The organism is Lysinibacillus fusiformis, from assembly GCF_002845985.1.
Classification (GTDB): Bacteria; Bacillota; Bacilli; order Bacillales_A; family Planococcaceae; genus Lysinibacillus; species Lysinibacillus fusiformis_D.
Genome location: NZ_PDFK01000010.1, coordinates 1 through 57,671, shown reverse-complemented (window position 1 = coordinate 57,671; position 57,671 = coordinate 1). Strand labels below are relative to the sequence as shown.

At 38.5% G+C, this 57,671-nt stretch carries 63 protein-coding genes (1 of these 63 running past the window's edge); 56 read left to right on the top strand and 7 right to left on the bottom strand.

From position 1 onward, the window contains the following. The 5 genes from CRI88_RS20820 to CRI88_RS20800 all read left to right on the top strand — a co-directional run. Positions 1-192, top strand: the end of a protein-coding gene (locus CRI88_RS20820; RefSeq protein WP_058844024.1) for a hypothetical protein. Its footprint begins 201 nt before the window's first position; only the last 192 of its 393 coding nucleotides appear in the window; its start codon lies off the left edge, out of view; its stop codon occupies positions 190-192. Between the two features lie 426 nt (positions 193-618). Beyond that, complete coding sequence (locus CRI88_RS23245) at positions 619-837, top strand: tyrosine-type recombinase/integrase (RefSeq protein ID WP_082673714.1); 219 nt, start codon at positions 619-621, stop codon at positions 835-837. A gap of 576 nt (positions 838-1,413) precedes the next feature. Then, positions 1,414-1,914 (top strand): hypothetical protein, encoded by a 501-nt coding sequence (locus tag CRI88_RS20810; protein WP_058844025.1) that lies wholly within the window; start codon positions 1,414-1,416, stop codon positions 1,912-1,914. A 495-nt stretch (positions 1,915-2,409) separates the two neighbouring features. Next, on the top strand, positions 2,410-2,688 hold the full coding sequence (locus CRI88_RS20805; RefSeq protein WP_139149535.1) for a hypothetical protein: 279 nt from the start codon (positions 2,410-2,412) through the stop codon (positions 2,686-2,688). Between the two features lie 269 nt (positions 2,689-2,957). Beyond that, positions 2,958-3,722 carry a hypothetical protein gene (locus CRI88_RS20800; protein WP_036122747.1) on the top strand — a complete coding sequence of 255 codons (765 nt, stop codon included), beginning with the start codon at positions 2,958-2,960 and terminating at the stop codon, positions 3,720-3,722. Between the two features lie 833 nt (positions 3,723-4,555). Here CRI88_RS20800 and CRI88_RS20795 read toward each other — a convergent pair. Next, the gene (locus tag CRI88_RS20795; protein WP_230593833.1) at positions 4,556-4,864 is read right to left on the bottom strand and encodes a hypothetical protein; all 309 of its coding nucleotides are present in this window, start codon (positions 4,862-4,864) and stop codon (positions 4,556-4,558) included. A 105-nt stretch (positions 4,865-4,969) separates the two neighbouring features. Between CRI88_RS20795 and CRI88_RS20790 the strand changes: the two genes are divergently transcribed. Beyond that, positions 4,970-5,296, top strand: a complete 327-nt coding sequence (locus tag CRI88_RS20790) for a nucleoside triphosphate pyrophosphohydrolase (protein WP_036122750.1) — start codon at positions 4,970-4,972, stop codon at positions 5,294-5,296. Between the two features lie 125 nt (positions 5,297-5,421). After that, on the top strand, positions 5,422-5,832 hold the full coding sequence (locus CRI88_RS20785; RefSeq protein WP_036122753.1) for an Asp23/Gls24 family envelope stress response protein: 411 nt from the start codon (positions 5,422-5,424) through the stop codon (positions 5,830-5,832). A 99-nt stretch (positions 5,833-5,931) separates the two neighbouring features. On the opposite strand, the gene CRI88_RS20780 is transcribed toward CRI88_RS20785, so the two are convergent. Next, positions 5,932-7,101, bottom strand: coding sequence for an MFS transporter (locus CRI88_RS20780; protein WP_058844027.1), 1,170 nt, complete (start codon positions 7,099-7,101; stop codon positions 5,932-5,934). A gap of 167 nt (positions 7,102-7,268) precedes the next feature. Then, a complete protein-coding gene (locus tag CRI88_RS20775) occupies positions 7,269-8,129 on the bottom strand; it encodes a MerR family transcriptional regulator (RefSeq protein ID WP_058844028.1) in 861 nt (286 codons plus the stop codon). Between the two features lie 422 nt (positions 8,130-8,551). On the opposite strand from CRI88_RS20775, the gene nusB reads away from it, so the two are divergent. The 14 genes from nusB to CRI88_RS20700 all read left to right on the top strand — a co-directional run bounded on the left by nusB (position 8,552) and on the right by CRI88_RS20700 (position 23,008). Further along, on the top strand, positions 8,552-8,935 hold the full coding sequence (gene nusB, locus CRI88_RS20765) for a transcription antitermination factor NusB (RefSeq protein WP_036122758.1): 384 nt from the start codon (positions 8,552-8,554) through the stop codon (positions 8,933-8,935). Positions 8,936-8,966: 31 nt separating this feature from the next. Further along, positions 8,967-9,821: a bifunctional methylenetetrahydrofolate dehydrogenase/methenyltetrahydrofolate cyclohydrolase FolD gene (gene folD, locus CRI88_RS20760; protein WP_058844029.1), complete on the top strand. Its 855-nt coding sequence runs from the start codon at positions 8,967-8,969 to the stop codon at positions 9,819-9,821. 133 nt (positions 9,822-9,954) lie between these two features. Continuing rightward, positions 9,955-10,770 carry an undecaprenyl-diphosphate phosphatase gene (locus CRI88_RS20755; RefSeq protein WP_058844030.1) on the top strand — a complete coding sequence of 272 codons (816 nt, stop codon included), beginning with the start codon at positions 9,955-9,957 and terminating at the stop codon, positions 10,768-10,770. A gap of 232 nt (positions 10,771-11,002) precedes the next feature. Continuing rightward, a complete protein-coding gene (gene xseA, locus CRI88_RS20750; protein WP_058844031.1) occupies positions 11,003-12,361 on the top strand; it encodes an exodeoxyribonuclease VII large subunit in 1,359 nt (452 codons plus the stop codon). Next, the gene (xseB, locus tag CRI88_RS20745; protein WP_008179899.1) at positions 12,358-12,591 is read left to right on the top strand and encodes an exodeoxyribonuclease VII small subunit; all 234 of its coding nucleotides are present in this window, start codon (positions 12,358-12,360) and stop codon (positions 12,589-12,591) included. The genes xseA and xseB overlap by 4 nt, the downstream gene beginning before the upstream one ends. Before the next feature lie 3 nt (positions 12,592-12,594). Beyond that, positions 12,595-13,476, top strand: a complete 882-nt coding sequence (locus CRI88_RS20740; protein WP_036122780.1) for a polyprenyl synthetase family protein — start codon at positions 12,595-12,597, stop codon at positions 13,474-13,476. Positions 13,477-13,639: 163 nt separating this feature from the next. After that, on the top strand, positions 13,640-15,541 hold the full coding sequence (gene dxs, locus CRI88_RS20735) for a 1-deoxy-D-xylulose-5-phosphate synthase (RefSeq protein WP_036122781.1): 1,902 nt from the start codon (positions 13,640-13,642) through the stop codon (positions 15,539-15,541). Then, entirely contained in the window at positions 15,541-16,359 is an 819-nt protein-coding gene (locus CRI88_RS20730) for a TlyA family RNA methyltransferase (RefSeq protein ID WP_036122784.1), read from the top strand. Before dxs ends, CRI88_RS20730 begins: the two co-directional genes overlap by 1 nt. A 100-nt stretch (positions 16,360-16,459) precedes the next feature. Continuing rightward, on the top strand, positions 16,460-16,909 hold the full coding sequence (gene ahrC / locus CRI88_RS20725) for a transcriptional regulator AhrC/ArgR (RefSeq protein WP_004231170.1): 450 nt from the start codon (positions 16,460-16,462) through the stop codon (positions 16,907-16,909). Between the two features lie 33 nt (positions 16,910-16,942). Next, the gene (gene recN, locus CRI88_RS20720; RefSeq protein WP_058844032.1) at positions 16,943-18,634 is read left to right on the top strand and encodes a DNA repair protein RecN; all 1,692 of its coding nucleotides are present in this window, start codon (positions 16,943-16,945) and stop codon (positions 18,632-18,634) included. Positions 18,635-18,757: 123 nt separating this feature from the next. Then, positions 18,758-19,705: a SpoIVB peptidase S55 domain-containing protein gene (locus tag CRI88_RS20715; protein ID WP_036122795.1), complete on the top strand. Its 948-nt coding sequence runs from the start codon at positions 18,758-18,760 to the stop codon at positions 19,703-19,705. A 370-nt stretch (positions 19,706-20,075) separates the two neighbouring features. Next, the gene (gene spo0A, locus CRI88_RS20710; RefSeq protein ID WP_036122798.1) at positions 20,076-20,867 is read left to right on the top strand and encodes a sporulation transcription factor Spo0A; all 792 of its coding nucleotides are present in this window, start codon (positions 20,076-20,078) and stop codon (positions 20,865-20,867) included. A gap of 139 nt (positions 20,868-21,006) precedes the next feature. Continuing rightward, positions 21,007-21,978 (top strand): tyrosine-type recombinase/integrase, encoded by a 972-nt coding sequence (locus CRI88_RS20705; RefSeq protein ID WP_101967009.1) that lies wholly within the window; start codon positions 21,007-21,009, stop codon positions 21,976-21,978. Between the two features lie 670 nt (positions 21,979-22,648). Then, complete coding sequence (locus tag CRI88_RS20700) at positions 22,649-23,008, top strand: hypothetical protein (protein WP_101967008.1); 360 nt, start codon at positions 22,649-22,651, stop codon at positions 23,006-23,008. A gap of 50 nt (positions 23,009-23,058) precedes the next feature. On the opposite strand, the gene CRI88_RS20695 is transcribed toward CRI88_RS20700, so the two are convergent. Beyond that, on the bottom strand, positions 23,059-23,637 hold the full coding sequence (locus tag CRI88_RS20695; protein WP_101967007.1) for a hypothetical protein: 579 nt from the start codon (positions 23,635-23,637) through the stop codon (positions 23,059-23,061). A gap of 100 nt (positions 23,638-23,737) precedes the next feature. Further along, positions 23,738-23,965: a helix-turn-helix domain-containing protein gene (locus CRI88_RS20690; RefSeq protein ID WP_101967006.1), complete on the bottom strand. Its 228-nt coding sequence runs from the start codon at positions 23,963-23,965 to the stop codon at positions 23,738-23,740. A 134-nt stretch (positions 23,966-24,099) separates the two neighbouring features. On the opposite strand from CRI88_RS20690, the gene CRI88_RS20685 reads away from it, so the two are divergent. From CRI88_RS20685 to CRI88_RS20590, 22 genes are all read left to right on the top strand, one after another. Continuing rightward, positions 24,100-24,348 (top strand): hypothetical protein, encoded by a 249-nt coding sequence (locus CRI88_RS20685; protein WP_101967005.1) that lies wholly within the window; start codon positions 24,100-24,102, stop codon positions 24,346-24,348. Between the two features lie 187 nt (positions 24,349-24,535). Further along, positions 24,536-24,895, top strand: coding sequence for a hypothetical protein (locus CRI88_RS20680; RefSeq protein ID WP_101967004.1), 360 nt, complete (start codon positions 24,536-24,538; stop codon positions 24,893-24,895). A gap of 1,389 nt (positions 24,896-26,284) precedes the next feature. Further along, positions 26,285-26,806 (top strand): hypothetical protein, encoded by a 522-nt coding sequence (locus CRI88_RS20675; protein WP_145991337.1) that lies wholly within the window; start codon positions 26,285-26,287, stop codon positions 26,804-26,806. Between the two features lie 54 nt (positions 26,807-26,860). After that, a complete protein-coding gene (locus tag CRI88_RS22610) occupies positions 26,861-27,022 on the top strand; it encodes a hypothetical protein (protein ID WP_180957832.1) in 162 nt (53 codons plus the stop codon). Positions 27,023-27,040: 18 nt separating this feature from the next. Beyond that, positions 27,041-27,208, top strand: coding sequence for a hypothetical protein (locus CRI88_RS22605; RefSeq protein ID WP_180957831.1), 168 nt, complete (start codon positions 27,041-27,043; stop codon positions 27,206-27,208). 46 nt (positions 27,209-27,254) lie between these two features. Then, complete coding sequence (locus CRI88_RS20670; RefSeq protein WP_101967002.1) at positions 27,255-27,728, top strand: helix-turn-helix domain-containing protein; 474 nt, start codon at positions 27,255-27,257, stop codon at positions 27,726-27,728. A gap of 231 nt (positions 27,729-27,959) precedes the next feature. Then, positions 27,960-28,922, top strand: coding sequence for a hypothetical protein (locus tag CRI88_RS20665; RefSeq protein ID WP_101967001.1), 963 nt, complete (start codon positions 27,960-27,962; stop codon positions 28,920-28,922). A gap of 62 nt (positions 28,923-28,984) precedes the next feature. Then, complete coding sequence (locus CRI88_RS20660) at positions 28,985-29,227, top strand: helix-turn-helix domain-containing protein (protein WP_101967000.1); 243 nt, start codon at positions 28,985-28,987, stop codon at positions 29,225-29,227. Between the two features lie 47 nt (positions 29,228-29,274). Further along, positions 29,275-29,547 (top strand): hypothetical protein, encoded by a 273-nt coding sequence (locus CRI88_RS20655; RefSeq protein ID WP_101966999.1) that lies wholly within the window; start codon positions 29,275-29,277, stop codon positions 29,545-29,547. 254 nt (positions 29,548-29,801) lie between these two features. Continuing rightward, complete coding sequence (locus tag CRI88_RS20650; protein WP_101966998.1) at positions 29,802-30,218, top strand: hypothetical protein; 417 nt, start codon at positions 29,802-29,804, stop codon at positions 30,216-30,218. Beyond that, on the top strand, positions 30,205-30,894 hold the full coding sequence (locus CRI88_RS20645; protein WP_101966997.1) for a hypothetical protein: 690 nt from the start codon (positions 30,205-30,207) through the stop codon (positions 30,892-30,894). The genes CRI88_RS20650 and CRI88_RS20645 overlap by 14 nt, the downstream gene beginning before the upstream one ends. Positions 30,895-30,896: 2 nt before the next feature. Then, on the top strand, positions 30,897-31,130 hold the full coding sequence (locus tag CRI88_RS20640; protein ID WP_101966996.1) for a hypothetical protein: 234 nt from the start codon (positions 30,897-30,899) through the stop codon (positions 31,128-31,130). A 49-nt stretch (positions 31,131-31,179) separates the two neighbouring features. Further along, entirely contained in the window at positions 31,180-31,476 is a 297-nt protein-coding gene (locus tag CRI88_RS20635) for a hypothetical protein (protein WP_016991589.1), read from the top strand. Continuing rightward, positions 31,466-31,903: a hypothetical protein gene (locus CRI88_RS20630; protein WP_101966995.1), complete on the top strand. Its 438-nt coding sequence runs from the start codon at positions 31,466-31,468 to the stop codon at positions 31,901-31,903. The genes CRI88_RS20635 and CRI88_RS20630 overlap by 11 nt, the downstream gene beginning before the upstream one ends. Before the next feature lie 156 nt (positions 31,904-32,059). Continuing rightward, on the top strand, positions 32,060-34,183 hold the full coding sequence (locus CRI88_RS20625; protein WP_257982959.1) for a tape measure protein: 2,124 nt from the start codon (positions 32,060-32,062) through the stop codon (positions 34,181-34,183). 71 nt (positions 34,184-34,254) lie between these two features. Continuing rightward, positions 34,255-34,770 carry a hypothetical protein gene (locus CRI88_RS20620; protein ID WP_101966993.1) on the top strand — a complete coding sequence of 172 codons (516 nt, stop codon included), beginning with the start codon at positions 34,255-34,257 and terminating at the stop codon, positions 34,768-34,770. Continuing rightward, positions 34,752-35,192: a phBC6A51 family helix-turn-helix protein gene (locus tag CRI88_RS20615; protein WP_101966992.1), complete on the top strand. Its 441-nt coding sequence runs from the start codon at positions 34,752-34,754 to the stop codon at positions 35,190-35,192. The genes CRI88_RS20620 and CRI88_RS20615 overlap by 19 nt, the downstream gene beginning before the upstream one ends. Positions 35,193-35,567: 375 nt before the next feature. Then, complete coding sequence (locus tag CRI88_RS20610; protein ID WP_101966991.1) at positions 35,568-36,149, top strand: tyrosine-type recombinase/integrase; 582 nt, start codon at positions 35,568-35,570, stop codon at positions 36,147-36,149. Positions 36,150-36,489: 340 nt separating this feature from the next. After that, the gene (locus CRI88_RS20605) at positions 36,490-36,756 is read left to right on the top strand and encodes a hypothetical protein (RefSeq protein WP_101966990.1); all 267 of its coding nucleotides are present in this window, start codon (positions 36,490-36,492) and stop codon (positions 36,754-36,756) included. Between the two features lie 637 nt (positions 36,757-37,393). Then, positions 37,394-37,594 carry a hypothetical protein gene (locus tag CRI88_RS20600; protein ID WP_058844033.1) on the top strand — a complete coding sequence of 67 codons (201 nt, stop codon included), beginning with the start codon at positions 37,394-37,396 and terminating at the stop codon, positions 37,592-37,594. Between the two features lie 314 nt (positions 37,595-37,908). Continuing rightward, positions 37,909-39,480: a DUF342 domain-containing protein gene (locus CRI88_RS20595; protein WP_058844034.1), complete on the top strand. Its 1,572-nt coding sequence runs from the start codon at positions 37,909-37,911 to the stop codon at positions 39,478-39,480. Next, positions 39,473-40,201 carry a glycerophosphodiester phosphodiesterase gene (locus CRI88_RS20590; protein ID WP_101966989.1) on the top strand — a complete coding sequence of 243 codons (729 nt, stop codon included), beginning with the start codon at positions 39,473-39,475 and terminating at the stop codon, positions 40,199-40,201. Before CRI88_RS20595 ends, CRI88_RS20590 begins: the two co-directional genes overlap by 8 nt. A gap of 46 nt (positions 40,202-40,247) precedes the next feature. Here the strand turns inward: CRI88_RS20590 and CRI88_RS20585 are convergent, their stop codons facing one another. Further along, positions 40,248-40,484 carry a DUF2627 domain-containing protein gene (locus CRI88_RS20585; protein WP_004231186.1) on the bottom strand — a complete coding sequence of 79 codons (237 nt, stop codon included), beginning with the start codon at positions 40,482-40,484 and terminating at the stop codon, positions 40,248-40,250. A gap of 386 nt (positions 40,485-40,870) precedes the next feature. Between CRI88_RS20585 and CRI88_RS20580 the strand changes: the two genes are divergently transcribed. The 10 genes from CRI88_RS20580 to CRI88_RS20535 all read left to right on the top strand — a co-directional run bounded on the left by CRI88_RS20580 (position 40,871) and on the right by CRI88_RS20535 (position 53,995). Then, positions 40,871-41,965, top strand: coding sequence for a Leu/Phe/Val dehydrogenase (locus CRI88_RS20580; RefSeq protein ID WP_048392303.1), 1,095 nt, complete (start codon positions 40,871-40,873; stop codon positions 41,963-41,965). Between the two features lie 185 nt (positions 41,966-42,150). After that, positions 42,151-43,578, top strand: coding sequence for a dihydrolipoyl dehydrogenase (gene lpdA / locus CRI88_RS20575; protein ID WP_058844036.1), 1,428 nt, complete (start codon positions 42,151-42,153; stop codon positions 43,576-43,578). A gap of 86 nt (positions 43,579-43,664) precedes the next feature. Further along, positions 43,665-44,681 carry a thiamine pyrophosphate-dependent dehydrogenase E1 component subunit alpha gene (locus tag CRI88_RS20570; RefSeq protein ID WP_036122822.1) on the top strand — a complete coding sequence of 339 codons (1,017 nt, stop codon included), beginning with the start codon at positions 43,665-43,667 and terminating at the stop codon, positions 44,679-44,681. After that, complete coding sequence (locus CRI88_RS20565; protein ID WP_008179931.1) at positions 44,681-45,664, top strand: alpha-ketoacid dehydrogenase subunit beta; 984 nt, start codon at positions 44,681-44,683, stop codon at positions 45,662-45,664. Before CRI88_RS20570 ends, CRI88_RS20565 begins: the two co-directional genes overlap by 1 nt. Positions 45,665-45,834: 170 nt before the next feature. Beyond that, the gene (locus CRI88_RS20560; RefSeq protein WP_058844037.1) at positions 45,835-47,172 is read left to right on the top strand and encodes a dihydrolipoamide acetyltransferase family protein; all 1,338 of its coding nucleotides are present in this window, start codon (positions 45,835-45,837) and stop codon (positions 47,170-47,172) included. Between the two features lie 133 nt (positions 47,173-47,305). Beyond that, positions 47,306-48,997 (top strand): methylmalonyl-CoA mutase family protein, encoded by a 1,692-nt coding sequence (locus CRI88_RS20555; protein WP_231745025.1) that lies wholly within the window; start codon positions 47,306-47,308, stop codon positions 48,995-48,997. Continuing rightward, entirely contained in the window at positions 48,994-51,147 is a 2,154-nt protein-coding gene (gene scpA / locus CRI88_RS20550; protein WP_036122829.1) for a methylmalonyl-CoA mutase, read from the top strand. The genes CRI88_RS20555 and scpA overlap by 4 nt, the downstream gene beginning before the upstream one ends. Beyond that, positions 51,147-52,244 (top strand): methylmalonyl Co-A mutase-associated GTPase MeaB, encoded by a 1,098-nt coding sequence (gene meaB, locus CRI88_RS20545; protein WP_036122834.1) that lies wholly within the window; start codon positions 51,147-51,149, stop codon positions 52,242-52,244. The genes scpA and meaB overlap by 1 nt, the downstream gene beginning before the upstream one ends. Positions 52,245-52,392: 148 nt before the next feature. Next, positions 52,393-52,833 (top strand): BrxA/BrxB family bacilliredoxin, encoded by a 441-nt coding sequence (locus tag CRI88_RS20540; protein ID WP_036122837.1) that lies wholly within the window; start codon positions 52,393-52,395, stop codon positions 52,831-52,833. 184 nt (positions 52,834-53,017) lie between these two features. Continuing rightward, entirely contained in the window at positions 53,018-53,995 is a 978-nt protein-coding gene (locus CRI88_RS20535; RefSeq protein ID WP_036122840.1) for an aromatic acid exporter family protein, read from the top strand. Between the two features lie 22 nt (positions 53,996-54,017). Here the strand turns inward: CRI88_RS20535 and prli42 are convergent, their stop codons facing one another. After that, a complete protein-coding gene (prli42, locus tag CRI88_RS22600) occupies positions 54,018-54,113 on the bottom strand; it encodes a stressosome-associated protein Prli42 (RefSeq protein ID WP_155273190.1) in 96 nt (31 codons plus the stop codon). Positions 54,114-54,238: 125 nt separating this feature from the next. Between prli42 and mce the strand changes: the two genes are divergently transcribed. The 3 genes from mce to CRI88_RS20520 all read left to right on the top strand — a co-directional run bounded on the left by mce (position 54,239) and on the right by CRI88_RS20520 (position 57,266). Continuing rightward, positions 54,239-54,652: a methylmalonyl-CoA epimerase gene (gene mce, locus CRI88_RS20530; RefSeq protein ID WP_036122844.1), complete on the top strand. Its 414-nt coding sequence runs from the start codon at positions 54,239-54,241 to the stop codon at positions 54,650-54,652. 5 nt (positions 54,653-54,657) lie between these two features. Further along, positions 54,658-56,205, top strand: a complete 1,548-nt coding sequence (locus CRI88_RS20525; protein WP_036122848.1) for an acyl-CoA carboxylase subunit beta — start codon at positions 54,658-54,660, stop codon at positions 56,203-56,205. A gap of 107 nt (positions 56,206-56,312) precedes the next feature. Continuing rightward, positions 56,313-57,266, top strand: coding sequence for a coiled-coil domain-containing protein (locus CRI88_RS20520; RefSeq protein ID WP_058844039.1), 954 nt, complete (start codon positions 56,313-56,315; stop codon positions 57,264-57,266). Positions 57,267-57,671: the final 405 nt, after the last annotated feature.

Here is a 57,671-nt window from a genome sequence, read left to right as displayed (position 1 = left end):
CAGATGCGTCTGTGCGTTCGTAAAGCGACGATCAGTGAATATATTTATACTTTTAAACGTTTAGTAGATGCAATGAAAATTGAATATGTAGATGACATTAAATTGGAGTCTATATTTGGTTGGCTTGCGAGCTTAGGGATATTTCAGATGTATCGAAACAAAGCCGTCTACGTGTCATTAAAGCTGTTTTAAATCGGCTTTACGATAACGGATGTATAGAGAGAAACTTTTGGAAAGACGTTCGTATACGTGTTGATACCAAGATTAAACTTCCTGCTGACGAGAAGCAATTGTCAATTTTATTGTCATTACTTGATATGACGAATTTCATTCAGTTTCGTGATGCGGTAGCTATACTGACTATATACAAGACGGGCATTCGAATGAATACGTTAATACAGCTAGAAGAGAAACATATTAACTTTAAGACTAACTCATCGCTACTGACAGGTGACATTATGAAGAACCAGGATGTGATGTATTGAAATTGCCTTTCGATGAGGAATTAGCACTGTATTTGAAACGTTTGATAACTCAAAATAATATTATTCGTAAACATTATAAGAAACGAAATGAAGTTGTGTTTTTAAGTAAGTTTGGTGATTCTCTAGATGTTGAATAATTACTAAGAGGCTTTCTTACTATGCTAAGAAATACAAGTTAAACAATATCAGTGCTCATGCTATTAGAAGGTTGTATGCAATTAACTTAAGGAAGAAGGGGGCGGATGTTGTTTTAATTAGTAAGGCGCTTTCTCATAAATCATTATCAACCACAACGAGATACTTAGGGATAAGCTCTGATGATGTATTGAAGGGACTGAGGGATTACTTGTAGACTTACTACGGGTTATCCATGTAATCGAATCAAATTTAGGGGAGTACCTTTTCGCAATTCATTTAATAGTTAGTAATTATTTGTATGAGTTTAAAGGACTATTAATAGTATAAAAATAGACGGTTATAAGTTCTAAAGAACTATAAAAATGTTTGAGTGTTGTAATTTGTGTGATATAATTACTTTAATAACATTCTTATTTGATAAATGAATAAAAATAAAAATATCAACTAAGAGGAGAATGACAAATAAACCCTAATATAAGTGCAGGTTTTAACTTGCACTTATATTTTATTAATGGATAGTTTTGTCACATTTCTAAAACACAATATATTAATAAATTAATTGTATTTTTGAAATGTGACAAAGTGATTTAGTGAAGATATTTTCGCTTTCGAAGAGCAAGAGTGGAGTAACGAACTTGTTCGCTGCTTCATGATGCTTCTGGAAACCGATTGATGAATTACAATAGTGTTGCATTTGCAGTGACGAAGTGAAGCGTAGGCACTAAGTCAAGGCAATACTGTTTAATTCGTCAATCGGAATAAACAATGAAAGGATAGTGGCAACAGGAGTTTGCAAAAGAATTATTATGATATTAAAGAAGAAGCAATTAAGCTGTCAATAGAACTAGGGGAAAGTGGTTCTGAGTTTGATAGTGCTTCTTGGAAAAATCGTGGGTGTCTAAAGCCTGATAACACGCTGAAGTCATTAATAAGTACGTTAGAGCGTTACTTTGAAGAAGTGAAATCTAACGGGCATAGGGGGAAAAAACGCAGATATACATTAATTGGGCTTAGGGATACACCATTACCAAAAATAGATAATCGTAATGGACGCAAAATGGAAGAGGAAGCTATTTTATTGCCTTACGTGATTAAGCAATTGAATGAATTAGCTTCATGTGGAAAGTATGAGACTACCTATAAAGAGTTAGCAAAACAAAAATTCTTTTTAACAGAAAATAGTCAACAGAAACTTGTTTTCGTAAATGAGCTTTTTTCCACACTAAAAGATACAATTATTCCAAAGGAGAAGGTAAGGGGAATTGCTAACAAACTTTGGGAATCGTATTAATTAAATCTTGTCAGCACTCTTAAAAATCTTTTGGATTCTTTGAAAAAACAAAAGTATATCTCAATAACTTCAATATACAAAGCTAGATATGTTTCCGTAGGTAAAGAGAAAGATTATCCTTACTATACTTTAAGTCCCTTGGAAATAAAGGAGTTAAAAAGTCTAGAGGAGCAGGTAGTACAATCCTATGGAATGGAGTATAAAGCTTATCAAAAGTATTTTGTCTTATATCATGTACCTGATTAAATCTTAGCAGTTAGAGAAGAAGTTTCTGAAGCTGTTAAGGAAAAGTTAGGAATTGAGCGGTATTATAAAGCAATTGAGATTGAAATTCTTGGTGATTTCATTTCATGTGAGTCTCAAAGCGATAGTGAGATAGCAAGAGCATGTTTAGAGCGTTTCTCAAGGCTGTTAATCGATAAAGTGAAGAAACCGACTTATGAAAATGGACTTTCTTATGATAAAAAATTTCATTATCTAGCTCATTTGGTCTTTATGAAGGTAATGAATCCAACTATTGAGTATGATGAACTTTTAAACGATGAATGGAGTAAAGTTAATTCAAAGGTATCAGAGCTTAAGGAATATTATAAGGATTATCCTGATGAATACACACTTTTAGTAGCCGAGCATGAGGCTACTAAAAGTGCTAACCTAACAGATGAAGAATACGAAGCAATGGTTCGAAGAGCTTTTATTAGTGAGCTAATTCCTTCAGGTTTTGGTAACCATGGACAGGTAGAGTTTAATCAAGAACAGTTGGCACATCATTAATTGGTGTACTTTTTCTGTTGCCAACTTCTCAGAACTGCTCTTAGACGATTCGAGAAACAGCTAGATGGATACTTGGTTACATAGATTGCTTTAAGGTCGTTCGTCTTCTAGTAGCTAAATGATTTCGCATAGTTTTATACCGAAATATTCTGATGAACTTAGGTTATCGATATTAAAGATGGAACTATTTTGATATTTTAATACTTATATGGCAATAAGTGTAGTAAAATAGTCTTGTAGTCCATAGTATTAGTTTTGGGGGAATTAAATTGCGGAAAAACAAAGTAAATGTTGTGAAAGTAAGTAATCAATACAAAAAGCTTATAATGTTAACATTATGCCTATTAACTCTTGTTGGTTGTACTAATGAAGAAACTAAAAAAAAGTTAGAAGAAAATGAAGAATTAATTGAAACTAAGCAAACAGAAGAAATTTCAGTCGAAGACCAAAAGCGTCAAGAAAAAGCTGAAACAGTAGAAAAAAGCATTGTTAAGCTTATCGAAGAAGAAAATTACTTAGATGCAATTACTCATTATAAAAATACGTTTATTCAAACTGCTGATAGTGAAATCAAACCAACAGAAAAAACAATTGAACTATATAATCTTGCTGTTCAAAAATATTTTGAAAAAGCCGAAACGTTCGATTATTACGATTACATCCTTTTATCTTTAGATATGGAAAAGTTAAATGAAAATGTTACATCACTTATATATCAAAAGTTCTCAACAGATATAGAAGAAATTGAAGCATTTATACAAAAAGGGAAAGATGAAACTCGTGAAAGAATTGCAAACTATAAAGCTGAACGTGCTGAGCGAGAAGCAAAAGAACAAGCTAAGAGAATTGAAGAAAGCAAAAATCGAGTATACATAGGAATGACAAAAGAGCAGGTACTTGCTACAAATTGGGGTGAACCCGATGATATTAACAGAACAATTACTTCATATGGAACATCGGAACAATGGGTGTATTCAGCTTACGGGAAATATTTATATTTTGAAGATGGAATATTGGTGACAATACAAGATTGAGGTTTGGGAATTAGCATAGTATTAAAATGATTTGAAGGTAGAGCAAACAGCTCTATCTTTTTTATTTTTCCTGTTAGAAGTCCATAGTCACGCTACAAGATACTTTGATGAAGCAATGACATATTGGGGTTGACAGTTTCAATGGGACTTCATGAGAGCCATACTAGAGGTGGATAGGAGCAAAGGAAAACATTCCGCACGCACTTCGAAGCATGTCATGACGACATAGAATGAGCGTACATTGATTGAACAGATTTGATATATGATTTCTTATCAGCAAACCTAATTAATGGTTTGTTTGTTGATTGCGAGTGGTAAAAATAGTAACTTTGTATTATATGAGAAAAATATATTTTGAATTAATTTGATGTTAAAGGGGATTTGAAATGTCAAAGAAATGCAATAAATGCGGAGAAACAAAAGCCCTTGTAAGAATGGTCAAGTAAACAAAAGCAACTTATTCTACTATATGTAAGGATTGTTTAAACACTTCAAGACGAAAAAACCCTTACCATTGAAACCTAGAGATGGTTACAAGTATTGCGCTAAATGTAATAAAGAAAAAGTTTTAGAAGAATTTAATGTACGTTTCATTAACCATCATCGTACATTAATAAAGAAAGAGATTTTAGAGGAAAAAAAATCCTATGTATGGCAGGCGAAGATTTGGAGAAGAAAACCCGAACTACAAGCCATATAAAACGGAGGAAGAAAGAGAGAAAGGAAGATTAATAGAGGGATACGGAATTTGGAGAAAGTATGTTTATAGTCGTGACAATTACACATGCCAATGTTGTTTTGATAATCAGGGTGGAAATCCAGTTGCGCATCATTTAGACGGTTATCATTGGTATAATGAGGGAAGAACAAATGTAGCAAATGGGGTAACGTTGTGTAATGGTTGTCACACTAAATTTCATTCTCTTTATGGGAACTTTAAAATAAGGTCCATAAACTTGTGCTTTTTCCCAATCAAAAGTAGTCAATTGATTTAGTGAAACGATTTTTGAGCCACCATTAGCTTGCTCCATTATATTTTTTGCGAGCAAGGTATCTTCAGTAGCTCTATTTCCTAATAATAAAATAAGCATTGTAAAAATAATGACAGCCGCCCCAATACCCAACAACCATTTTCGTAACATCCTACACCTCTATTCTGAAACTATTTCTATATTATAGAAATGATACTATATAATAGAAGTTGGTGATAGTACAAAACTTTTGGATGAATGGGAGTTAATCAATAGATGCCTGTATACAATAAGCTTGTGAGAGATAAGATTTTAGACATTATTCAAGCGAAGGGTTTATCTTATCATGCGCGAGCCCTAGAATCTAATGAGCTATTGAATGCAATAAAAGCTAAGATGATAGAAGAAGCATCAGAATTTCATGACGCAAAAGATAGACAAGCAAATATGGAGGAGCTAGCGGATATACTTGAGCTTATTCATGCAGCCATAAGAGTGTTAGGTGTAAGCTATGAAGAGCTAGATGCGACTCGTGAGTATAAGAAAATAATACGTGGTGGATTTGAAAATGGGGTTTACCTAATAGATGTCGAGGATCAATAATTCCAATTCAACGATTCTATCGATAAATTAAAACGGCTTTCGACAGCCAAACCTTCCTTTTTATAGTATAATGAACGTAAGTACAGCACTTGTTTGTGATGTGTAAGGGAAAGGATGATATTTGTATGGCAGAGAAAGTAGGACAATCTTTCGTACAACCAACACCTTCTGGAAAAGAAGAGCTTGGAAAAATTGAGGTAGCAGCAGAGGTGATCGAAGTTGTAGCTGGGATTGCTGTCAATGAAGTTGAAGGCATTGCTGCAACTCGTGGAAATATTGCGACGGGTGTCGCTGAACGTTTCGGTAAAAAAGTACACAATAAAGGCATTAAATCAGGTGTAACGGAAACTGGTGAAATTGCTATTGATGTATTTTGCTCTGTGAAATATGGATATGCCATTCCTAAGGTAGCGAAGGAAGTTCAAACCCAAATACGACAAGCTATTTTGAATATGACAGCACTAGAAACAGCAGAAGTGAATGTGCATATTACAGGAATTCATTTCGAAAAAGAAGAAACTGTAGTACATGAATAAAAAGAAGGATTGCCCAACGATGATTTGTTCATCGCAAGGGCAATCCTTTTTTAGGAGGATTCTCTAGGATTCATTTGTATAGATGTGTATCGTTCATTTTTATAATTCAATATGCTTTGGCTTTCTCCAGAATAATGCAAGAATGACGCCAAGCACTAAGACGATTGTGGCAAAATAGTATGGATAGTTCAGATTCACATCGAACAATATACCACCTAAGATAGGGCCGAAAATATTACCAAGACTTGTAAACATAGAGTTCATTCCACCAACAAATCCTTGTTCATTTCCGGCGATTTTTGATAAATAGGAAGTAACTGCAGGACGAATTAAATCGAAGCCTACGAAAATAAAGAATGTAACAAATAAGATGGCAAAATAATGATTCACTATCGTCATGGCGAATGTTAAAACTGCTGAAAGGATTAGTGAGTAACGAATAACATTAATTTCGCCCATTTTCTTTGTCAGCCAATCAAATAGTATTAATTGAGCCAAGGCACCTACAATACCACTTCCTGTAATGATAATGGCGATATCAGATGGTGTGAACGCAAATTTGTGATCGACGAATAAGCTAAATAGCGATTCGAATGCAGCGAGGCCAAATGACAGAACGAAAATAAGAATGAATGGAATGAAGTAGAGCGGGCTAAAAACTCGCTTGACACTACCAACAATAGATGGTGCCGATTCTTCATTGTCTGTAGCACGTGTCGGTTCTTTTAAAAACATAAATGACAGGATAGCCGCGAACAGACCAAGTACTCCAGCTGCATAAAATGGTACACGTGTACCATATTCAGCTAAAAAACCACCGATGCCAGGACCGATTATAAACCCTGTGCTGATGGCTGCACTCATATAACCAAGTGCTTTTGGACGCTGTGCCAATGTTGTAATATCGGCAATATAGGCAGTTACGGCTGGCATAATGAAAGCTGCACTCACGCCACCTAGCATACGGGAGACAAAGAGTATTTCAACTGAACGACCAAAGCCGAATAAAAACTCTGAAAGTCCAAAAATAAAAAGACCTGCAACAATCATAATTTTGCGGCCAATATTATCGACAAGCTTACCAGCAATTGGTGATGCGATTAATTGTGTGATAGCAAAGGCTGCCACCATATAACCAACGACAGAGCCCGAAATATGAAGCTCATTCATAATCGTTGGTAAAACAGGGATGACTAAACCAATCCCTAAAAAGGCAATGAAAAGATTAGACAGTAAAATGGCTAAAGTTATATTTTGTTTCTTGCTCATAAAGTACTCCTTCTATTTGTTCACGATACATTTGTATTAAATCTACTAGATTATTTCCATGTAATACGATAAACCCTATAGTAACTATAGGGTCAAAAGATTTGTTTTCATTTTTAAAAGTTTTTATTAGTTTGGAAGTTTTCATGAGGAGTTATACGAATCCGTAGCTACTTTTTCGCAGAAATCATTGTTTCTTGTTTTTGCCTAATCTTTAATTCTACAATAAATTTCTTTTCTTTCTCCATCGTTAGAGTTGCTGGCATATATAGCTCATACACTTGTGATTCAAAAATTTCTTGCTGTGCCAACACATAATTTCTCAATTTTTCATAGAACGAAAAATAAGTATCGGGGTCATAAATAAAGGCAATGCATACATACTTACCAGCAGGGATGATGGTTTGCTGTACATTGGGTGAAAGCTTCGAAAATGTGCGCTCCGTTAAAAGAGGAGTGAAGACAGCATCATAAATAATATCATTGACATCTTTATAGGGCACAAGAGGATATGTACAACCATATCGACTATTTAAGACACTGCCTTCCTTTTCGATGATTTTAGTTAATGTTGCATAATATGTACTCGTGCTCGATGTTGGTGTTAATTCAGTTGTTGTCACTTGCAGAACGGGCATAGCTTCTTCTATCTGCATATAGACCTCACCAAAAATCGGGATATCAATTTGCTCCTGTAATTGTTTTTTCGTTTTCAGTAACGTATTTTTGGCTTCGTTTAAACGTGAAATCTTTTCGTTTATGCGTAGCTCTTGCTGTGCTAAAAAAGCAAGCAATTCTTCGGAAGTTAATGTCAGTGCTTTTTTTATATCTTCGAGCGTAACGCCGATATATTTAAGCGATTTGATAATGTCTAAATAGAAAAGCTGATTGCCTTTATAATAACGGTAATGGGTGTAGGGATCAGTATAAGCAGGCTTAAATAAATCAATTTGATCATAGTAACGTAGCGTCTGAATCGATAAATTTGAAAGTTTGGCAACCTCACCAATGGTATAATAATGTTCCTTCATAAAATGGCCTCCACTAGTAATAGCTAAAGAAGTTTCGAATGGCATCAAATCGAATTTTATGCTTGCAATCCTCGCAGTAAAATAGGCGAGATTTTCGTTCCTTCATTTGTTTATATTGCTCCTCACCTTCCATCAATTTAAATGGTTTTTTACAGCTCGTGCATACAGCCTCATATTGCATTGTCAACACCTCTGAAGATTCTTTTTATTTTCTTCTTTAGTATACCATTATGGAAATGAAACCTTCATTTTTGAATAACCATATTTGATTAGAAGAGAGCTCCAATTGAATGAAAGGCTAAATGAAGCAAAAAGTTCCTTGGAAAAGGTTTCAGATTATTGAAAACTTGCTTGAAATCGTGTTTCTCGGGCGATTTTATGCTATTATAAACCTTAATGCCACTTAAGAAGGAGAGCTTTACATGAAACGACATGAAGCACGCGAAAAAGCGTTGCAAGTTTTGTTTCAGCTAGACAACACGGATCTAACAGTTGAAGAAGCAATGGGCCATATTAAAGGTCAACCTACCAATGCCTTCTATGAAAAGATTGTGAATGGAACAGCTGAACATTTGGAGGAAATCGATGCTACATTAGAACAGCATCTTGAAAAGTGGTCACTTGCCCGTCTACCCAAAATTGAAAGAACGGTATTACGCCTAGCTGTATACGAACTGTTATACATGCCTGAAACACCAAAAAGAGTAGTACTAAACGAAGCAATCGAGTTATGTAAAACATTTGGCGAAGATAGTTCATCTAAATTCGTCAATGGTGTACTTTCTAAATTTACAGAACAAGAATAATGTGTTGAATTGGAAGGAGTAACGAAGGTTTATGTCAAGTGCAATTATTAATGGTAAAGAGATTGGTCAAGAAATTCGTAATGCTGTGGCGGAGCGTGTCATTCGTTTAAAAGAACGAGGGTTAACACCTGGTTTAGCGGTTGTATTAGTTGGAGACAACCAAGCTTCAGCTACATATGTGAGAAATAAACAAAAATCTTGTGAAGCAATTGGTATGTTCTCAGAACTCATTAAATTACCAGAAGAAACAACGCAAGAGGAATTATTAGCACAAATTCAACGTTTAAATCAACGTGAGGATATTCACGGTATTTTAGTACAATTACCACTCCCAAAACATATTGATGAGGATACAGTCATTGCAACGATAGCTGTCGAGAAAGATGTCGACGGTTTCTCACCTGTCAGTGTTGGGAAAATGATGCTTGGCCAAGAAACATTTTTACCTTGTACACCGTTTGGCGTGATGAAGCTTCTTGAGTATTCAGGAATTGAAATCGCTGGAAAACATGCAGTCATCGTAGGACGTAGTCATATCGTTGGTAAACCAATGGGACAACTATTATTGCAAAAGGATGCAACGGTGACCTATACGCATTCTAAAACGCCAGATTTGCCTTCATTTACAAAACAAGCAGATATTTTAATTGCCGCTGTTGGACGTGCGAACTTTATTACGAAAGAGCATGTGAAAGAAGGGGCTGTTGTCATTGATGTAGGGATTAATCGCGATGACAACAATAAATTATGCGGTGACGTAAACTTTGTAGAAGTGGATGGAATTGCGTCTCATATTACGCCTGTACCAGGCGGCGTAGGCCCAATGACCATCACTATGTTACTATTCAACACTGTGCAAGCAGCTGAAAATAAGCTTGCACAATAAATAACCTTACGAAAAAAGGCATCTCAACATTGTTTTGAGATGCCTTTTTTATGTGACGTAAATTCAGAACTTTTATGCTGTTTTTGACGTCTAATGTAACGTTTGGGACATACATACTTAGAAGGAGGTTTTTATGGAAAATATCGATATTGTGTTAATTGTCAAACATATCATCATTGGTCTTGTCCAAGGTTTCACAGAACCCATTCCTGTATCGTCGAGTGGACATGTGATGATCGCCAGTGAAATACTTGGACTTGGGGAGCAAGGATTTACGTTTGCCATTTTAACAAATACAGCTTCGCTACTTGCTATTATGTATATTTATCGTGAGGATATTGTTCGGCTTATTACCCATTTTTTTCTTTATCTGAAGACACGTGAAAAACGGTATCATGCAGATTTTCGCTTTGCTTTGTATATCGTGATTGGTTCGATCCCTGCTGGCGTTTTAGGGGTGTTATTAAGTGATGTCATAGCTGATAACGTCAGTATGACAACGATTGCGCTCATGTTATTTGTCACAGGGGCCGCATTATGGTTAATACGTAATATGCGTGGCAAGAAAAAAGATGCAGATTTACGTGCAAAAGATGCCATTATTGTAGGATTGGGGCAAGCGGTTGCTTTAACGCCAGGTATTAGCCGTTCAGGAGCAACAATTATTTCAGCAATAGCCGTAGGGATGAAGCAGGATACTGCCTTACGTTTCTCCTTTATGCTTTATATTCCTGTAAGTTTGGGTGGGGTTGTCCTAGGGATTACAGATTTTTTAGACGAACCGAATAAAGGTACATTAGCGTTGCCCTATGCAGCTACTTTCCTAGCAACACTCATTATGACTTATTTTGCGATGCGTTGGTTTATGGGCATTATGAAAAGTGGTAAACTTAGCTATTTTACGTACTATTGCTTTATTGTAGGGACCCTTTTATTACTATTCTATTAAAATATAAAGTCTCATAACGACTCATGTTATGGGACTTTGTTTTGTAATGTATTACAATATACGGTTTCTAATAGTGAGAACGTGTAGGAATGTGTTATAGTTATTTTTCGATAGAGGAAACATCGTCGTTTTTTCTAGCGAAACTGCATTTTAGTCACGTCAACGACCGTAAAAAATGTTATGATAGGTGTAGTTTTGTGAAAAACTTGATTTTAGTAAAGGAGCCGAAAACATGTCCTCTGCTTCTTATTTAACTGTAAAAGCGTTAACAAAATATATTAAACGAAAATTTGATGCCGATCCACATTTACGCGAAGTATATGTAAAGGGTGAATTATCGAATGTTAAAATTCATCAATCAGGTCATATTTACTTTACATTAAAGGACGATGGTGCCCGAATAGCGGCTACCATGTTTAAAACAGCGGCCGCGAAGTTAGCATTTGAGCCAAAGGAAGGTATGCAAGTATTTATTCGCGGTGATGTAAACGTTTACGAAGGCTATGGAACCTATCAGCTCTATGTGCAGGAAATGCAACCTGATGGCATTGGAAGCTTATTTGTAGCCTTTAATCAATTAAAAGAGCAATTGCAAAAAGAAGGGCTTTTTAAACCGGAGTGGAAGCAGCCGATTCCAAAGTTTCCTGAAAAAATTGGTGTGTTAACATCGACAACCGGTGCTGCCATTCGAGATATTTGTACGACGTTAAAGAGACGATACCCACTGGCTGAGATTTTAATTTATCCAACACTCGTTCAAGGAGCACAAGCAGCCCCGAATATTGTGCAAAATATTCAACGTGCTAATCAGGAGGCAAGCTGTGACGTGTTGATAGTCGGACGAGGGGGAGGCTCAATCGAGGATCTTTGGGCATTTAACGAAGAAATAGTCGCACGGGCTATTTTCGACAGTCGAATCCCTATTATTAGCGCAGTTGGTCACGAAACAGATACGACAATTGCTGATTATGTTGCTGATTTACGAGCACCTACACCAACAGCAGCCGCCGAAATGGCTGTACCAGATCAGGCGGAATTATTTCAACGTGTGCTTTCGCAAAAATCACAACTTCATCAGATGGTTAGGTCGCAACTTATGGCTGAACGTCAACGTCTAAATAAACTCCAACAGTCTTATCCATTGTCCATGCCCGAAAGACTTTATCGACCTTTTACGGAAAGATTAGCACAGCTTGAGTCCGGATTGCAGACAGCGATGCAAGTGGATTTGATGAAGAAAGGCGCCCAGCTTCAACAATTACATAGTACGGTGGAGCAACATTCACCAAAAAAAGCACTAGCCTTCCATCAACGGGAGCTTGAAGCACGCATCCAACAATTATCTCGTGCTACGACGTATTATGTGGCGAAGCAGCAACAACAATTCGAGGCAACTGTTAGAACATTAGAAGCTTTAAATCCACTATCCATTCTAACTAGAGGCTTTACAGTAGCATATAAAGATCAGCAAATGATTAAATCATCCACTGAGGTGCAAAAGCAGGATCAGCTTACGCTCACTTTCCATGATGGAAAGGTAGTGGCTGAAGTGACGAATATCTTGCCAAAGAATGAGGGGGAATCGTTGTGACAGAAAAACAACAAACATTTGCAGAAGCCATGACGGCATTAGAAGAAATCGTTCGCCAGCTAGAGCAAGGCGATGTGCCATTGGAAAATGCGATTGATTTATACAAGCAAGGAATGGAGCTATCAAAGTTTTGCCATAGTAAGCTGCAACATGCAGAAGAGCAGCTTGTATCGATTGTCCAAGAAACTGGTGAAACAACAGCATTTGATCCACTAAAGGGAGAGAATTAGGAAATGAATGAGCCATTAAAGTACTTTATCGAAAGCAATATACCACAAATTGAAGAAACCATGTATGCACTTGTTGAAAAAATTGATGCACCAGCGGATTTAAAGGAATCCATGCTTTATTCATTAAAGGCAGGCGGTAAACGTATTCGTCCACTTTTTGTCTTAGCTGTGCTTGAGCTTTACCGTAAAAATCTACAGGACGGTTTGATTATCGGTTCTGTGATTGAAATCATTCACACATATTCATTAATCCATGATGATTTACCGAGCATGGATAATGATGATTTCAGAAGAGGCAAGCCAACAAATCATAAGGTGTTTGGAGAAGCACTGGCTACGTTAGCTGGAGATGCTCTAAATACATTGGCATTTGGCATTTTAGCACGTATGGAAGTGTCTGCTGAAAAACGCATTGAACTTGTCCAATTGCTTAGCGTGGCAGCAGGCGCTGAAGGCATGGTTGGTGGTCAAGTACTTGATATGGAAGGGGAGCAACGTCAACTGAATTTAGCTGAACTGGAACAGGTCCATGTCAATAAAACAGGTGCTTTATTGCGCTTTAGTATTGAAGCGGGAGCCGTATTAGCAGATGTATCAGCGCAGGACCGTGCTACTTTGAAGGAATATGCGCATCATATCGGTCTTGCTTTCCAAATTCAAGACGATATTTTAGATATTGAAGGAACGACAGAAGAACTAGGAAAAACAGCTGGGAAAGATGTAGCTAGTGATAAAAGCACCTACCCAGCACTATTAACGTTAGAGGGAGCAAAAGAAAAGCTTGCTGAGCATTATCAACATGCCATTAATGCACTTGATCAATTACCAATAGATGTCAGCTTGTTACGTGACTTTGCTGCGTATATTGTTCATCGTAAAAACTAAGAGAAAATTAAGGCGTTGAAGGAAAAGAATATGCTAGAATAGGTGGGAACGTTTGCAATATGCAAACAATGGAGTGTTCGTACTTTTAGCATATTGATAACACTGTTATAATGGTGGAAACACAATTGCGGTGAATATTTTATTGAAAAGGTGTGTGAGAAAGGTGGATTTAAATAAAATAACTAGTCCATCCTTTTTAAAAAACTTAAATAGGAAGGAGCTTGAGCAACTTGCTCAAGAAATTCGTACCTTCTTAATCGAAAAATGTTCTGTCACAGGCGGGCATATCGGGCCGAATTTAGGCGTAGTTGAACTAACGATAATGCTGCATAAAATGTTTGACAGTCCAAAAGATAAGTTTTTGTGGGATGTTGGCCACCAAGCTTACGTGCATAAAATTTTAACAGGTCGTGCGAGTCAATTTGACACCCTGCGTCAGTTCAAAGGGCTTTGTGGATTTCCAAAGCGCGTGGAGAGTGAACATGATGAATGGGAAACAGGTCATAGCTCGACTTCCTTATCAGCAGCCATGGGTATGGCAGCAGCACGTGATATTAAAAAAGAACAAAGCTATGTTATCCCGATCATTGGTGATGGCGCTTTAACTGGTGGTATGGCACTGGAGGCTTTAAATCATATTGGGCATGCGAAAACGAATATGATTGTCATACTAAATGATAATGAAATGTCGATTGCACCAAATGTTGGTGCTTTACACAGTGTTTTAGGTCGTTTGCGTACAGCCAAGGAGTACTCCAAAGCGAAAGAAGAGCTAGAATCACTCATTAATAAAATTCCTGTATTAGGTGGTAAGCTTGCTTCTACAGCTGAACGTTTGAAGGACAGCTTAAAATATTTAGTGGTATCTGGAGTGTTTTTTGAGGAGCTAGGTTTTAAATATCTTGGTCCGATTGATGGACATGATTTCGAGGCTCTTGAAACGACTTTATCTTATGCGAAAAAAGTGAAAGGCCCAGTCCTTCTTCATGTGATTACGAAAAAAGGGAAAGGCTATAAACCTGCTGAGGACGATACTATTGGCAATTGGCATGGGACAGGTCCTTATAAAATTGAAAACGGTGCCTTTGTCAAGTCTGAGGCCAAGGGGCCAGCTTGGAGTAGTTTAGTTGCTGAGACGGTACGTAAAATTGCTCATGAGGATAAGCGTGTGGTGACCATTACACCCGCTATGCCTGTTGGCTCCAAGCTACAAGGCATACAAAAAGACTTCCCAAATCGTTTTTTTGATGTAGGAATTGCTGAACAACATGCAGCAACAATGGCAGCAGGTCTAGCCACACAGAAGATGAAGCCATTTCTAGCAATTTATTCTACATTCCTGCAACGTGCCTATGACCAAGTATTGCATGATATTGCTCGCCCAAATTTAAATGTCTTTATCGGTATTGATCGTGCTGGCTTAGTGGGAGCAGATGGAGAAACACATCAAGGTGTATTTGATATTGCGTTCCTTCGTCATATTCCAAACATGACGATTATGATGCCAAAGGATGAAAATGAAGGGCAGCATATGGTGAAAACAGCGATTGATTATGATGGTGGTCCTATTGCTCTTCGTTACCCACGAGGAAACGGTATAGGTGTGCCACTAGATGATGAGCTTGTCGCATTACCGATTGGTAGTTGGGAAGTATTGCGTGAGGGGAAAGATGCATCGATTTTGACATTTGGAACAACGATTCCAATGGCAATGGCAGCGGCTGACATGTTAGCACAGCAAGGGATCGATATTGAAGTAGTCAATGCTCGCTTTATCAAACCGATGGATGAAAATATGCTGCACCGTATATTAGCCGATCATAAACCGATTTTAACGATTGAAGAAGCAGTTCTACAAGGTGGGTTCGGTAGTGGTGTATTAGAATTTGCTCACGACCATGGTTATTTAAATGCGCTCATTGATCGTATGGGAATTCCAGATCAATATATCGAGCATGGTAACGTCGATCAGCTTCTTGCAGAAATTCATATGACTGCAGAGGATACGGTTGCACGTATGCATGTATTACTTCAACAAAAACAGCAAGTAGGTTTGAATAAATAATGACAAAACAACCAAAAGAACGAGTAGATATTTTACTTGTAGAGCGTGGATTATGTGAAACACGAGAAAAAGCAAAACGTTCCATTATGGCAGGACTTGTTTTTTCGAATGAAATACGTATTGATAAGGCAGGCGAGAAAATTGCCGTCGATGCACCGCTACAAGTAAAGGGCTCTGATTTAAAATATGTAAGTCGTGGTGGTCTGAAGCTAGAAAAGGCCCTGCAAATTTTTGATATGTCTGTAGAAGGGAAGCTAATGCTTGACATTGGCTCCTCTACAGGCGGCTTTACAGATTGTGCCTTACAACATGGCGCAAGACATTGCTATGCACTGGATGTTGGCTCGAACCAATTGGCTTGGAAAATTCGCTCGGATGAACGTGTCACGGTCATGGAAAAAACGAATTTTCGCTATACCACGGCAGCTGATTTATCAGAAGGCTTACCTGCTTTTGCCACAATTGATGTTAGCTTTATCTCGTTGTCACTGATTTTACCAGTCTTAAAAACATTATTGCTGCCAGGTGGTGATGTTATGGCATTGGTGAAACCTCAGTTTGAAGCGGGGAAAGATAAGGTTGGTAAAAAAGGGATTGTTCGTGATAAAAAAGTACATTTAGAAGTATTAGAAAAGACGGCCACTATGGCGACAACGCTTGGCTTTGTCGTGAAGGATGCCTCTTTCTCTCCAATCACAGGTGGAGAAGGAAATATTGAATTTTTATTCCATTTAGTGAATCCTATTGGAGAAGAAGTCATCCCTGCATATACAGCTTTTAATGCACTCGTTGAAGAAGCGCATAATTCTTTAAAATAACACGTGCTCGCTTATTGAGCCGTGTTTTTTCTTGTGCTTTTTTGTTGAAAATGGTAGGGTGATTATACACATATACTATTATTTATAAGAGGTGATTTCGTTGAATAAAGGACAACGACATATACGGATTCGGGATATTATTGCCAATCATGAAATTGAAACACAAGATGATTTAGTCGATTTTTTAAAAGAAGCAGGCTATAATGTGACACAAGCTACGGTATCACGCGATATAAAAGAGCTACATTTAGTAAAAGTACCATTACAGGATGGTCGCTATAAATATAGTCTGCCCGCAGATCAGCGTTTCAACCCAGTCCAAAAATTACATCGTGCATTAGCAGATGCATTTGTAAGTATTGATGGCGCATCTCACTTTTTAGTGATGAAAGCTCTCCCAGGGAATGCGAATGCGATTGCATCCTTACTTGATCATTTAGATTGGCCAGAAATTTTAGGTACAATTTCTGGAGATGATACCATTTTAATTATTTGTCGAAATGAAAATGAGCGTGAAAATACAAAAAATCGCTTATTAGACATGCTTTAAAAAATGGGGAATTTGATTCAGAGGTGACAATTTGTGTTAAGAGAGCTTAGTATTCGAAACTTTGCTATCATTGAGGATTTGACAGTGAGTTTTTCAGAAGGCTTAACTGTACTCACAGGGGAAACGGGTGCTGGAAAATCCATTATCATTGATGCTGTGCATTTACTTGCGGGGGGACGAGGCAATACTGAATTTATTCGTCATGGCGCAAGAAAGGCAGAATTGGGTGGCTTATTTCAAATTTCGAGTTCCATTCATCCCGTTCTGAAAAAATTAGAAGAAGCAGGCATTGAAATAGAAGAAGATACCGTTATTTTACGCCGTGATTTAAATGATTCTGGTAAAAGTATTTGCCGTGTAAATGGAAAGCTTGTGCCCTTATCCGTTTTAAGAGATATTGGGGCAAGTCTCATTGATATTCATGGTCAACATGAAAATCAAGAGTTGATGGATGAAAAACAGCATATTAATTTGCTTGACCAGTTTGCAGAGGAAGAGCTGTCACCTATTCAAAAAACGTATAGTACTCACTATGAGGAATACCGTTTACTCAAAAAAGACTTAGCCTCCATATCCATCGATGAACAATTGATGGCACAACGGATTGATTTGTATCAATTCCAAATAAAAGAGCTAGAGGAAGCTAATTTAAAGCTAGGTGAGGAAGACGAGCTCCTAGATGAACGTCGCCGTCTTATGAACTTCAATAAAATTTTTGAACGCTCTAGTGCAGCTTATGAGGCCATTCAAGGCGAATCGAAAGGACTCGATTGGATTGGTGCTGCTATGGGCGCGCTAGAAGATGCTGCAACAGTTGACGAACAATTTAAAGAAGCTTCTGAAGCGGTGACAACTGCGTTTTATGCCTTGCAGGATGCAGCCTATCAGGTCAAAAATGTATTAGATGAATTAGAATTTGATCCAGCTCGTTTAAATGAAGTTGAGCAACGTTTAGCGTTATTGCAAAATTTAAAGCGCAAATATGGTTCAACAGTGGAAGAAATTTTAGCGTATTACGAAAAAATTAAAACAGAGTTAAATGAGCTGTTGAATCGTGATGAAATTTTGCAAGTGAAAGAACGACGTGTGTTAGAAATGGAAGCTGTGCTCAGTGATCTGGCGAGTGAACTTTCAACTGTACGTAAAGCTGCCGCCCAGCAATTAAGTGAAGCAATTATGGCAGAGTTACGTGAATTACATATGGAAAAAGCAAAATTTATTGTCAATTTCGATGAATTACCATATTTTGATGCTAACGGGAAAGATCAGATCATTTTCTATATCTCTACAAACGTTGGAGAACCGCCGAAGTCTTTACCAAAAATTGCATCAGGCGGAGAATTATCGCGCATGATGCTTGCATTAAAAACCATTTTTTCCTCTTCTAATGGCATTACATCCATTATTTTTGATGAGGTTGATACGGGTGTCAGTGGCCGTGTGGCGCAAGCCATTGCAGAAAAAATAGCCGCGATTTCCGTTAATTCTCAAGTTTTATGTATTTCACATTTACCGCAAGTTGCTGCTATGGCTGATCATCATTACTTTATAAAAAAAGAAGTGGAGCATGATCGAACATTTACATCTTTATCAGAGATTGATCAAGATGCTCGAATTGAAGAAGTAAGTCGCATGATGTCCGGAACAGAAATTACTGCCTTAACATTACAGCATGCAACGGAACTTTTAAAAATGGCGGATGAACGAAAAAAACAGATGCGTTAAATTTTTATGCCAGGAACAGTGTCTGCTGTTTCTGGCTTTTTTCATTTTGCACAAATATTTACCGCTTATAAGAATGGCACAACAACACATAGTAAAAAGACAAAAATGAAAAGGAGGTGTCGTATGAATCGTCATTGGCGTCAATTAGTCATTTTGCCTATGCTCATCTTTTTGTTAGTGTTGCCTATACAAGCTTTTGCCGCCAAAAAGCTTATACCAATGGGCGAAGCGATTGGAATTCAACTTCAATTATCACATGTATTTGTAGCACATGATGTACTGTTAGCTTCCAATCAGTGGATGAAGGGAGGTGCTGTGATTGAAAAAATAAATGATGTCCCAGTAAAATCTCTTGCTGATGCCAAACAAGCTGTGGCAAAGGATGGCCAACAGAAATGGACGATCAATAGTGGTGGCCAACAAATTACACTGGAGTTACAAGACCAAGAAGCAGAGCATGTCATTTCCTTTTTAAAAGATGAAACAGATGGAGTAGGAACACTGACTTATATTGATCCAGAGACAAAAAATTACGGTGCACTAGGTCATCAAATTGTCGATTCAACCCTACAAGAAGCCCCTGTTTTTAAAGCAGGCTCCATATTTTTAGCTTCCATCCAACAAATTCGTAAAAGCACACCGGGTCAACCAGGCTATAAAATTTCCTCCATTGAAAAGCACCAAGAACGACTAGGCAGTATAGATAAAAATACTATTTATGGTATTTTTGGCCGTTGGGAAGAGGGTTATCAACAAAGATTGCCCAAAGCCATAGAAATTATGCATGAAAAAGATATAAAAGCTGGGAAAGCTGAAATCTATACAGCCATTGAAGGCAGTAAGGTGGAATCCTTTACAATTGAAATTACAAAAGTTGAAAATGAACGCCTTGAATTTTTAGTATCTGACAAAAAGCTCATCGAAAAAACCGGTGGTATTTTGCAGGGAATGAGTGGCAGTCCTATCATTCAAGACGGACGTTTTGTCGGTGCTGTGACACATATGTTTGTTGAGGAGCCGAAAAAAGGAGCAGCACTAACTGTAGCAGAAATGTTAAGAAGATCTTCCTAAAAAAATGATGAATGGTAAAAATCCGCTTTTTTCCGTGAGCATAGCAAGAGCCGCAGGAAGCTACGCGGATTTTTACCTTTTCAACAAGTATTTCTGATAACTTCCTGAAGGAGTCATGATATTTAAAAAAACTGTAGTTTTATCTACATTTTTTATCTAAAATAAGTAATAAGAGCATTCGACAGGTTGCAGCTATTTAGCGTAACTTGTCGATATAAAAAGAAAGTATCGGACTACATACTCATTTTTGGAAATAGAAAAGGTTTTTAAAACAAAAATGTCGAAAATTCCACAGTGTGCCAAAAACGGCATTTAGGGGTTAGGTTAACGCTTTGAGGTGTTCAAAGCAAGTCCAGAAGGAGGAATTGAAATGACAAAGGTAAAAGTAGCGATTGCAGATGATAATCGTGAGTTATTAAAAACAATGGAGCAGTATTTTCAAGGACATGCCGAAATAGAAATTATTGCAACTGCTTCAAATGGGAAAGTTTGTCTACAAATGCTTGAGGAATTCACACCAGATATTTTACTTCTAGATATAATAATGCCTCATCTTGACGGTTTAGCTGTATTAGAGTCGATGTATCAAAATGAGAAAATGGCATCCATCCAAGTCATTATGCTAACAGCTTTTGGCCAGGAAGATGTCATGAAACAAGCGGTCGATTTAGGGGCTTCCTATTTCATGCTAAAACCATTTGAATTCGATCAATTGGTACAAAAAATTCTACATTGTGCTGGACAGAAGGCGACACTTCCGAAAAAGACAAGCGTGTTACAACCGACAGTACCTCAAAAATTAAATCAGCATCAATTAGACAGCACGATTACGGCCATCATTAAAGAAATCGGTGTACCTGCACATATTAAAGGGTATTCTTATTTACGTGAAGCCATTCAAATGGTCTTTGAGGATATTGAGCTACTAGGATCTGTGACAAAAATTTTATATCCGGAAATCGCGAAAAAATTCAATACGACACCATCTCGCGTGGAACGTGCCATCCGACATGCCATTGAGGTTGCGTGGAATCGTGGCAATTATGAATCCATTTCGTCGATGTTTGGCTACACTGTGCATCACTTAAAATCCAAACCAACAAATAGTGAATTCATTGCCATGATCGCAGACAAAATCCGCATTGATATGATGGCTAGCTAGGCGTTGGTATGACTGCGTTTGTGGGCGACAGGCTAGCGGAGAATATGCGGTAAACTTATTATATAAAACAGTTATATTACGTTAATTATAACGTCTTCTTAAACAGTTTTTTACGACTGATTAAGGGGGCGTATTTTTTATGGCTTTAAATTCGTTTTTAGTAGAAATTGATCGCTACATGCTCGATTGTTCAGCGAAAGGTCTGTCGCCTAAAACATTAAAATCGTATGAACAGACGCTTAGATTATTCGCAAGGTACCTGTTGGATAACTTCGAAATAGATGACGTTAAAAGCGTCAAGGCAGAGCATATTCAAGCTTATATTCGTTCAATCGAAGAAAGAGGTAAGTTTACTGTAAGTGCCGTAGAATCGCCTGTAAACTACCCAGAACGACGGGTCGATTTTGGTAAGCCGGTAAGTAAAACGACAATAGCGAATTATGTACGTAACATAAAAGCATTTTATTCGCATTTATATTCAGAGCAACTTATTCGTAGCAATCCGTTAAAGGATTTAAAGAATGTTAAACCCGAGCGAAAAATCAAAGTTATGCTCGAAGATAATGAATTAAAACAGTTTTTCCGTTCTTTCGACGTTACTAAATTCGATCAATACCGTGATTGGGTAATAGCTCGATTAATCTTTGATAGCGGTGCTAGGATTGGCGAAATTTTAGAAGTGGTGCCATCAGATATTGATTTACGCAGTAACGCAATTTTATTAAGGAAGACTAAATCGGGAAAACAGCGATTTGTTTATTTCTCGCAGAAAACTCGTAATCACTTAAAATCATGGATTGCATTTAAAGATAGATATACAGATAGTAATTACTTATTCCCGACAAATCGAGGTACAAAACATCGCATAGAAGGCGTGGAGCGTTCGTTTAGACTTCGGAGTCGAGACGTTGGCCTTCAAATAACGCCGCACTTACTTCGAAATAATTTCGCTAAGAGGTATTTAATAAACGGTGGTGATTTAGCAACGTTATCCCGATTACTGGGACATGCCAGCGTTGAGGTCACATCGCAAATCTATCTTGATTTCGCTGATAAGGAAGTGATGAAGAAGTATCGACAGCATAGTCCACTTGAAAATTTGGATATTTAAACAGAAAAAAGCCGGCTGACGTTGGAGCGTCGACCGACTTTACAACTTAATATCTACGCTAATAATTGCCTGCCAGCAATAGCGTTTACTTAGGGTTCATTATATCGAAAAAAATTCGATGATGCAACTCCTGTTAAATGCACCCTTTTTTAGCAGTAGCGACGAGGATTCGCCAGCCAATTCGTCGTAAAAATAACCCTGGAAGGTTATGACTTAGCCGTTGCAATAAATAAGTCTAGCACTCAACATAGAGCGTTCCTTGTTTCGCTTTGAGTGTGAATAGCGAGTACGGCTATGACAGTACGGAGTGGAAGGTCTGAGTGGCTACGGTCACGCAGGGTACATCACATAACGCATTTTATGACAAATCATAATCGAGCTTAACTATCAGGGGCAGAAGTAGATTAGTAGGTGTATCGATTCGAAAGGATCACGATTAAACAGGGGCATACAATACGGATACCTTAATTGAGGATTCATGAAATCGGCTGTCTATGTTAGTTGATTCTCTTTGAGTCTCTAACGTAGGCAACCGAAATCTGCGCCAAGCCGTTTTCCTTATCTTGGCTTCATGATGGTGGAATAACAAAAATATATCAAGTAAAATTTGCAAAATACTTATTTGAAATAATATATAAATTTGTATAATAAATGTAAAGGAGTGATTAATATGTTTTTGGGGTATAAATCAGTAGAAGAATATAAAAGAGATCATGTAGAAAAAGTTACAATTGATGAAATAGTTGAGCTAAAGCAAGTTAACAAAAGAGCAAGACGTTGTAAAAATTGCAGTACGTTAGTAAAATATGATTCAGAAGGTAATAAAGCTTGGTTCTATATTGTTGATCCTCATCCAGATGCAATGGAATTTATGGAGTATCATGCAATGGAATTTTGCACAAAAGAATGTGTAGTTGAATATTTCACCTCTGAATTTAATAAACCATTCGATATATTCATGGAAGAATTTAATGAGAAACTTGGTAAGCACCATGATGAAGTAATTCAATTAATAGAGAAATCACTATAATAAAGAAAGCGCCTAGCTATATACTAGAGCGCTTTTTGTATCTTATGTAACTAGTCCCACTCATTCGGCAATCTTGCTATATTATTCGTAGAGAAACGATCATCAACAGCATACTCATAAACTTGTACGAAATTATTTAACCGCGAATATTCTACGTTAGATGAAACTCCCCATTCAGCAAGTGCATCATATACTTTCGATTCGTTTTCTACCCACACTTTAACTCGTGCTAATTTTCCGTCTAAAAATATTGCGATTGCTTCCGAGAAATTCTCGCCTCCCAAAAACGAGTAAAAAGAAGCAGTTTCTTGTGTTCCATCCTTAAATTCGAATAAACCTTTGGGGTATTGTTTCGTCTCGCTATCAAGATCAAATAGCTCCAACGCTTTAGCCTCGGTAATTGGTGATAGATTTTCATATTTTATAGATTCTATTTCTTTTTGTGCTTTCTCTACTGTATCTTGTGCTTGAACAGGTCGTATTCTCTCTGTTTTTACTGTCTCATCTTGTTTTAATTCTTCATTGTTTGATTTTGGCATTATTAAACCTAGTAAATTTCCTATTAATATAAATGCAATGATTCCAACAGTCCATTTTTGCCATTTTTTTAACTTACGCCAATTTTCCATGATCACACCTCATTATTTAACCATATATTAGTTCATTTTATATGAATTTACATATTTGGTCAAAGTGAGTTAATTGAGTGAAAAGAGACAATTTCTTATCTTATGCTTTTTCCTCGTCTACATCTACAAAATCGATTAACTCACTTATACTTTCTAAATCTAAAGCGTTACTTATTTTTTCAATATGATCGATTGACAAACGGTCCACGTAACCTCGGCATAAATTACTTATTGCGTTAGGTCTGACGCCAGAAAGATGAGCTAATTCTGCTTGTGTCATGCTACGTTCGTATAAAATACCTGCTAATTTAATTTTTACTTTTTTCATAATTAATCCGCCTCCAAGAGTATTTTACTCATAATGATATCGTTTTAAGACTTTCCCGTAAATATATATTGACGATATATCGTATATGCGATATTATGATATTAATAAATAAATATTACTGGGAGGTTTAACAAATGAATCAAACTATTGAACACGTAACTTTAGATGACGATTACTCAGTAACGATGGTGACAACGGAATTATTGGAAGGTGTGCAGCTAATTACCTGCGCAGATGAATGTGAAGCTACGTTAATGATTAATGACCAGGATATCAATCTAGTTTACACAGCGGAATTAGCGAATATCATAGGAAACCTCAGCAACTATACAGCGGAGCAACTACTCCTGGCATTAGCGCAAGTTGATCGATTAGCTTCGTAATACGTAATTTCAAGCCGAAAACTACGGTATCATCCGCCGATACAGGAATTTGATACGGTGAATCATACGGAATTTGCTCAGGATGACGTTAAATCATGCTTAAAATGACGTTATTCCATTCTAAATAAGTGTGATGACGTTATCTATGACGTCATTTGTACCTGAATAAACGATTGGGGGAGAATTTATGTGTGAGTATCATTCAAAATTTAACGAGTTCATGTCGGAATTAAACGCTCAACGGGTCGTGCTGACAAAAGAGTTGTCTCGTTTAGATAAGTATATTAGTAGTATGTATCACGATTTAGAAGGAATCGATCCGTCGGAAGAATACGCTTTAAGCTACGTTACGCAACTACAAGACACACTTAAAAAACGTCGAGTAGTGAAGGATGAAATGGCCAGATTGGACGCTGTTTTAAATCCACTACGTAATGTAAAAGGGGATATTGAAACGTCGGTAAACATTCGTAAGAAAGTCAGCAAACGCTGGAGAAGAGATTTTAAGATGACGTTAACATTGGAGGAAGTATTATCGGAGGGTTAAGTTGCGATGGCGGCTAGATGCGAGGTGAATGACGTGTCTAGCCTTTTGTTTTCCTTTGCTAAACCTGTTGATTTAGGCGTGCTAGTATCGCAGTAGTATTATTTATCATCCGAAGGTTAGAACGCCTTAAAACACACTATGACAACGGAAAATCAGCGATTCGCTGGCGATAGTAATCTATATTTTACGATATAGTTCGTAGGTATTTAGACTTATTTTATTTAAAAGTGTTAAGAGAATCCAGTATTACTCCGCATTATCAAGTAAGGAGGTGCTTAAGGTGTCCGAAACCAAACTCGTAATGATACCGGATGTTGAAATTAATTTACGTAAAAGTGTACGGATGATGAAATCTTTCTATATTAGATAAGTAGAAAGGGTAGTTATCAAGTTGTCACAAAATGGACATAAAGAGGCTTTCAGAAAGTGTGCGAAACGGAATTTTTCTGTATATAAGTTCAGTAAGGAGGTCACGGAAATTATTTTGTAAAAGTGTGCGAAACTCATTTTTTGTGGCTAAAAGTTTATTGAGGAAGAAAATTAATTTTAATAAAAGTGCGACAAACGGAAATTTTATGGATATAAGTCAGTAGGAATAAATTTCTCCGAAAAGTTGTCCCAAAATGAAATAGTTTACTGGGTGTATATAGTAAGAAAAGTTTTTCATGCTTCTTGTTGCAAAATGACATATTCTAGTCCGCTTAAGTAGTAGAACAAGTTTTTCATTCAATTCGTCCCAAACGTCATTGAAAAATCGGTATATACAAAGTGAGGGAGAAGTTTTTCATTCAATTCGTCCCAAAACACGACGTTTTAGTGTGCAGTATATAGTAGAACGAAAATTTTATGGAAAGTGATATCGATTTTTAATTTTACCGAGCATTAAGTAATAGGAAGAAAATTATCGGAAACATGTCCGAAAATGGTTTTTCATTCGGGTATATAAAGTAGGATGCAAATTTTTCATCGGAAGTGTTAACAAAATTAAATTTTACCGTGCAGTATATAGTAGCAAGTTTTTTCTTGAAAAGTGTTAACAAAATTAATTTTCACTCGGGAATATATAGTATGAGATTTAATTTTCAACTTTTCTCCAAAAGTGTTAATAGAATTTGATTTTAGTAGGCTAAATAAAGTAGGGAGAAATTTTTTAAACGTGATATCAAATTTTATTTTTACTCTGCTATATAAAGTAGGGAAGAATTTTTATGAAAAGTGTTAACAAAATTAATTTTTGCAGCCCAGTATATAGTAGGAATTATTTTTAAAATTTTGTCCCAAAAAGAATCATTTTACGGGGTGTATATAGTAGGAGGCAATTCCGTCGATCAATCGGCGTTCACATATAACAAAACTAAACCAAAACAAACAAAAGGGAGAGATTTTATTATGACAAACGTAAACATCGAAATTTCAGTAGTAGACTTATTCACGGAGGCAGTATCAGGGTTACAGGTATTCCAAACTTTAGCGGCAGAAGATATTCCGACGTCAACAATTTTTAACCTTTACACGTATAACGCGCAGCAAACGGGTGGCTCATTTTTAGAGTGCGATACTTCATTAGTAGAAATTAGCGAATCATTAGGCGGTAATCAAATATTTAGCTGTACTGTCGTTGAATTACTCGAAGAAGGCGAAGGCTACGCGATGATTCACGGTAAACAATATTCGTTACAGGACGCAGTAGCATACGCAGAGTTAGCGATGCTTGAATTTAATGACCGTAGCACAGTCGATCGTGAATTATCAAGTCTAGAATACGAATATGAAGAGATTACTCAAATATTATTAAGCGTACAATCTCCCGTAGCGCGCATTGCCGTTGTAATGTATGTGGAACGATTAGCGGAAATTCAGCGCCGTTTAAACATCATTAATAATGTAAGACTTTTACGCCAATTAAAATAATGTAATATGCCCGTCTGATTGGCGGGCTATCATCTAATAATCGGAGGGATTTTAATGTCTAATAAACCGGGAAATTTTAACGAAACAATTGAGGAAGCGATACAGACTTATAAAGCGATTCGTTCAGAAACGTTAGATGCCGACGAGAAAGTAGAGCATATAGAGCGTCATTTCGAATTAGAGGAACGCAGAAAAGAATTGCGAGAGAAGTTATAGAGAAACGGAGGTTCACGCATGAAAACGAAAGCTATCCGATCACTACGGCTTGCCAACGAGCTTGCCGCAAGTGGTCATCGCATATTATGGACAGAACCTTGCCGAGATAAACCACATCTTAGCGTATTCATTTTCGAAGATTCGCCCGCAGTACAAGCGTTATTGACACGCGCACGTAGACGATGATGATGATCCGCAGCCAATCTATTAAACTGCTAAAGGAGACGATAATGTGACGGAAACTATAAAAGATGTACAAAAGGCATTGCCTTACGACTATGATGGCGGTTGGGTAGCTGTTCAAAATGCTGTTTTAACCGTTTACACGTTACACCCGGATTTTAAAGCAACAACTTTGTTAGTTTACGCGTATTTGTTAAAGAACTATAACATCGGGCGGCAATACAGTTGGCCTTCGTTTGACGCGATGGAAATAGATTTAAATATAAGTCGGGGTACTATATCTGCCGCCACTCAAACGTTGTGTGATTTGGGTATGATTAATATTTTTAAGCGTGGTTCGCGTGGTAGCCATGCTTATACATTCAATGTGTTGATTGATGATGAAGTCGAGTTTATCACACGATTCCCGGATGCGATTCCAAATTACGAGAAGAAGTTGGCTAAGGTCAAGCGTATCGATGAGAAAAAAGCTGCTTTTGATAAGTTGATTCCGGTACGTGGTCAGGATATTGAACTGTCGTAGTCTGATTTTTAGAACTCGGCTATCTCGTTTATTAGTATATATAAAGACTTAACGATAAAGACCTAGTGTATAAAGATTTAAAGATATTCCGCTATTTGCAAAAAGACGCAAATAGACGGGCTAGTAATATCGCTAAATATATTATTGATTGTAGATATAAGAGAGATAGAGCAAAAGAAGGCACGTAGTCTAAATTTTAGACTTTGAGAATAATCAAGGAGGAATCAGCCAATGACGAAAGCAGTCGCAGCTAAAATGAGAGCCAGTAAAACAACGTTCGCACTAATTGAATATGCAAAAGCTGACGGAATCACTATAACTTATGAAAACGTCTATCCAGACTCTATATACACGCATAAAATTCTCAAGGCGTACCACTACGTCAAGACTGGCGAAGATATGCCGAAATCTAAAAATCCGTCTATACTTGAGCGGTTTGCAAATGTAGATGAGGTACCACTAAAAACAGCAAAGGTTACAACGCTAGAAGGGATGGCAAGGGAGTTCGCTAAATTATCGGAGTATCTGGATCGTCAGAGTATCAAGGCGAATCCGCCTGTTAACGATAGGGCTTACGTTGAGCGTTCGGATTTTACTATTACCGATTTATATAACGATTTGATGTCGAGGATTGAATGGTCATTGTTCCGATATATTGCGTTGCTTCACACGTTTGGACTCGATGCGCTGCCGTATTATTCTACTGTGCTGGATTACTCCTATTACGTCCAACAGCGTAAGAAGTTTCGGAGATGTAAGTATATGTTTTGTCTGAACATGTTCACTATTGAAAACGAGAACTTACGCGATAGTAAATCAAAGCGAGTAGATAGCCGATTCTGTTGTGATACATGCCGCAAGGCTTCGCATGATGCGAATAAACGCTTTAAACGTACAGGCTCGTATTTGCCGATTGAATATTATTCACCTATTTACGGTGAGTCGGTGGATGATCGATATAGACTTCATGAGGAAACGCAGCCATCCTATAAGGTTGAAACGGAGATAATGAAGAAGAAGCCTATGTTCAAAGTAAAACTGAAAAATGAAAGTTATGAACATGGAAAAATGGTCAAATATAAAACGTTGGCCGAAGCTAAACAGGCCCAAATAATTGCTGAAAAAGTTGATAAAATAGCCGTTTATCGTCAGATTATCCGTCGGACGAACCCCTATATTAGTGAAGGGCAGTAGCCCATTTTATTTTATGCACTTAGTGTCAAAATTGAACAATTAAATACAAAGGAGGACAAGTGATGAAACCGCACACGATTAAAGCGCTACGTTCGTATCATGGTTTGACTCAAGAAAAGTTCGCTACAAAAATCGGCTTCGCTCGAACAACAATTAGTGAAGTAGAGAACATGCGTAAATATCCGTCAGCTGCGTTATTAGCTGCTATCACTCGACAGTTTGAAATTACAGATGAATTCGTTGCTTTTTTGCGCGACTTCGAAAAAATAAATGGAATTATCCATGATTACACAATAACACATTAATTATCAAACGTAAAGTGTTGAGCTTGGCTAAATAATTGTAAAAGGGGATGACTAAGATTACCGCTGAACTTTGGAGGCAGACAGAAGCAACATTTGCACTCTATATAGACACGGTGCATGAACGTGAAATCCGCAACATTAAACGATCACGCGATTGGGATATTACAGCGACATATCAAAAGAACGGAAAACTCATCGGTTTACAGTGGCGTGTGCCTGAGTCGAACTATCGAGCAGCGAAACGTATTGAAAAACGCATTAACGAGAGTGTACATGATTCTGCGATAGTGCCTTCATATTGGCTCGAGGAAAGTGGCTAGGATAAATACTATTAACTTTTAAATTTAACGTCTAAATTAAAGGCGTTATAACGAGTTTATGTCAATATACGTATCAAATTTTAAGGGGTGTCAGCAACGATATGGAGCGTAAAACGTATTCATCTAATTATCATGGAGAAGGTAACCGAGCAAAGCCGAAACGACGAAAGAAACAGTTTAACAAAAATGGAATCGAAATCCACGGACAGCGACCGCCAAGGCCGCGAGTAATTAATGGCATGGTGTTTTATTAAATGAGATTCGGTTTTCTATCGCTACATGACGTTGAATCGACGCGTTTTATTACGTTACTTGTTTATCAGGACAATAATAGAGGAATATCACACGAAATTGCTTCGATTTCGCGGCCTTTTGATACTGTAATTGACGTAATCGACTTGGTTATAGATTTACAGCTTGATAGCCTTGAAACGGACAGCCAACAGCTTTATCGTGATTTAATCGTATGTGATATGCCGATAATTTATCGACGCGAGCTTGATGAAACAAAAACGTATATTGACCGTGCATACGACGAATTAGTCGAGATTTATGAACTAAATACGGAAGCAGAGGCGCAACACTTAGCAAAGTGGCGTCTTTTTATTATCAAAAAATTAGAGCGCTTGATAGCGTGGTTAAAAAAGGAGACAGAATATGCAAATATTTAATTTTGAACTACTAGACCAATATAAAGAGGAACATAGAGAGCGATCAACTAAGCTTAGTGAGTATTTGAAAGCATGGGATGACGCTAAATCTCGATTGCGAGAACTCGAGAAGCAGTATGAACATACTTTTACAGAATCGGTAGGCAAGGGCGAGGATAAAACAGCGGAGCTAGCAAAGATTGACGACGATATTACATTGCAAAAAGAAGTCATTGCCCGGAGAGAACGAGATTATAAACTTGCAATGCAGGCTTTGCCGGTAGTCGAAATTTCGCCGGTACAGGTCGTTAATACCTATCGTAGCGAGTTTTGTCCGAAAGTTCAGTCAGAGTACGTGCCTACTGTGCAAGCAAAATTAGATTTAGCGAGAGATTTACTGAAATCTGCATTAATCGATCATCATAGGATTTCAGATGAGTACGATCCTTTATATGCAGAAATGAAGGAAATGTCTCAGGCAAATAAAACTACTGGCAGAACTCGCTATATTGAAGGGGTTATTCATCCAACAAAGTATTTTGAATTCTTTGGTGGACAGGGTGTTCCGTCGGGAATAAGTAGACTTTTTGGAGAGCTTAGAGATTATTCCGGCAAGATTGATCAGATTAAACAAGATGCTGATGCGGATTTTTATATCGCGGTAGCACCAAAAACAACAAAAAAGGTAGGTAAATAAATATGACAATAGCTAAAAATCATCAAGTATTACGTTCAACATTAGATAAAAAAGTATTAAAAAGTGAACCAGTAACAATTGACGAACTCGTGCAATTTGCGACTGTAGCTCAAAGTTCAGGACGACTCGCAGACCGTGTATTGTTCGCAAAAGCGAAAAGGTTATTAGTTGATGAAGATGTAACGACAGACACAAATGCGGAATATCGCAATATTAACGAAAGGCATGACGTTTAACCGACGTTGTGCATTTTTCTATTCATAGAAACGAAGGGGGATATAAGGGATGAACAGTAAGCAAATAGTAGCAAAAGCTGGCGGTGCCGTTAACTATATCGATAAGCACAAATTTAAAGTTAGTGCTGATTACATTCGCTATGCGAACGATATTAAGCCTTTATTGTTACGGGTTGTAGTAAGTGATGCGCAGTGGTCATTAGCAGCAGGAAAGATACTAGAGGCGCTCAATCTAGCAATTATCCAAGTAGAAGGACAAGAGGTCCAAGAGGAATTTAAACGCGTTTGCAAAGAGTTTGATTTTATTCTCAGTGATATGAACGGTGGAAAATCGTATGGAATTTAATTTGGATTTATCTCAATTAAACCAGGCATTAGCGAGATCGCCCGAAGCAATTGGCCGAGCGTTAGAAATAGGCCTTACAGACATTAAAAATGACTGGCGTGCTGAGGCAGTAGATGTTGCACCTATTGATACGGGTAATCTTCGTCGTCAGATTTACACTGAAATATTCTCGGGCGGAAACGAAGTTGGAGTAGAAGCAGGCGCAAATTCAACGAGAGGTCCTAGCGTACTAACATCTCAAAAGACAGGACGCAAAAAATATAACGATAAACGATTTAATTATGCTTATTACATTCATGAATCGAACGGTAAAGCCGTAACTGGCGAAAAGAAATTTCTCGAAAAACCAGCAAGAGATAATCAAGAAAAATGGCGGCAGTGGCTTGAAAGAGAACTAAGTGCCGAATTTAGAAGAGCGGGGTGGTAGTTTATGAATTTAACTGCTGTATTTCGTATAAGAGACCAAGGTAGCTCACGTCTTAGAAGAATCACACAGATGATGGACCGAATGAATCGAACAACTCGTTCAGCTACGCAAAGTTCGAACTTATATCGAGATGCTAACGGTCGGCTACACGATTCGATGGGGCGATTTGTATCGGAGACCAGCCGAGCGACAAACGCTACTGGCTCGTTAGCTACACGCGTTAATAGTCTACGCGTTGGAACTAACGGCTTAAGCGCGTCATTGGGAGGAACTCAGACTGCTATACTCGGCATTGCAAGTGCGTTCTTGACTGCATCAGGATTAGCGAGTGGATTTAGCAATTTTACTCAAGCTGCAGACTCATATTCGAATATCAACGCTCGCCTAGCTAACATTAATGATGGACTGCAAACACAATCACAGTTACAAGATAAGATATTCAAGGCGTCCCGACGGAGCCGGTCATCCTATGATGAAATGGCATCCAGTGTAGCTAAATTGAACCTACTTGCAAAGGACGCTTTTTCAAGTAACGATGAAGCTATTAGGTTTACAGAATTGATGACGAAATCCTTTTCGGTCAGTGGTGCTGGACAACAGGAAATGGAATCGGGTATGTATCAATTAACTCAAGCCATGGCGTCAGGGAAGCTTCAAGGCGATGAATTTAGGTCAATCATGGAGAACGCACCTTTATTAGCACAAGCAATCTCAAATACTGCAGGCGTGAGTATGGGAGCGTTAAAGGAAATGAGTTCAGAAGGTACTATTACGGCGGATTTAATTAAGCGATCCTTATTTAATGCTGCAGACGAGATAGAGGAGAAATTCGGTAATATGCCTATGACTTTCTCGCAAGCTGTAACGGTATTTAAGAGTAGTGCCAAACGGGTGTTTGAACCGCTGTTTGACCAGTTTATTGGCTTCGTTAACTCAAAGACATTTGAAAAGCTCGAAAACAAGGCGCATAGCTTCGTGAAGATAGCAGCCAATGGTTTGTCGAAGGTATTTAGCGTAGTAAAGTCGTTGTATCAAGTATGGCAAACGATTGGACCATCAGTCATCAAAGTAGCGAAGGTAATAGGAACATTTGCGTTAGTTGCTGGATCCATACTAGCAGTCGTTGGAATCGTCAAATTGGTTGGAATGGCCTTAGCATTTGTCGCAAGTCCAATCGGATTGATTGCAGCCGGTATAACCGGACTTATATTTGGTTTTAAAACTCTATACGATAATAGCGAGATATTCCGAGGTGCTATCGACGGCATAGTCGGCAAGGTTAAAACGCTAATGTCCGCATTCAAGACAGGCGGAACAGGCGGCTTAATCAACGCAATATTCCCGCCAGATATTGCAGCGAAAGTTAATTCGGCGGTTGACGGAATCAAGGCGAAGATTTCCGGATTAATGACTGCGTTCAAGACAGGCGGATTCAGAGGCGTACTTGAAACGTTAATATCGCCTGAAGCAATTGACGCTATTGTAACGCGTTTTGCTACTGTGAAAGAGCAGATTACGAGCGTCTTTTCTAATATCGTTGGCTACGTAGTGCCTATTATTCAATCCCTTTGGACCGCAGCGCAGCCGATACTTGGCGCTTTGGGCAACGCACTAAAAATCGTAGCCGACATTGCGATGCTGGCTTGGAATAACGTATTAGCGCCTGCGATTAACTTCGTTATGAAGTCGTTTCAGATGCTTTGGACAGTCGTAGGTCCTGTGTTAGAGCTATTTGGCGCTGTTATCGGGGCAACTTTCGCAGTATTACGTCTAGCTTGGGACACAATCATCGGACCATTCGTCGCATTTCTGGCGGGCGCATTTACACAAGCGTTCGGAGCAGCGACAGAAATCGTAAAAGCACTGACTCCAGCATTCAAAACGGTAGGTGGCTGGATTAGTACAGCAGCAGGCTATCTTAAAGAGTTTGCATCGATTTTAGGCAAGATTAAAGTGCCGGACTGGATCGGTAAAATCGGTTCAGGAGCCGTTAGTTGGGCGAAGAAATTAATACCAGGCGGAGGCAACAGTAAACCGGACGGCTCGCACTATCACGGTTTAGACAACGTTAGGTATGACGGATACAGAGCCGTTTTACACAAGGGTGAGGCCGTGCTTAATCGCCAAGAGGCTGATGCTTACCGTAATGGACAAACTAGAGGCGGAATCACTATCGCGAAGTTAGCTGATAGCATTGTAATACGCGAAGATGCTGATATCGACGTGATTGCGTACAAATTAGCGAAGGCAATAGAGAGAGAAATGGTACAAGTAAGTTAGGATAAACGGGCGGGCATCGGCTTTCATAGCGTGCCTGCTTTTTCTAATAAAACGAAATGAGGAGTGACGAAATGACGACTCTTGATATTGAACGTATCCGCGCAGACTTAAAACGCTTAAAAGAAGAAAAGAGTGCTGCAGATATTGAGCGTGGGTATTGTGTATTAGATTTGAAAAAGGTTAGTGATTACTTCGCATACGAGGTGTATCAGCGATATGAAAAAGATGTGAAGGCGTTCTTGTTGTCGTATGCGGAAATTTTATTACAGACAAACGAATGGCTTGTGTTAGAGGCAACTGAAAAGTTAAACGGATGGATTGAGGCGTTAGATGTGGCTAAACATTGTGTTGATATTAGTCTTAGTGTCGATTGCTTGATGATGGAATACTATTTACGTCAAATAACAGGTCAAGCTACAGGACAAAAAGGATCACCGCTATTTGCCGCAAACCATATTACAAGTGTCGTAGCTGATAAGTATGAACCTTATTGGAATGAGATGGAGCGCTTAGATTACACAGGAGATTATAACGCATATTTAACGCAGAAAATGAAGGAGATTAAACAATGGCAAAACTTACACTAGGCGGATTAAAGGCGAAGCTAACGCCCGCTAAAATGACAGCGGCGGAATTATTATTAGAACGAGAATATGCGCCAAAAGGTGAGAAGGCAACGTATGAATCAATCGCTGGCGAACTAGGAATCGGGATTCGTACTTTGTACGAGTGGCGTAAAGAGCCGGCGTTTGTTCAGTATATGGCTGCTATTAGCGATACAAAATTGGATAGCTACCGTTCACTGGCTGACGCACAGTTAGTCCGCCTTATTCAAGGAACGAGTAACAACGGAATGGCAGCGATTAAAGCGCTAGAACTATTTTATAAGATCAATGGTAAATTAGTTGATAAGCGAGAAGTAGTAACGCATGAACAGTCGCTTGCTGATACATTGGATGTCGACAAGGTCAAGGCGGAAATTGAACGTCTACGCCAATCAACGTTATAACGCAGAACTAACGTAACAATTAACGGGCATACCTTTGGGTGTGTCCGCCTTTTTTTATGTCTACTATCGGATAGACGACGTAAAGTTGACGCAGTTCTTAAAACGTAATAATGCCGTTTTATACCGAAATCATCGGGCACACAGGGCTGGCGCGCGAGGGTGTCTCAAATCTCCACGGTTCGATATGACGCAGTTTCAACGCACTATATCGTTAATGCAAAAGGTAGGCAATCGGCAACCTCTCGAATGTATGCTTTTTATGAAAAGGATACATATAAAACGTTGATATATAGACGTTTGATAATTGCGCATCTATCGAATGTATGCTATTTTAGATATAACGATAAAAAGGATACATTAAAAAGGAGCGTAATTATGGCTAATCATAACGAGAAAAAAGGCATGTTAATCGATGTGCAGCCGTTAAAATCGAAAGAAGAAATACGTGAGATGTTAGATGCGTTAGGTAGGACGGAATTTGGTCTACGCAATCAGCTACTTTTCAAGCTCGGCATTTCTACCGGCTTACGATGCGGGGATTTAGTTGCGCTTAGAGTCGAACAAGTAAAGGGGAAGTCGTCGTTTAAGATTCGGGAAGGTAAGACGAAGAAGGAACGCACTGTCCACCTCGATCAGCTAATGGTAGCTATCGCAGACTATGTCGATACATTGCCGCCAGGAACGACGTACTTATTCCCGTCACGTAAAGGCGACGCACATATTAGCACGACACAAGCTTATCGCATTATTATTGCTGCTGGCGATCAAATCGGCAATCATTCCGTTGGTTCTCACACAATGCGCAAGACGTTCGGTTACACTTATTACAACGCTACTAACGACATAGCAACGCTAATGGAAATCTTTAATCATAGTTCGCAAAAGACAACGCTTCGTTACATCGGAATGACTGACGAACGAATTAAACAAAGTATTAAAAACGTTTCATTCTTTTAATAACACGATCAACAGCGATTCAATTCGTTTGTTGGTCGTTCTTTTTTTGCCCCCAAAGCTCATTCACTATAATCCGCCTTTCTGCCGATTGCTACTTCTACATAGTATTTATAAATCCTCAAGGTAAAATTTGAATTCGAGTTTCTTCCTATATAAAGATGCTTTTAACGCAAAATCAACGCAAATAGAATAATGTGATGTTTTAAATAAGGTGACGCACTTCTAACGCAGTCGTATCAAGGGTTTGAACGATATTTAGGGTTGCTTAATATTTACCGGTCATGTATAGTTTTTTACATCGCGATAATATTAAAGCACTGGTGTCGGAAAAGGAGATTTTATGAATGTCAAAATTATATCGTCTTTAGTTCAGCATAATGTTAGAACGACGCAGGAACATTTAGTAGATATAAGGGAATTTATAGAGGATTATGCAACCGATAGTGAAGGGAAAAACTATTTTTCGGAATTAGATGCGGAAGCCTATTTTATAATGGTGAAAGTTACGAGAAAGAAAAATAGCAAAAACCAAGGTATACGTGCATTAATAGAATTCTTAGAAAGACGTAGAATCTTAGATGACATTAATCGTTTATTAAAAAAATGAAATATATGTTTACTTCCTCAATTTCCTATTGTAATATTATCGGTAAATACAAGTCGAGAAAAACTGCGAAGGCTACCGATAGAATATACGGTAAACTTACGTGGTATAACTGTTTTAGACATTAAATTACCGTTTTTACTCTCAACAAATAGTGAATTCATTGCCATGATCGCAGACAAAATCCGCATTGATATGATGGCTAGCTAAACGCCTAGTCTTAGCGGACATTGACAGAAAAACTGATTATAGCAATTATACTGCATATTTTTATAACGCCTTTTTTAGACAGTTTAACCACTGTTTAGAAAGGCGTATTTTTATGTTTCTTATAATCGAAATGGACCGTTATATGTTGGATTGTTCCGCAAAAAAGCCTTGGTTTATTTTCTATAAAATGTACCCTCATGTACTTAAACTTTGTTACCTTAAGCCTTAATTTCAGCAAAAAAGCAAAAGATAATGCTACGCCTTTTCATAAACATCAAATAAAAATATAGGCAAATAAGGCAACAGTAGATTTTACTTATGACTTTGGTTATACTGCTTGGTAATAGTTTATTTTTTCTACCCCGTCTGTTTGGGGTATTTTTTTATTGCATTCATTGATTGAGAAGTAATTATAAAGTAGGTGTTCAAAATGAAAACTGTAAATTTCCAACTGGATGGAATGAATTCGCTAGAAATCACACAAATAGAGGAAAATTTATTTGAGGTGCGTGTCGCATTAGATGGTAAAATAAGTATGAATTATATGAATCGTGAGCAATTGAAACAAATTGGTTCCACTTACTATATTGAAAATAGCCAAATATGTATTGATGACCTATTGAAAAATTAAAAAAATGTAGTATAAAAGAACTAAAAAGAACTATGATTAAGTGCGATGCAACCCCTTACTACCTGTTCTAGGAATACGATTGTTCAATCTAATCTAATGGAATAACTTAGAAAATATCATCAATTATAATAAAAAAACACAAAAACAAGCAGAAAAATAGTGTTAAATAACTAATTTATTTTTTTAAAAATAAAATATTGTCGGATATATTAATGGTTTAGTAGTACTATTTTCTTTCTAGGTAGTGACAATGGTCTCTAAACAAATGGAAGGTGATTGTATATACTTACATGTAGAGGGAAGGAGGAGGTAGCTTGATTCTAGTTCGAAATGAAAACTTCGAAATTTCTGAAGAAAATGGCAAGGTATTTATGCTTACTTTTAATGCCGGTTTCCCATTAAAAGAATTTGATAGCATTCTACGTAGTCATCCACGACTTAAATTATCTAATTTTTCAATTTTAAAAACCGTGTTGTCAACCCAAAATACAAGCCTGGTTGAAATTGGTCGCTGGCTTCCGAATGTGGAAGCTGAAATAGCACGTGATAAAATGTCAGCCTCTATTTTTATATATGAAACGCTCGAATATATTCAAAATAATCACGAAAAATTGACACAACAAGTACATGAAACACTTGAAGAAAAAGGCATTGTACATGGAATATTAGATTTTGATATTTCGAAGGCTGAGCCAGGAAAAGCATTTTTAATTGCTCAAGGAGAACCACCTGTAGCAGGAATGGATGCACAAATTACATACTTACCTAAGCCAGAGAGAAAGCCGGTCATTCGTGACGACGGTAAAGCAGATTACTATGATATGAATTTCATTTCAGAAATTTCAGAAGGCTCATGGCTAGGTGAAAAGATTCCTGCTACATTAGGTAAAGCAGGGAAAAATGTGCTAGGTGAAGTAGTTGCTGCTGTACCGGGGCGAGATTTTCCTATAAAATACGATACAAAATCTGCCTATGAAGTGGAAGAGGACGGAAAAGTTGTAATCCGCTCGAAAATTGCCGGTGTTTTAGATGATGTTAAGGGGATGATTGGTGTAAACCGACACCTTCCTATAAACGGCGATGTTGGAGTGGAAACAGGCAATCTCGAATTTAATGGTTCACTTAGTATTAAAGGAACGGTGACAAGTGGCTATACAGTGATTGCGACTGGTGATATTTCCATCGATGGTGCAGAGGGTGTAAGCGGTGCCAAGCTTATTAAATCCATTGAGGGTGACGTTTATATTCGTGGGGGCATTTTTGGACTCGGTTCAACAATAGTGGAAGCAGGGGGCAATATATTTGTAAAGCATGTGAATGAAGCGAATTTATTTGCAGGTGATAGTATTCATATTGGTTTTTATGCGCTAGGCTCACAGCTTTCTGCCCATTCCATTTATGTGGACGAACGAAAAGGTAAAATTATTGGGGGACGTGCGGTAGCTAAAAATACTATTGTCACGGCCATTTCAGGCAATCGCTTAGAGCGCCGAACTGATTTGATAATTGAAAGCATCAATAAGCAAGAAAATAATTCTGTCATGCAAGAAAAAGCAGCACAGCTAAAAGAAATTCAAGCGGAAATTTCTGCCCATGAGATGAAAATGAAAAGCTTATTGCCATTTCTCAATCAAATGTCCAAAGAACAAACGGCTTCATTTGAAGAGACAAAGCAAGCTTTAACAAAATTAAAGGCTGAAGCCTTAACATTAGATCGTGAAGTTAAAATATTAATGGATGAAATGCGTCATGTCGGAAAAGAAGAAATTATTGTAACAAAAGAGGCACATCCTGGTACGTATATTCAAATTGGTAGAAAATCATCGTTATTAAGCAAAATGACGAATGGTAAATTCCTGCTCGAATTTGGTGAGTTAAATGTCTAATTCATCATGTATCCCTGTCTTTGCACATCGAGGTGCATCTGCTTATGCATTGGAGAATACCTTTCAGGCTTTTGAAAAAGCATTAGAGCTAGGGGCGGACGGGATTGAATTAGATATTCAATTTTCAAAAGAGGGATTACCTGTAATCTATCATGATCCACAGTTATCAAGACTCGTCGGCACCAATAAACTGGTGAGTGATTGTACGATAGAGGAGCTTCTGCGCTTTAAACTAGGAAAGCCTTGGAGACGTCTATTTTCATCGTATAAAATACCAGCATTTGATGCGGTTTTAGCATGGGCAAATCAACAGCAGCTACCATTGAATATTGAATTAAAATCAACGATCCTGGACAATAGAAGTGGTCTGATTAACTTCCTTCGAGGCTTAGTTCTGCCAACGGGAAGTCATTTTTCGTCCTTTCACTACGAGCTTCTAGAGATTGTGAAAGCGCATAGACCTGAATATGAAACAGCTTTTATTGCTACGAAAAAAATAAAATGGGATTTGCTAGCTGATTATCAAGCGGCTGACTGTGTCCATATGCATAAAAGATATTATAAACCAAGATACTTAGAGGCTTGTGTCACAAGTGAGAAAGCATGCCGTTTTTATGCAATAGATGGCTCGGAGCCTTTCTTAACAAATCCACACCATGCTGTGATTGGTTGGATTACAGATTATCCTGATAGAGTCATCGCAGCACAGCAGCGTCTATAAAAATAGCTATCCAGTAAGTCGGTGAGACTTATGTGGATAGCTATTTTTATTTTTTCTGAAAGCGTGGTGCTACTTTTCCATTTTTTCGGTCGCGATGTAGTAAAAATCCTGCGAAAAACCCAAAGCCTATTACAAAGAAAATAACACCTACTACAAATTGTAGCCATAAAAATGGGAATGGTGAAATGAGTTTACCAAATAATGTATCACGCATAAATTTAATGCCACCTGCAGCCATAAGACCTGGAATAAGCATTACAATAAATGCAGCTAAACGGGCCATGCATACCCCTCCTTATTCCTATGATTAATTGTACCTGTGGATGATGGAATGTCAAGGAAGGGAGAAATCAATATAATATTTTTAAATAAAAACGAGGAAGGACATAAAGTAGCCGCTGTAACAGAATGTTTAGAAAATTCTTACTTAAATAAGAATATGTAATAATAGTTGCGAAATTGTGAATTTGTCAGTATTGTAAAAATAAGTGGAGCAATATTATCCATTACTAAACAATTTTTTCTTCATACATTGGGGTCTAAACACCTACTGAATAAGAGGGGCTCAGTCTTACTGAGATGGCAACGCGATGGAGACAGGATTGTTAGATAAAACTTGATTGGATGGGCATTTGGGGATGCACTTTCCAAAGCAAAGGGGCGAGTTTCATGGAAATCTTCAAGTATATGGAAAAGTATGATTATGAACAATTGGTATTTTGCCAAGATGAAGCATCAGGGTTAAAAGCGGTTATCGCTATCCATGATACAACACTTGGACCAGCACTAGGTGGAGCACGTATGTGGACATATGCATCAGAAGAAAATGCTATTGAAGATGCGTTACGTTTAGCAAGGGGTATGACTTACAAAAATGCTGCAGCTGGTTTAAACCTTGGCGGTGGAAAAACGGTCATTATAGGTGATCCATTTAAAGATAAAAATGAAGAAATGTTTCGTGCATTAGGTCGTTTCATCCAAGGATTGAATGGCCGTTATATTACAGCCGAAGATGTAGGTACAACGGTATCGGATATGGATTTAATCCATGAAGAAACAAACTATGTAACAGGAATTTCTCCTGCATTTGGTTCTTCAGGTAACCCATCTCCAGTAACAGCGTATGGCGTTTACCGTGGTATGAAAGCGGCGGCAAAAGAAGCATTTGGTTCCGATTCATTAGAAGGATTAAAAGTTTCTGTACAGGGTCTAGGAAATGTAGCCTACAAGCTTTGCGAGTATTTACATAATGAAGGGGCAAAACTTGTTGTAACAGATATCAATCAGGCGGCCATTGATCGAGTTGTTAATGACTTCGACGCTATTGCAGTGGCACCCGATGAAATTTATGCGCAGGAAGTCGATATTTTCTCACCATGTGCATTAGGCGCTATTTTAAACGATGAAACAATTCCACAACTAAAAGCGAAAGTGATTGCTGGATCTGCTAACAATCAATTAAAAGATTCTCGCCATGGTGACTATTTGCATGAATTAGGTATCGTCTATGCACCAGACTATGTGATTAATGCTGGTGGCGTGATAAACGTTGCAGATGAATTATATGGTTATAATCGTGAACGTGCAATGAAACGCGTTGATGGTATTTATGATAGTATTGAAAAAATCTTTGCTATTTCTAAACGGGATGGCATTCCAACATATGTGGCAGCGAATCGCTTAGCTGAGGAACGTATCGCTCGTGTAGCGAAATCTCGCAGCCAATTCTTAAAAAATGAAAAAAATATTTTACACGGTCGCTAATCGACATGGTTGATACATTATGAGAAGTCGCATTGTCGACTTCTTCTATTTTCAACCAGAAATAAGGATCTCGATGAAGTGAAGCTAAAGCTCTTCTAAAGCAAGAACTAACCGTTGGAAAATTGGTAAGTTGGTTGTTTAATAGATAGATTACTTTAGCATTTTTCTCAAAAGGGGGAATAAACATGGCTCAAAATTATGATGTTGTCATCTTAGGTGGAGGTACAGGCGGATATGTTGCTGCCATTCGAGCTGCGCAGTTGGGCTTGAAAACAGCTATTGTAGAACGTGAACGCTTAGGCGGAACTTGCTTGCATAAAGGTTGTATCCCAAGTAAAGCCTTACTTCGAAGTGCGGAAGTATACCGCATGGCTAATAAAACAGCTAGTGACTATGGTGTCGATATTGAAGGTGTGACATTGCAATTTGACAAAGTTCAGGCTAGAAAACAAGCCATCGTTGAGCAATTAAGTCAAGGTGTGAATACACTGATGAAAAAAGGCAAAATAGATGTTTATCATGGTACAGGGCGAATTTTAGGGCCATCTATTTTCTCTCCTATGCCAGGCACGATTTCTGTAGAGATGTCCAATGGTGATGAAAATGAAATGCTTGTTCCTACAAACGTTGTCATTGCAACGGGTTCAAAGCCTCGTGGAATGGCAGGCTTAACGGTTGATGGGCAATATGTGCTGAATTCAGATCATGCCTTAGCGTTAGAAAAATTACCAAAATCATTATTAATCGTTGGTGGCGGTGTCATTGGAATTGAGTGGGCATCTATGCTATGCGATTTTGGTGTGTATGTAACGATCGTCGAATACGGTCCATCGATTTTACCAGCAGAAGATGCAGATATCGTCAAAGAAGTGACGAAACAGCTTGAAAAACGAGGTGTTCGCATTGTGACGAATGCTCGACTAGATGCGAGTACATTCAAAATTGAAAATGATAACGTTTTCATTTCAGCGACGGTGGATGATAAAGAAGAAATTTTTGAAGCAGATAAACTATTACTTTGTGTAGGACGTGAGGCGAATACGCAAGGTATTGGCTTAGAAAATACAGAAATCGAAGTTGAAAATGGCTTTATTAAGGTGAATGATTCCTATCAAACGAAGGAATCCCATATGTATGCTATAGGTGATGTGATTGGTGGCTTACAATTAGCACATGTTGCTTCTCATGAAGGAATGGCAGCTATTGAACATATTGCAACAGGTAAAACAGAGAAATTGGATGATTTGAAAGTACCAAAATGTGTTTACTCATATCCAGAGGTTGCCAGCATTGGCTTGACAGAGCGTGCTGCAAAAGAACGTGGATTTTCATTAAAGATTGGTAAATTCCCATTCAAGGCTATTGGGAAAGCATTAGTTAATGGTGAGGCAGAGGGCTTTGTCAAAATTATTGCGGATGAAGAAACAGATGATATTTTGGGTATTCATATGGTAGGGCCTCATGTGACCGATTTAATTGGGGAAGCATCATTAGCGAAAGTATTAGATGCAACGCCATGGGAAATTAGTCAGGCTATTCATCCACATCCATCGTTAAATGAGGTTTTAGTGGAATCTGCTTTAGCGGTTGATGATCGTGCTATCCATTTTTAATTTTCTGAATTTCATAACTAACGTATCCAAATGTGGGGATATAGGATAAGATAGTTATTTCTCTATAATACGAAAGGGGTGTTCGTATGCAAGATGTACAAATCAAACATGAAGATTTAGGTTTGTCAAATGAAGATGTACTTGCTATGTTCGAAACAATGTTAATGGCCAGAAGATTAGATGAGCGTATGTGGTTATTAAATCGCTCTGGTAAAATTCCGTTTGTTATTTCTTGTCAAGGCCAGGAGGCAGCACAAGTTGGAGCAGCCTTTGCACTTGATAATAATAAGGATTATATTGCACCATATTATCGTGATATGGGTGTGGTTTTACATTTTGGTATGACACCAAGAGAACTGATGTTGTCTGCATTTGCAAAAGCAGAAGATCCAAACTCCGGTGGTCGTCAAATGCCAGGTCACTTTGGTCAAAAGAAAAATCGTATTCTAACAGGATCATCTCCTGTCACAACGCAAGTTCCGCACGCAGTTGGTGTTGCGCTTGCTGGACGTCTACAAAAAGAAGATTTTGTTTCTTTCGTTACGCTTGGGGAAGGTTCATCTAACCAAGGAGATTTCCATGAAGGAGCAAACTTTGCGGGTGTTCATAAGCTACCCGTTATTATTATGGTAGAAAACAATCAATATGCTATCTCTGTGCCAGTTGAACGTCAATTAGGCTGTGCCAAAGTATCTGATCGTGGTATTGGTTACGGTATGCCGGGTGTGACGGTAGATGGTAAATGTCCATTACAAGTGTATAAAGTGGTAAAAGAAGCAGCAGACCGTGCACGTAATGGAGAAGGTCCAAGCTTAATTGAAACGGTGACATATCGTTTAACAGCCCATTCTTCAGATGATGACGATCGTCAATATCGTACGGCTGAAGATATTGCAGAAGGTAAAGCAAAAGATCCGATTCTATTATTTGAAAAGTATCTGATGGATGCTGGCGTTATGACAGAAACAATTCGCACTGAAATGGAACAACGTGTGATGGCTGAAGTAAATGAAGCAACAGATTATGCAGAAGCGGCTCCATATGCACAACCAGAGCATGCACTTAAATATGTTTATGCACCAGTGGACGGAGGTGACATGTAATGGCAGTTATGTCTTATATTGATGCGATTACATTAGCAATGAAAGAAGAGATGGAACGTGATGAGCGTGTTTTCATTTTAGGAGAGGACGTTGGTCGTAAAGGTGGGGTATTTAAAGCCACAAATGGACTATACGATCAATTCGGCGAATATCGCGTGCTAGATACACCACTTGCAGAAAGTGCCATCGCAGGCGTTGGAATTGGTGCTGCAATGTATGGTATGCGTCCAATTGCAGAAATGCAATTTGCTGATTTCATTATGCCAGCTGTCAATCAAATCGTTTCGGAGGCAGCGAAAATTCGTTACCGTTCCAATAACGATTGGACTTGTCCAATGGTCATCCGTGCTCCTTTTGGTGGAGGCATCCACGGTGCACTTTATCATTCACAATCCGTTGAAGCACTTTTTGCTGGGACACCAGGTTTGAAAATTGTCATACCATCAACACCATATGATGCAAAAGGTTTACTGAAAGCGGCGATTCGTGATGAAGATCCGGTATTATTTTTCGAACATAAACGCGCGTATCGCTTAATAAAAGGTGAAGTACCGCTAGATGATTACACATTACCAATTGGTAAAGCAGATGTGAAACGTGAAGGGGACGATGTAACAGTAATTACGTATGGTTTAGCAGTTCACTTTGCCCTCCAAGCGGCTGAACGTCTAGCTGCAGATGGTATTTCCGCTCATATCCTTGATTTGCGTACGGTTTATCCTCTTGATAAAGAAGCGATTATTGAGGCTGCAAGTAAAACAGGCAAAGTATTACTTGTCACAGAGGATAATAAAGAAGGCAGTATCATGAGTGAAGTTGCCGCGATTATTGCAGAACATTGTTTATTTGAGCTTGATGCTCCAATTCAACGTCTAGCAGGACCTGATGTGCCAGCCATGCCATATGCACCAACAATGGAGAAATATTTTATGATTAATCCTGATAAAGTTGAACGTGCAATGCGAGAACTTGCTGCGTTCTAACAGATCACAATAAGGCTGAATGAAAAAACGAAAAGCCTCAGACGGATGAACAGATTTTGACTTACGTGTAGGTAAGTCAAAATTTGTCTAATTGCCTATCTACGTTTAATGATTTTAGCGCTGCATCAGGTACAAGGACGCCTAGGCTTAATTGATGGGAGGAATAAAGGATGTCAGTTCAAAATATTACAATGCCACAGCTCGGCGAAAGTGTAACAGAAGGTACAATTGAAAAATGGCTTGTTAAGCCTGGAGATACAGTTAAAAAATATGATTCATTAGCAGAGGTTGTTACAGATAAAGTAAATGCTGAAATCCCATCATCATTTGAAGGGGTTATTACGGAGCTTCTTGCGCAAGAAGGTCAAACCTTGCCAGTTGGGGCAGTCGTATGCTCGATTGAAATAGCTGGAGAGGGCGAATTACCACCTCCACCAGCTGAAAAAAAATCAGCAGTAAGCACAGCTATTTTAAATGCTGGTGTTCAAAAGAAACAGGAGGCACCACAGCAGGTGGCAGCTCCAGCAGCTGCACCAAAAGAGGCGCGTAAAGATAAAGTACGCTACTCACCAGCCGTTCTTCGACTTGCACAGGAGCACGATATTGCACTCGATCAAGTGACGGGCACAGGTGAAGGTGGTCGTATCACAAGAAAAGACCTGATAAAGCTAATTGAAACTGGCAATATCCCTACAGCAAATGATGTCGCACCAACTTCATCAACGGTGCAACCTACAGTTGAGCCAGCACCGACAGCACCACAGCAACAAGTGGAAAAAGCAGTTGCACCTGTACCTGTTCATCCTGGAGATATTGAAATTCCAGTGACAAAAGTGCGTCGTGCGATTGCAAATAATATGGTAAAAAGTGTCCATGAAGCACCACATGCTTGGATGATGATGGAAGTGGATGTAACAGATTTAGTGTCTTATCGTGATAGCTTAAAGAATGAATTTAAGCAAAAAGAGGGCTTTAATCTTACATATTTCGCCTTCTTTGTAAAAGCAGTTGCTCAAGCATTAAAGGAATTCCCAATGCTGAATTCAATGTGGGCGGAAGATAAAATTATCCAAAAGCATGACATCAATATTTCGATTGCAGTAGCAACAGATGATGCCCTATTTGTGCCTGTTATAAAACACGCAGATGAAAAATCCATTAAAGGAATTGCTAAAGAAATCCATGAACTTGCCAATAAAGTTCGTACAGGTAAATTGGCAATGGGTGACATTACTGGTGGTACATTTACTGTTAATAATACGGGAGCATTTGGCTCTGTTCAATCGATGGGGATCATTAATTACCCACAAGCAGCGATTCTTCAAGTGGAAAGCATTGTAAAAAAACCAGTCGTTTTACCAGGTGGAATGTTTGCTGCACGTGATATTGTGAATTTATGTTTATCATTAGATCATCGTGTGTTGGATGGACTTGTATGTGGTAAATTCCTAAATAGAGTGAAAGAAATACTCGAAAATACAAATAAATCTTCAACGTCAGTCTACTGATGACTCGTCGGAAACCTGCTGTATAAGGGTTTCCGATTTTTTTTATGCTTTTCGAGTCGCAATTTGTCATGTAGAATAACAAATAGAAACTACTAAGGGGGGAAGCTGATTAAGCGTCCGCATGTCAAACAACATGAAAAATATTGAATTTGAAAAACCAGCCTATTCAGACTGGCAAGATGCAGCAATCAAAGCTTTAAAAGGGAAACCATTTGAGTCACTATTTTCCAAAACAAATGAAGGTGTTACATTACAGCCGATTTACACGCAAGAAAGTTTAGTAGCTAAGCTTGGAGAAGAGCTTGATTTACAAGTTGCCACAATCCGTTCCCTACAAAATAGTCAAGCGTTTCAGGTGGCACAGCAAATTCACGCTGATACAAGTGAAGCATTTTTTGCACAGCTTGAAGATAGTTTAGCGCGAGGCAATGAAGTGATTACAGTGGATAGTCGTGTGAAGTTTGATTGGACAGAAGAAGTATTGGTCAAATTAGCATCATATTTCTCAGAATATTCATTTAAAATTACTATTAAAAATACAAAAGACCCATTATTAGCATTATTTGACAATATTGCAGAGGATCAACGTGAAGCAGTTAAAGGTTTCATTGTTTCTAAGGACCCAATCTCTTTCAACGCATTTCCGAACGTGCGCTCAGTCAGTGCTGACACGACCGTTTATCACAATGAAGGTGCCAACGCAGTACAAGAGCTAGCCTATGCACTTGCATTAGCAGCCAAGTTTGCAGAACAGGAAGAAAGCTTTGAAGCATTCTCGAAGAAGTTTTTTGTAATCTTTGCCATTGATACACAATTCTTTACGGAAATTGCCAAACTTCGTGCTTTTAAAGTACTTTGGAAAGCGTTCTCATCCGCTTATGGTGTGACAGACAGTGTAAAAATCCCAACGGTTGCTGAAACATCACTAAGAAGCTTTTCTAAATTAGATGTGTATGTCAATTTATTACGTTCTTCCAATGAAGCGCTTTCTGGTTTAATTGGTGGAGCTGATCTCTTTACTGTTCATCCGCATGATGTGTTAACGAAGCCTACGGAACAATCGATTCGTATCGCTCGGAATGTATCATTAATATTAAAAGAAGAAACAAATGTCTTGAAAGTGACAGATCCAGCAGGAGGCTCTTATTTTATTGAGTCGTTAACAGCAGACTTTGTAAAAGAAGCATGGTCATTATTTTTAGATATCGAGGCTGCTGGCGGGATGGATGAATATATAGCGTCTGGCAAGCTTGCGGAAGAAGTGGCAACCACTTATCATACTCGAATCAAAGCTGCATCAACACGTAAGCAATCATTAATTGGAACGAATATTTATGCAAATCCAGCAGATGTACTTGAGCAGGATACAAACCCATTATTTGCTGATATCAAACGTATTGCTGTTCCATTTGAGAAGTTGCGTGCAGAAATGACAGCAGCTAATGTGAGAACAGGTATTTTAGCATTAGGGTCATTAAAAAGCTCTAAGCCACGTGCAGATTTTGTAGCTGGTTTCTTAAATACAGTTGGTCTTGTTCCAGAAAAAAGTGAGCCAGTGGCAACTGCTGAAGAGGCGATTGCTTGGTTGCAGGCTACAGAGGCTAAGTATGTTGTAATTGCAGGCAGTGACGATGATACAAAGGCACTTGTACCGGCTATTTTAGCTGCACAACCAGCAAATGTGCTTATAGATGTTGCAGGTAAATTTAAAGATGAAGAAGAAGCATGGTTAGCAAATGGTTTAAACGGCTTTATTTTCGCAGGACAGAACATCATTGAAAAATTACAGTCCGTGTTTGCGAGCATGAAGGAGGTCCAACGATGAGCAAGCCTAATTTTAATGTAGTAGAAATAGAAAAAGTGTTAACAGCTGAAGCCCCACAAGCGTCTGACGACAAGTTTATGACAAATGAAGGGATTGAAATTAAAGATATTTACACGAAGGAAGATATTAAAGATGCGAAACATTTAAACGATGTAGCAGGTATTGCACCTAATACACGTGGACCATACCCTACTATGTATGTAGCACGTCCTTGGACCGTTCGCCAATACGCAGGTTTCTCAACGGCTGAGGAATCCAATGCCTTCTATAAACGAAATTTGGCAATGGGGCAAAAAGGTCTTTCTGTAGCGTTTGACTTAGCGACGCATCGAGGCTATGACTCAGATCATCCACGTGTAACAGGGGATGTAGGGAAAGCTGGTGTTGCTATTGACTCTGTTGAGGATATGAAAATCCTTTTCGATCAAATACCGTTAGATCAAATGTCCGTTTCTATGACAATGAATGGAGCAGTTTTACCAGTTCTTGCCTTCTATATTGTGGCAGCTGAAGAGCAAGGGGTAACACCAGACAAATTAGCAGGTACAATTCAAAATGATATTTTAAAAGAATATATGGTGCGTAATACATATATTTACCCACCAGCTATGTCAATGCAAATCATCGCAGATATTTTTGAATATACAGCGAAATATATGCCAAAATTTAACTCTATTTCAATTTCTGGTTACCATATTCAAGAAGCTGGCGCAACAAATGACATTGAGCTTGCCTATACGTTAGCAGATGGCTTGGAATATGTACGTACAGGATTGAAAGCAGGAATTGATATCGATGCCTTTGCACCTCGTCTATCGTTCTTCTGGGCAATCGGTATGAATTATTACATGGAAGTAGCTAAAATGCGTGCAGCACGTCGTATTTGGGCACAAATGATGTCAACATTTAATCCGAAAAATCCGAAAACATTAGCATTACGTACCCATTCTCAAACATCGGGCTGGTCTTTAACGGAGCAAGATCCATTTAACAATGTGGCTCGTACATTATTCGAAGCGAATGCATCTTCAATGGGACACACACAATCCCTCCATACCAACGCACTGGATGAAGCGATTGCACTTCCAACAGATTTCTCGGCACGTATCGCGCGTAATACACAGTTATTTTTACAAGAGGAAACAGCGATGACGAAAGTGATTGATCCATGGGGCGGTTCGTACTATGTGGAGAAACTAACAGAAGAAATTACGCAATCCGCTTGGGCATTGATCGAAGAAATTGAAGCACTTGGAGGGATGGCCAAAGCGATTGAAACAGGACTTCCGAAAATGAAGGTTGAAGAAGCCGCAGCCAAACGCCAAGCAAAAATTGACTCTAAAACAGAAACCATTGTAGGAGTGAATAAATATCGCTTAGCAAAAGAAGAGCCAATTGACATTTTGGATATTGATAATACAATTGTTCGTCAAAAACAAATTGAACGTTTAGAAGCGATGAAGGCAGCACGTGATGAAGCAGAAGTTCAAAAACATTTAGCTCGCTTAACAAAAGCTGCTCAAGATGGTGAGGAGAACTTACTAGCTGTGGCGGTGGATGCAGCGCGTGCGCGTGCCTCTTTAGGTGAAATTTCTGATGCTATCGAGGCGATTTCTGGTCGTCATAAGGCCGTGATTCGTTCTATTTCAGGTGTTTACTCTGCCAATTTCTCAGATGAGGAGCAAATTGCGGAAGTGAAGCAAATGACAGAAGAATTCCTTGAAAATGAAGGACGTCGTCCACGTATTTTAGTAGCAAAAATGGGACAGGATGGACATGACCGCGGTGCCAAGGTGGTCGCAACGGGCTATGCTGATTTAGGCTTTGACGTAGATATTTCACCATTATTTATGACACCTGCTGAGGCTGCTCAAATGGCTGTTGAAAATGATGTCCATGTCATTGGTGTATCTTCACTAGCAGCAGGTCATAAAACATTAGTGCCTGAATTAATTGCGGAGCTTGAAAAGCTAGGTCGTGAAGATATTATCATTATTGTTGGTGGTGTTATTCCAGCGCAAGATTATGACTTCCTTTACGATGCTGGTGCAGTAGCCATTTTTGGACCAGGTACAGTGATTCCTGTATCTGCACAAAAAATTATTGAAGAAATCTACAAACGTTTAGGCTATGAGGAAGTGTCTGAATAATGGACAAAAACAAAGGAATGGAAGACAGTGCGCTATTTGTCATGGACGGAGTCGAGGCAACTCACGACGGTATGCAGTATGGCACACCTAAAAAATTCCGAAAGAAAAAGGCAGACAATATGAATGTAGGAGAGCTTGCTCAACAAGTACGTGTGGGCTCTCGCACACATTTATCAAAAGCCATTACCCTCATTGAAAGTGCCAACGCTACTCATAAAGTGCAAGCACAAGAATTATTACAGGAGCTTCTTCCGCATACAGGAAATAGTATTCGAATTGGCATTACCGGAGTTCCAGGAGCGGGAAAAAGTTCATTCATTGAGGCTTTCGGAACAATGCTTTGTGATATGGGAAAACGAGTAGCTGTTCTTGCGATTGATCCAAGTTCTTCCTTATCAGGTGGGAGTATTCTTGGCGATAAAACACGCATGGAAGAGCTCGTTAAGAAGCCTACTGCATTTGTTCGCCCATCTCCATCGGCAGGTACCCTTGGGGGTGTTCACAAAAAGACCCGTGAAACAATGTTAGTTTGTGAGGCGGCAGGCTATGATGTGATTTTAATTGAAACGGTTGGTGTAGGGCAAAGCGAAACCTACGTCCGTGGGATGGTTGATTTCTTTCTACTCCTTGTGTTAACAGGGGCAGGAGATGAATTGCAGGGCATGAAAAAAGGCATCATGGAATTAGCGGATGCCATTGTCGTGCATAAAGCAGATGGCGATAATGTTCGTTTAGCTAAAAAAACGGTTGCAGAGTATAAGCAAATTTTGCATTTTTTACAGCCCGCTACACTCGGTTGGATGTCTACAGCAATGCCTGTTAGTTCATTAGAAAAACGGGGACTTGATAAGGTTTGGGAGACAATTGGAGATTTCAAGCAAATTGTTGAAGCCAATCACTATTGGGCTACTCGTCGACAACAACAAACAAAAGAGTGGTTTCAATCGATGATTACCGACCATTTAATTGATCAATTTTATGGGAATCCACAGCGTAAAGCACAGGTACTGCTACTTGAACGTCAAATTTTAAGTGGACAACTGACTGTCACACAAGGTGTCGATCGTTTATTTAACGAAGAGCAGGAAGACAAGTAAACGAATCTTAGTATTCAACTGAATTGTGATGAGCAAGTAGGTGCACAAATTCGTTGCAAACTGCTATGATAAGAGATGGATGAGCGTCAAAAAAATTTTATAGGCAATCATGCTGAATGGACGCGAACTTGAAAGGAGCTATCGCTATATGAATATGGATTACGATTTATTTATGCAGGAAATTTTAAAAACAGCACGTGCTGAAATTGAGGCAGCGGGTTACGAACAACTACAAACACCAGAAGCTGTTGAAGAGGCGTTTACTCGCCCAGGTACAACATTAGTAATGGTGAACTCAGTATGTGGTTGTGCGGGCGGTATCGCTCGTCCAGCAGCGGCACAATGTGTTCATTACGATAAACGTCCCGATCATTTAGTTACAGTGTTTGCAGGGCAAGATAAAGAAGCGACTGCAGCGGCACGTTATCATTTTGGAGAAGATCACCTACCTTCTTCACCATCTTTCGTTCTATTAAAAGATGGACAAGTAGTTGCAGAAGTTGGTCGCTATGAAATTGAAGGGCATGATCCAATGTCCGTTGTGACAAACTTGCAAGCAAACTTTGAAGAATATTGTGATGAGCTTTAATTCTATTCTTGCATAACAAAAATGAATTCAAATGAAGTAGAAAAGCCTCATAGATCACAGAATCTATGTAGGCTTCCTACTGTCATCATGTATAGATAGTTTCATTATTACTAAAATTTTTGTAATATTGGCTAAATAATTAGCTAAAAGAGTGAAGAGTACTAAACGATAGGAGGCAGTCGGCCTGAAGAAATTTTCAATCGGCTATCGAACTTTAAAAACAGCAATTGGTGCGGCCATCGCTATTGCCATTGCTCAGTATTTTGATTTAGCCTCGTATGCATCTGCTGGTATTCTAACCATATTATGTGTGCAGCCAACGAAAAAAAAATCTATTCATGCAGCTTATACACGATTGGTCGCGAGTATTGTGGCAATGCTTTTTGCCTTTGTAAGCTTTGAATTTTTTACTTATCATCCGCTTACATTAGCAGGCATGCTCCTGTTATTCATTCCAACCATTGTATCATTAAAGGTAGCAGATGGATTTATTTCTAGTGTTGTAATTATAATGCATATTTATGCTGCTGAAGGTTTTTCATTAGCACTTGTTTATAATGAATTAGCGTTGATGGCAATCGGTTATGGCACAGGGATTGCCATTAATATGTATATGCCAGACATACAAAAGGAATTAAATTACTACAGAGTTAAAATTGAGGAGCTATACAGCAAGATTTTTTTAGAAATTGCCACCTATTTACGTCAAGGAGACACGCTATGGAATGGACATGAAATCATTGAAGCAATCCGAACGCTAGAAGAGGCAAAATCATTGGCGTTTAAAGATGTTGAAAACCATTTTATGAGACTTAAAAATGATTACTATGTGTATTTTGATATGCGTGAGCAGCAGCTAGAAATTATCGAACGAGTATTGCCAAAAGTGACGACACTACCTGTTATAGTACAAGAGGCTGAAATTGTGGCAGATTTTTTACAAGACCTCGGTGAGCATGTTCATTCGGGGAATACGGCAAGTCATTATCGAGAAAAATTAGAACATGTAAAACGTGATTTTTCTCAGCTGCCTTTACCGCAAAACCATGAACAATTTATCGCTCAAGCCGCTCTCTATCAGTTTATCGAGGAGATGGACAGGTATTTAGAAATAAAGCAGTCATTTAAGGGCTTAAAGGCTAAAAAAGAGCGCCCACAGTAACGTGGACGCCTCGGGCTTTGCCTTAAACTAACATGGATAATCCGAATGCTAGAGATGAGATTAGCATAATCGCGATCATGCTATAAACAACGATTTTTTGAAATTTTTTATTACTCATATGCTCGTTCGCTCCTTCTTTTCTTATAAATAGTTTAGCAAATCTGAAAAATTTCTCAAGTAGTAGAGTTTTGACAAAAAAATCTGTAAAATAGAGTATGTACCATAACAGAAGGAGATGTCACCATGGAGAAAGTAGACCATATTGGGATTGCAGTGCGCGATCTTGATGAACGCATTACATATTATACAGAAACTTTAGGCTTAAAGTTGATGAAAGTAGAAGAAGTAGAATCTCAACAGGTTCGTGTGGCATTTATCGACGCAGGTAACGTGAAATTAGAGCTATTAGAACCAATGAGTGATAAAAGTGCCATTTATGGATTTATTGAAAAACGTGGAGAGGGAATTCACCATGTTGCCTTCGGTGTAACAGGAATTCGTGAGCGTATGACAGAGCTTCGTGAAAAGGGTGTACGTCTATTATCGGAAGAGCCAGGACCTGGTGCTGGAGGTGCAGAGGTTGCATTTATGCATCCTAAATCCTCATTCGGGGTGTTATATGAATTATGTGATAAAAGTGGAAAAGGGGATAAGTGATCATTATGGATATGTTCGACAAAATCAATGACTTGTATGACCGTAAGACTGTAATTGAACTTGGTGGTGGCTATGAGCGCATCGAAAAACAGCATGAAAAAGGGAAATTAACAGCTCGTGAGCGTATTGATTTGCTACTAGATGAAGGGACATTTTTCGAAATCAACCCATTTATTACTCACCGTACAGTAGACTTCGGGATGGACAAAATGGAAGGCCCTGGTGATGGTGTAGTTACTGGTTTCGGTAAAATTAACGGACGTCCAGTATACTTATTCTCTCAAGATTTCACAGTGTTTGGTGGGGCGCTTGGTGAAATGCATGCCAAAAAAATGGCGACAGTGATGGATCTAGCTGCTAAAAACGGTACACCATTTATCGGTATTAATGATTCAGGTGGTGCACGTATCCAAGAAGGTGTTCTGTCTCTAGATGGCTACGGTCATATTTTCTACCGCAATGCGATTTATTCAGGCGTGATTCCGCAAATTTCTGTTATTATGGGACCTTGTGCTGGAGGAGCGGTTTATTCGCCGGCTATCACAGACTTTATCTTAATGGTGGATAAAACATCTCAAATGTTCATAACAGGACCTAAAGTCATCGAAACTGTAACAGGTGAGAAAATCTCTGCTGAAGATTTAGGTGGTTCGAAAGTAAATAATGCGGTAAGTGGGAATGCTCATTTCCGTGCGCCATCTGAAGAAGAGGCAATTGAAGAAATTAAAAAACTATTAAGCTATTTACCACAAAACAATAAAGAAAAGGCACCTCGACAAGCTCGACCTGAAGGAGATGACTACCGTCCAGAAATCGTGGATACAGTGCCAATCGAAACAACACGTCCATATGATGTTCGCAAAGTAGTTGAGCAGGTAGTGGATGAAGGTTCATTCATGGAAGTACATGCAGAGTTTGCGAAGAACGTAGTAGTTGGTTTTGCACGCATTGCTGGTGAATCAGTAGGGCTTGTTTGTAACCAACCAAAAGTACTTGCTGGTGGATTAGATATTGATTCTTCTGATAAAGCAGCTCGTTTCATCCGTACTTGTGATGCGTACAATATCCCAATTATCACATTTGAAGACGTATCTGGCTTCTTCCCAGGCGTTAAACAAGAGCATGGCGGTATTATTCGACATGGTGCAAAGATTCTTTATGCGTATTCAGAAGCAACAGTACCAAAAATTACAGTGATTTTACGTAAAGCTTATGGAGGCGCTTACGTTGCTTTAAACTCTAAATCAATCGGTGCTGACCTTGTATTTGCATGGCCAAATGCTGAAATTGCTGTTATGGGTGCTGCTGGCGCAGCGAACATCATCTTTGCCCGTGAAATTGCGAAATCAGATGACCCAGAAGCAACACGTGCAGCAAAAATTGAAGAATATAAAGAAAAATTCGCCAACCCGTATGTGGCAGCATCTCGCGGCATGGTAGACGATGTAATCGATCCACGAGATACACGTATGAAGCTGATTCAAGGACTGGATATGCTTTCAAATAAACACGAAACACGTCCTGAGAAAAAGCACGGGAATATTCCTCTATAAAATGAGTACAAGCCTAGTAGCTAATGAGTTGCTAGGTTTTTCATTGCTAAAAAGTGAAACATTTTTTCTTGCCATCCGTACTGATATAGTAAGAGGAGTTGAGATGAATGGAATGGAAGCAATTGCAAACAGAGCAAGTAAAGATTCATGCACAACTAAGAAAGGCATCAAGATTAAACGAGCAAAGCGAATTATTGCATAAGCAGATTCACTATACACAACAGGAAATAGACAAACATACGACAGCCCTCAACCAAATTCGATCAAAACTTGATAAATTGGATGGCTTCTCATTTATGAATATGATTCGTACGTGGACTGGACAACAAGATGAACTACGCGCTGAAAAAATTGATAAAGCAGCAGTTCTTGAATTAAAGATTAGTGAAGCGAAGAAAATGCAAGCGGATTTAACAGAAGATAGTGTTCAAGTAACCAATAAGCTAGCTCAATTTGATGAAATGGCGTTACAACAAGAACTTCAACAAATCTATGCGAAAAAGAAAAAGTACTTACAGCTTCATGATGTTGCTCAGGCAAAGAAGCTAGAGCATTTAGCACATGAGGAAATGGTAACAAAGCAACTCATAACAGAAATTCAAGAGGCTGAGGAAGCGGGGGAAGTAGCTCTAACAAAGCTAGGGCAAGCAGCAGCCTCTCTTCATTCGGCTAGTGGCTATTCCTCCTGGGATACTTTCTTTGGTGGCGGGCTGATTGCCACTCACTTAAAGCATGATGCACTCGATCAGTCAGAAAACTATTTACATCGGGCTCAAATCGCGTTGCAACGTTTTCATAATGAATTATTGGATGTTCATGAGATGTCAACGAAATCGCTGCATGTAGAAACAGATGGGTTTGTGAAGTTTGCTGACTACTTCTTTGATGATATTTTTTCTGCATGGTCTGTCCATTCTAAAATTTCAACAGCAAGAGAACAAGTTTCACGGGTTCAGGACGATGTACATAATACCATTTGGCGCTTACAGGATAAACAAAATAAAGCAAATAACTACCTACAAGCTATAGAAAAAGAAAAAGAGGCTATTGTCAATGCCTAAGGAAAGTCTGAGAATTTTTCATAGTTTTGGAAAATAAAACTACCACAGAACTTTTGTGAAAGATGAAAGTGGATTTCCGTTGCAGGCTGCTTGCTTTCCTGTGAGCGAGTACCAGGCCGCTTCCTTCGCTACCGCTCCGTTTAGAGGCTCGCCTGTCTCGCTATCCCACGGGAGTCAAGTAGCCCTCCACTCCAATCTATAAAAATATTTCTTTATTAGTAAAGGCTTTCAATTAAAGAGAAGGTATTCACTACTCTTTATGGAGGGGTGTTGTCACACATCACTTCTCCACATTGAAAATAGGAACCTATCCTTTCTCTAATAAGACAAATAATGGGCTAAGGAAAAGACACTTTTGCACATGGTTGATTGGAGTGGCGCCAGCGTCACTCCTAGGGGATTTAG

Excerpts from the sequence above, each read along its gene's own strand:
- CRI88_RS20805 (WP_139149535.1), top strand. The coding sequence starts at position 2,410 with ATGAAGGTAATGAATCCAACTATTGAGTATGATGAACTTTTAAACGAT.
- CRI88_RS20795 (WP_230593833.1), bottom strand. The coding sequence starts at position 4,864 with ATGTTACGAAAATGGTTGTTGGGTATTGGGGCGGCTGTCATTATTTTT.
- CRI88_RS20790 (WP_036122750.1), top strand. The coding sequence starts at position 4,970 with ATGCCTGTATACAATAAGCTTGTGAGAGATAAGATTTTAGACATTATT.
- CRI88_RS20785 (WP_036122753.1), top strand. The coding sequence starts at position 5,422 with ATGGCAGAGAAAGTAGGACAATCTTTCGTACAACCAACACCTTCTGGA.
- CRI88_RS20780 (WP_058844027.1), bottom strand. The coding sequence starts at position 7,101 with ATGAGCAAGAAACAAAATATAACTTTAGCCATTTTACTGTCTAATCTT.
- CRI88_RS20775 (WP_058844028.1), bottom strand. The coding sequence starts at position 8,129 with ATGAAGGAACATTATTATACCATTGGTGAGGTTGCCAAACTTTCAAAT.
- nusB (WP_036122758.1), top strand. The coding sequence starts at position 8,552 with ATGAAACGACATGAAGCACGCGAAAAAGCGTTGCAAGTTTTGTTTCAG.
- folD (WP_058844029.1), top strand. The coding sequence starts at position 8,967 with ATGTCAAGTGCAATTATTAATGGTAAAGAGATTGGTCAAGAAATTCGT.
- CRI88_RS20755 (WP_058844030.1), top strand. The coding sequence starts at position 9,955 with ATGGAAAATATCGATATTGTGTTAATTGTCAAACATATCATCATTGGT.
- xseA (WP_058844031.1), top strand. The coding sequence starts at position 11,003 with ATGTCCTCTGCTTCTTATTTAACTGTAAAAGCGTTAACAAAATATATT.
- CRI88_RS20740 (WP_036122780.1), top strand. The coding sequence starts at position 12,595 with ATGAATGAGCCATTAAAGTACTTTATCGAAAGCAATATACCACAAATT.
- CRI88_RS20730 (WP_036122784.1), top strand. The coding sequence starts at position 15,541 with ATGACAAAACAACCAAAAGAACGAGTAGATATTTTACTTGTAGAGCGT.
- CRI88_RS20715 (WP_036122795.1), top strand. The coding sequence starts at position 18,758 with ATGAATCGTCATTGGCGTCAATTAGTCATTTTGCCTATGCTCATCTTT.
- spo0A (WP_036122798.1), top strand. The coding sequence starts at position 20,076 with ATGACAAAGGTAAAAGTAGCGATTGCAGATGATAATCGTGAGTTATTA.
- CRI88_RS20705 (WP_101967009.1), top strand. The coding sequence starts at position 21,007 with ATGGCTTTAAATTCGTTTTTAGTAGAAATTGATCGCTACATGCTCGAT.
- CRI88_RS20700 (WP_101967008.1), top strand. The coding sequence starts at position 22,649 with ATGTTTTTGGGGTATAAATCAGTAGAAGAATATAAAAGAGATCATGTA.
- CRI88_RS20695 (WP_101967007.1), bottom strand. The coding sequence starts at position 23,637 with ATGGAAAATTGGCGTAAGTTAAAAAAATGGCAAAAATGGACTGTTGGA.
- CRI88_RS20690 (WP_101967006.1), bottom strand. The coding sequence starts at position 23,965 with ATGAAAAAAGTAAAAATTAAATTAGCAGGTATTTTATACGAACGTAGC.
- CRI88_RS20685 (WP_101967005.1), top strand. The coding sequence starts at position 24,100 with ATGAATCAAACTATTGAACACGTAACTTTAGATGACGATTACTCAGTA.
- CRI88_RS20680 (WP_101967004.1), top strand. The coding sequence starts at position 24,536 with ATGTGTGAGTATCATTCAAAATTTAACGAGTTCATGTCGGAATTAAAC.
- CRI88_RS20675 (WP_145991337.1), top strand. The coding sequence starts at position 26,285 with ATGACAAACGTAAACATCGAAATTTCAGTAGTAGACTTATTCACGGAG.
- CRI88_RS22610 (WP_180957832.1), top strand. The coding sequence starts at position 26,861 with ATGTCTAATAAACCGGGAAATTTTAACGAAACAATTGAGGAAGCGATA.
- CRI88_RS22605 (WP_180957831.1), top strand. The coding sequence starts at position 27,041 with ATGAAAACGAAAGCTATCCGATCACTACGGCTTGCCAACGAGCTTGCC.
- CRI88_RS20665 (WP_101967001.1), top strand. The coding sequence starts at position 27,960 with ATGACGAAAGCAGTCGCAGCTAAAATGAGAGCCAGTAAAACAACGTTC.
- CRI88_RS20660 (WP_101967000.1), top strand. The coding sequence starts at position 28,985 with ATGAAACCGCACACGATTAAAGCGCTACGTTCGTATCATGGTTTGACT.
- CRI88_RS20655 (WP_101966999.1), top strand. The coding sequence starts at position 29,275 with ATGACTAAGATTACCGCTGAACTTTGGAGGCAGACAGAAGCAACATTT.
- CRI88_RS20650 (WP_101966998.1), top strand. The coding sequence starts at position 29,802 with ATGAGATTCGGTTTTCTATCGCTACATGACGTTGAATCGACGCGTTTT.
- CRI88_RS20645 (WP_101966997.1), top strand. The coding sequence starts at position 30,205 with ATGCAAATATTTAATTTTGAACTACTAGACCAATATAAAGAGGAACAT.
- CRI88_RS20640 (WP_101966996.1), top strand. The coding sequence starts at position 30,897 with ATGACAATAGCTAAAAATCATCAAGTATTACGTTCAACATTAGATAAA.
- CRI88_RS20635 (WP_016991589.1), top strand. The coding sequence starts at position 31,180 with ATGAACAGTAAGCAAATAGTAGCAAAAGCTGGCGGTGCCGTTAACTAT.
- CRI88_RS20630 (WP_101966995.1), top strand. The coding sequence starts at position 31,466 with ATGGAATTTAATTTGGATTTATCTCAATTAAACCAGGCATTAGCGAGA.
- CRI88_RS20625 (WP_257982959.1), top strand. The coding sequence starts at position 32,060 with ATGGGGCGATTTGTATCGGAGACCAGCCGAGCGACAAACGCTACTGGC.
- CRI88_RS20620 (WP_101966993.1), top strand. The coding sequence starts at position 34,255 with ATGACGACTCTTGATATTGAACGTATCCGCGCAGACTTAAAACGCTTA.
- CRI88_RS20615 (WP_101966992.1), top strand. The coding sequence starts at position 34,752 with ATGGCAAAACTTACACTAGGCGGATTAAAGGCGAAGCTAACGCCCGCT.
- CRI88_RS20610 (WP_101966991.1), top strand. The coding sequence starts at position 35,568 with ATGGCTAATCATAACGAGAAAAAAGGCATGTTAATCGATGTGCAGCCG.
- CRI88_RS20605 (WP_101966990.1), top strand. The coding sequence starts at position 36,490 with ATGAATGTCAAAATTATATCGTCTTTAGTTCAGCATAATGTTAGAACG.
- CRI88_RS20600 (WP_058844033.1), top strand. The coding sequence starts at position 37,394 with ATGAAAACTGTAAATTTCCAACTGGATGGAATGAATTCGCTAGAAATC.
- CRI88_RS20590 (WP_101966989.1), top strand. The coding sequence starts at position 39,473 with ATGTCTAATTCATCATGTATCCCTGTCTTTGCACATCGAGGTGCATCT.
- CRI88_RS20585 (WP_004231186.1), bottom strand. The coding sequence starts at position 40,484 with ATGGCCCGTTTAGCTGCATTTATTGTAATGCTTATTCCAGGTCTTATG.
- CRI88_RS20580 (WP_048392303.1), top strand. The coding sequence starts at position 40,871 with ATGGAAATCTTCAAGTATATGGAAAAGTATGATTATGAACAATTGGTA.
- lpdA (WP_058844036.1), top strand. The coding sequence starts at position 42,151 with ATGGCTCAAAATTATGATGTTGTCATCTTAGGTGGAGGTACAGGCGGA.
- CRI88_RS20570 (WP_036122822.1), top strand. The coding sequence starts at position 43,665 with ATGCAAGATGTACAAATCAAACATGAAGATTTAGGTTTGTCAAATGAA.
- CRI88_RS20565 (WP_008179931.1), top strand. The coding sequence starts at position 44,681 with ATGGCAGTTATGTCTTATATTGATGCGATTACATTAGCAATGAAAGAA.
- CRI88_RS20560 (WP_058844037.1), top strand. The coding sequence starts at position 45,835 with ATGTCAGTTCAAAATATTACAATGCCACAGCTCGGCGAAAGTGTAACA.
- CRI88_RS20555 (WP_231745025.1), top strand. The coding sequence starts at position 47,306 with ATGAAAAATATTGAATTTGAAAAACCAGCCTATTCAGACTGGCAAGAT.
- scpA (WP_036122829.1), top strand. The coding sequence starts at position 48,994 with ATGAGCAAGCCTAATTTTAATGTAGTAGAAATAGAAAAAGTGTTAACA.
- meaB (WP_036122834.1), top strand. The coding sequence starts at position 51,147 with ATGGACAAAAACAAAGGAATGGAAGACAGTGCGCTATTTGTCATGGAC.
- CRI88_RS20540 (WP_036122837.1), top strand. The coding sequence starts at position 52,393 with ATGAATATGGATTACGATTTATTTATGCAGGAAATTTTAAAAACAGCA.
- prli42 (WP_155273190.1), bottom strand. The coding sequence starts at position 54,113 with ATGAGTAATAAAAAATTTCAAAAAATCGTTGTTTATAGCATGATCGCG.
- mce (WP_036122844.1), top strand. The coding sequence starts at position 54,239 with ATGGAGAAAGTAGACCATATTGGGATTGCAGTGCGCGATCTTGATGAA.
- CRI88_RS20525 (WP_036122848.1), top strand. The coding sequence starts at position 54,658 with ATGGATATGTTCGACAAAATCAATGACTTGTATGACCGTAAGACTGTA.
- CRI88_RS20520 (WP_058844039.1), top strand. The coding sequence starts at position 56,313 with ATGGAATGGAAGCAATTGCAAACAGAGCAAGTAAAGATTCATGCACAA.